Source organism: Pseudomonas duriflava (assembly GCF_007830155.1).
Taxonomy (GTDB): Bacteria; Pseudomonadota; Gammaproteobacteria; order Pseudomonadales; family Pseudomonadaceae; genus Chryseomonas; species Chryseomonas duriflava.
Genome location: NZ_VLKY01000010.1, coordinates 1 through 57,671 on the forward strand (window position 1 = coordinate 1; position 57,671 = coordinate 57,671).

47 protein-coding genes and 1 pseudogene (1 of these 48 running past the window's edge) are annotated in these 57,671 nt (G+C 52.2%); 16 read left to right on the forward strand and 32 right to left on the reverse strand.

Features of this window, described 5'->3' with window-relative positions:
* Nucleotides 1–58: 58 nt before the first annotated feature.
* The gene (locus IQ22_RS14830; protein ID WP_145143353.1) at nucleotides 59–526 is read left to right on the forward strand and encodes an Hsp20 family protein; all 468 of its coding nucleotides are present in this window, start codon (nucleotides 59–61) and stop codon (nucleotides 524–526) included.
* A 54-nt stretch (nucleotides 527–580) separates the two neighbouring features.
* On the opposite strand, the gene IQ22_RS14835 is transcribed toward IQ22_RS14830, so the two are convergent.
* The 12 genes from IQ22_RS14835 to IQ22_RS14890 form a co-directional block, all read right to left on the reverse strand.
* Entirely contained in the window at nucleotides 581–1,903 is a 1,323-nt protein-coding gene (locus IQ22_RS14835; protein WP_145143355.1) for a TRAP transporter large permease, read from the reverse strand.
* Nucleotides 1,903–2,430 carry a TRAP transporter small permease gene (locus IQ22_RS14840; protein ID WP_244309172.1) on the reverse strand — a complete coding sequence of 176 codons (528 nt, stop codon included), beginning with the start codon at nucleotides 2,428–2,430 and terminating at the stop codon, nucleotides 1,903–1,905. Before IQ22_RS14840 ends, IQ22_RS14835 begins: the two co-directional genes overlap by 1 nt.
* A 52-nt stretch (nucleotides 2,431–2,482) precedes the next feature.
* Nucleotides 2,483–3,529: a TRAP transporter substrate-binding protein gene (locus tag IQ22_RS14845; RefSeq protein ID WP_145143357.1), complete on the reverse strand. Its 1,047-nt coding sequence runs from the start codon at nucleotides 3,527–3,529 to the stop codon at nucleotides 2,483–2,485.
* A 416-nt stretch (nucleotides 3,530–3,945) separates the two neighbouring features.
* Nucleotides 3,946–4,845, reverse strand: coding sequence for a hydroxymethylglutaryl-CoA lyase (locus IQ22_RS14850; RefSeq protein WP_145143359.1), 900 nt, complete (start codon nucleotides 4,843–4,845; stop codon nucleotides 3,946–3,948).
* Entirely contained in the window at nucleotides 4,832–6,754 is a 1,923-nt protein-coding gene (locus tag IQ22_RS14855; protein WP_145143361.1) for an acetyl/propionyl/methylcrotonyl-CoA carboxylase subunit alpha, read from the reverse strand. Before IQ22_RS14855 ends, IQ22_RS14850 begins: the two co-directional genes overlap by 14 nt.
* Entirely contained in the window at nucleotides 6,751–7,551 is an 801-nt protein-coding gene (locus tag IQ22_RS14860; protein ID WP_145143363.1) for a gamma-carboxygeranoyl-CoA hydratase, read from the reverse strand. Before IQ22_RS14860 ends, IQ22_RS14855 begins: the two co-directional genes overlap by 4 nt.
* A gap of 9 nt (nucleotides 7,552–7,560) precedes the next feature.
* A complete protein-coding gene (locus tag IQ22_RS14865) occupies nucleotides 7,561–9,168 on the reverse strand; it encodes a carboxyl transferase domain-containing protein (RefSeq protein WP_145143365.1) in 1,608 nt (535 codons plus the stop codon).
* Nucleotides 9,165–9,620: a MaoC family dehydratase gene (locus IQ22_RS14870; RefSeq protein ID WP_145143367.1), complete on the reverse strand. Its 456-nt coding sequence runs from the start codon at nucleotides 9,618–9,620 to the stop codon at nucleotides 9,165–9,167. The genes IQ22_RS14865 and IQ22_RS14870 overlap by 4 nt, the downstream gene beginning before the upstream one ends.
* Nucleotides 9,617–11,239 (reverse strand): acyl-CoA synthetase, encoded by a 1,623-nt coding sequence (locus IQ22_RS14875; RefSeq protein ID WP_145143369.1) that lies wholly within the window; start codon nucleotides 11,237–11,239, stop codon nucleotides 9,617–9,619. The genes IQ22_RS14870 and IQ22_RS14875 overlap by 4 nt, the downstream gene beginning before the upstream one ends.
* A gap of 21 nt (nucleotides 11,240–11,260) precedes the next feature.
* A complete protein-coding gene (locus IQ22_RS14880; protein WP_145143371.1) occupies nucleotides 11,261–12,643 on the reverse strand; it encodes a GntP family permease in 1,383 nt (460 codons plus the stop codon).
* A 41-nt stretch (nucleotides 12,644–12,684) separates the two neighbouring features.
* Nucleotides 12,685–13,851, reverse strand: a complete 1,167-nt coding sequence (locus IQ22_RS14885) for an isovaleryl-CoA dehydrogenase (protein WP_145143373.1) — start codon at nucleotides 13,849–13,851, stop codon at nucleotides 12,685–12,687.
* A 44-nt stretch (nucleotides 13,852–13,895) separates the two neighbouring features.
* The gene (locus IQ22_RS14890; protein ID WP_145143375.1) at nucleotides 13,896–14,282 is read right to left on the reverse strand and encodes a MerR family transcriptional regulator; all 387 of its coding nucleotides are present in this window, start codon (nucleotides 14,280–14,282) and stop codon (nucleotides 13,896–13,898) included.
* A 255-nt stretch (nucleotides 14,283–14,537) separates the two neighbouring features.
* Between IQ22_RS14890 and IQ22_RS14895 the strand changes: the two genes are divergently transcribed.
* On the forward strand, nucleotides 14,538–16,226 hold the full coding sequence (locus tag IQ22_RS14895) for an AMP-binding protein (protein ID WP_145143377.1): 1,689 nt from the start codon (nucleotides 14,538–14,540) through the stop codon (nucleotides 16,224–16,226).
* 233 nt (nucleotides 16,227–16,459) lie between these two features.
* Here the strand turns inward: IQ22_RS14895 and IQ22_RS14900 are convergent, their stop codons facing one another.
* Nucleotides 16,460–16,699, reverse strand: a complete 240-nt coding sequence (locus tag IQ22_RS14900; protein WP_145143379.1) for a hypothetical protein — start codon at nucleotides 16,697–16,699, stop codon at nucleotides 16,460–16,462.
* Between the two features lie 675 nt (nucleotides 16,700–17,374).
* Between IQ22_RS14900 and IQ22_RS14905 the strand changes: the two genes are divergently transcribed.
* The 3 genes from IQ22_RS14905 to IQ22_RS14915 all read left to right on the forward strand — a co-directional run bounded on the left by IQ22_RS14905 (nucleotide 17,375) and on the right by IQ22_RS14915 (nucleotide 20,032).
* Entirely contained in the window at nucleotides 17,375–18,595 is a 1,221-nt protein-coding gene (locus tag IQ22_RS14905) for a hypothetical protein (protein WP_145143381.1), read from the forward strand.
* 65 nt (nucleotides 18,596–18,660) lie between these two features.
* The gene (locus tag IQ22_RS14910; protein ID WP_145143383.1) at nucleotides 18,661–19,341 is read left to right on the forward strand and encodes an HAD family hydrolase; all 681 of its coding nucleotides are present in this window, start codon (nucleotides 18,661–18,663) and stop codon (nucleotides 19,339–19,341) included.
* Between the two features lie 103 nt (nucleotides 19,342–19,444).
* Nucleotides 19,445–20,032, forward strand: coding sequence for an SIS domain-containing protein (locus tag IQ22_RS14915; protein WP_145143385.1), 588 nt, complete (start codon nucleotides 19,445–19,447; stop codon nucleotides 20,030–20,032).
* Nucleotides 20,033–20,080: 48 nt separating this feature from the next.
* Here IQ22_RS14915 and IQ22_RS14920 read toward each other — a convergent pair whose 3' ends face one another.
* Nucleotides 20,081–23,656 (reverse strand): indolepyruvate ferredoxin oxidoreductase family protein, encoded by a 3,576-nt coding sequence (locus tag IQ22_RS14920; protein ID WP_145143387.1) that lies wholly within the window; start codon nucleotides 23,654–23,656, stop codon nucleotides 20,081–20,083.
* Nucleotides 23,657–23,785: 129 nt separating this feature from the next.
* Between IQ22_RS14920 and IQ22_RS14925 the strand changes: the two genes are divergently transcribed.
* Nucleotides 23,786–24,697 (forward strand): LysR substrate-binding domain-containing protein, encoded by a 912-nt coding sequence (locus IQ22_RS14925; protein WP_145143389.1) that lies wholly within the window; start codon nucleotides 23,786–23,788, stop codon nucleotides 24,695–24,697.
* A 76-nt stretch (nucleotides 24,698–24,773) separates the two neighbouring features.
* On the forward strand, nucleotides 24,774–25,817 hold the full coding sequence (gene mgrA, locus IQ22_RS14930; RefSeq protein WP_145143391.1) for an L-glyceraldehyde 3-phosphate reductase: 1,044 nt from the start codon (nucleotides 24,774–24,776) through the stop codon (nucleotides 25,815–25,817).
* 51 nt (nucleotides 25,818–25,868) lie between these two features.
* Here mgrA and IQ22_RS14935 read toward each other — a convergent pair whose 3' ends face one another.
* On the reverse strand, nucleotides 25,869–26,870 hold the full coding sequence (locus IQ22_RS14935; protein WP_145143393.1) for an MBL fold metallo-hydrolase: 1,002 nt from the start codon (nucleotides 26,868–26,870) through the stop codon (nucleotides 25,869–25,871).
* Between the two features lie 267 nt (nucleotides 26,871–27,137).
* On the opposite strand from IQ22_RS14935, the gene IQ22_RS14940 reads away from it, so the two are divergent.
* Nucleotides 27,138–28,307 (forward strand): zinc-dependent alcohol dehydrogenase, encoded by a 1,170-nt coding sequence (locus IQ22_RS14940; protein WP_145143395.1) that lies wholly within the window; start codon nucleotides 27,138–27,140, stop codon nucleotides 28,305–28,307.
* A 10-nt stretch (nucleotides 28,308–28,317) separates the two neighbouring features.
* Nucleotides 28,318–28,947 (forward strand): DUF4267 domain-containing protein, encoded by a 630-nt coding sequence (locus IQ22_RS14945; protein WP_208733644.1) that lies wholly within the window; start codon nucleotides 28,318–28,320, stop codon nucleotides 28,945–28,947.
* A gap of 51 nt (nucleotides 28,948–28,998) precedes the next feature.
* Here IQ22_RS14945 and IQ22_RS14950 read toward each other — a convergent pair whose 3' ends face one another.
* The 6 genes and pseudogenes from IQ22_RS14950 to IQ22_RS14975 all read right to left on the reverse strand — a co-directional run bounded on the left by IQ22_RS14950 (nucleotide 28,999) and on the right by IQ22_RS14975 (nucleotide 37,990).
* On the reverse strand, nucleotides 28,999–30,195 hold the full coding sequence (locus IQ22_RS14950) for an NAD-dependent epimerase/dehydratase family protein (protein ID WP_145143397.1): 1,197 nt from the start codon (nucleotides 30,193–30,195) through the stop codon (nucleotides 28,999–29,001).
* 64 nt (nucleotides 30,196–30,259) lie between these two features.
* Nucleotides 30,260–31,195: pseudogene (locus tag IQ22_RS14955) on the reverse strand (glycosyltransferase family 2 protein).
* Nucleotides 31,196–31,298: 103 nt separating this feature from the next.
* Nucleotides 31,299–32,468: a DegT/DnrJ/EryC1/StrS family aminotransferase gene (locus IQ22_RS14960; RefSeq protein WP_145143399.1), complete on the reverse strand. Its 1,170-nt coding sequence runs from the start codon at nucleotides 32,466–32,468 to the stop codon at nucleotides 31,299–31,301.
* A 515-nt stretch (nucleotides 32,469–32,983) separates the two neighbouring features.
* Complete coding sequence (locus IQ22_RS14965; RefSeq protein WP_145143401.1) at nucleotides 32,984–35,164, reverse strand: putative bifunctional diguanylate cyclase/phosphodiesterase; 2,181 nt, start codon at nucleotides 35,162–35,164, stop codon at nucleotides 32,984–32,986.
* A 91-nt stretch (nucleotides 35,165–35,255) separates the two neighbouring features.
* Entirely contained in the window at nucleotides 35,256–36,299 is a 1,044-nt protein-coding gene (locus tag IQ22_RS14970) for a formylglycine-generating enzyme family protein (protein ID WP_167654174.1), read from the reverse strand.
* Nucleotides 36,296–37,990 (reverse strand): arylsulfatase, encoded by a 1,695-nt coding sequence (locus IQ22_RS14975; RefSeq protein ID WP_145143403.1) that lies wholly within the window; start codon nucleotides 37,988–37,990, stop codon nucleotides 36,296–36,298. Before IQ22_RS14975 ends, IQ22_RS14970 begins: the two co-directional genes overlap by 4 nt.
* Before the next feature lie 195 nt (nucleotides 37,991–38,185).
* Here IQ22_RS14975 and IQ22_RS14980 point away from each other — a divergent pair, with 195 nt between their 5' ends.
* Nucleotides 38,186–39,472, forward strand: a complete 1,287-nt coding sequence (locus IQ22_RS14980) for a tyrosine-type recombinase/integrase (RefSeq protein WP_145143405.1) — start codon at nucleotides 38,186–38,188, stop codon at nucleotides 39,470–39,472.
* 497 nt (nucleotides 39,473–39,969) lie between these two features.
* On the opposite strand, the gene IQ22_RS14985 is transcribed toward IQ22_RS14980, so the two are convergent.
* Entirely contained in the window at nucleotides 39,970–40,701 is a 732-nt protein-coding gene (locus IQ22_RS14985) for an amidotransferase (RefSeq protein ID WP_145143407.1), read from the reverse strand.
* 151 nt (nucleotides 40,702–40,852) lie between these two features.
* Here IQ22_RS14985 and IQ22_RS14990 point away from each other — a divergent pair, with 151 nt between their 5' ends.
* A complete protein-coding gene (locus tag IQ22_RS14990) occupies nucleotides 40,853–41,908 on the forward strand; it encodes an Ldh family oxidoreductase (protein ID WP_145143409.1) in 1,056 nt (351 codons plus the stop codon).
* 190 nt (nucleotides 41,909–42,098) lie between these two features.
* Here IQ22_RS14990 and msrP read toward each other — a convergent pair whose 3' ends face one another.
* The 5 genes from msrP to IQ22_RS15015 form a co-directional block, all read right to left on the reverse strand.
* Nucleotides 42,099–43,106 (reverse strand): protein-methionine-sulfoxide reductase catalytic subunit MsrP, encoded by a 1,008-nt coding sequence (gene msrP / locus IQ22_RS14995; protein ID WP_145143411.1) that lies wholly within the window; start codon nucleotides 43,104–43,106, stop codon nucleotides 42,099–42,101.
* Nucleotides 43,107–43,308: 202 nt separating this feature from the next.
* Nucleotides 43,309–44,079: a DNA-binding protein gene (locus IQ22_RS15000; protein WP_145143413.1), complete on the reverse strand. Its 771-nt coding sequence runs from the start codon at nucleotides 44,077–44,079 to the stop codon at nucleotides 43,309–43,311.
* 193 nt (nucleotides 44,080–44,272) lie between these two features.
* The gene (gene thpR, locus IQ22_RS15005) at nucleotides 44,273–44,797 is read right to left on the reverse strand and encodes an RNA 2',3'-cyclic phosphodiesterase (RefSeq protein WP_145143415.1); all 525 of its coding nucleotides are present in this window, start codon (nucleotides 44,795–44,797) and stop codon (nucleotides 44,273–44,275) included.
* A gap of 827 nt (nucleotides 44,798–45,624) precedes the next feature.
* Nucleotides 45,625–46,578 (reverse strand): hypothetical protein, encoded by a 954-nt coding sequence (locus IQ22_RS15010; protein ID WP_145143417.1) that lies wholly within the window; start codon nucleotides 46,576–46,578, stop codon nucleotides 45,625–45,627.
* Between the two features lie 230 nt (nucleotides 46,579–46,808).
* Entirely contained in the window at nucleotides 46,809–47,306 is a 498-nt protein-coding gene (locus IQ22_RS15015) for a MarR family winged helix-turn-helix transcriptional regulator (protein ID WP_145143419.1), read from the reverse strand.
* A 94-nt stretch (nucleotides 47,307–47,400) separates the two neighbouring features.
* Here IQ22_RS15015 and IQ22_RS23940 point away from each other — a divergent pair, with 94 nt between their 5' ends.
* Both IQ22_RS23940 and IQ22_RS23945 read left to right on the forward strand, forming a co-directional pair.
* Nucleotides 47,401–48,036, forward strand: a complete 636-nt coding sequence (locus tag IQ22_RS23940) for an MFS transporter (protein ID WP_342212456.1) — start codon at nucleotides 47,401–47,403, stop codon at nucleotides 48,034–48,036.
* A 6-nt stretch (nucleotides 48,037–48,042) separates the two neighbouring features.
* Complete coding sequence (locus IQ22_RS23945) at nucleotides 48,043–48,606, forward strand: MFS transporter (RefSeq protein WP_342212457.1); 564 nt, start codon at nucleotides 48,043–48,045, stop codon at nucleotides 48,604–48,606.
* Nucleotides 48,607–48,667: 61 nt separating this feature from the next.
* On the opposite strand, the gene IQ22_RS15025 is transcribed toward IQ22_RS23945, so the two are convergent.
* On the reverse strand, nucleotides 48,668–49,903 hold the full coding sequence (locus IQ22_RS15025; RefSeq protein ID WP_145143421.1) for an MFS transporter: 1,236 nt from the start codon (nucleotides 49,901–49,903) through the stop codon (nucleotides 48,668–48,670).
* Nucleotides 49,900–51,165, reverse strand: a complete 1,266-nt coding sequence (locus IQ22_RS15030) for a serine hydrolase domain-containing protein (RefSeq protein ID WP_145143422.1) — start codon at nucleotides 51,163–51,165, stop codon at nucleotides 49,900–49,902. Before IQ22_RS15030 ends, IQ22_RS15025 begins: the two co-directional genes overlap by 4 nt.
* A 116-nt stretch (nucleotides 51,166–51,281) precedes the next feature.
* On the opposite strand from IQ22_RS15030, the gene IQ22_RS15035 reads away from it, so the two are divergent.
* From IQ22_RS15035 to IQ22_RS15045, 3 genes are all read left to right on the forward strand, one after another.
* Entirely contained in the window at nucleotides 51,282–52,169 is an 888-nt protein-coding gene (locus IQ22_RS15035) for a LysR family transcriptional regulator (protein WP_145143425.1), read from the forward strand.
* A gap of 338 nt (nucleotides 52,170–52,507) precedes the next feature.
* A complete protein-coding gene (locus tag IQ22_RS23575) occupies nucleotides 52,508–53,659 on the forward strand; it encodes a hypothetical protein (RefSeq protein ID WP_244309174.1) in 1,152 nt (383 codons plus the stop codon).
* A 356-nt stretch (nucleotides 53,660–54,015) separates the two neighbouring features.
* A complete protein-coding gene (locus IQ22_RS15045; RefSeq protein ID WP_145143426.1) occupies nucleotides 54,016–56,373 on the forward strand; it encodes a DNA polymerase II in 2,358 nt (785 codons plus the stop codon).
* A gap of 55 nt (nucleotides 56,374–56,428) precedes the next feature.
* Here the strand turns inward: IQ22_RS15045 and IQ22_RS15050 are convergent, their stop codons facing one another.
* The 3 genes from IQ22_RS15050 to IQ22_RS15060 form a co-directional block, all read right to left on the reverse strand.
* Nucleotides 56,429–56,854: a hypothetical protein gene (locus tag IQ22_RS15050; RefSeq protein ID WP_145143428.1), complete on the reverse strand. Its 426-nt coding sequence runs from the start codon at nucleotides 56,852–56,854 to the stop codon at nucleotides 56,429–56,431.
* A gap of 85 nt (nucleotides 56,855–56,939) precedes the next feature.
* A complete protein-coding gene (locus IQ22_RS15055) occupies nucleotides 56,940–57,278 on the reverse strand; it encodes a P-II family nitrogen regulator (RefSeq protein ID WP_145143430.1) in 339 nt (112 codons plus the stop codon).
* Between the two features lie 158 nt (nucleotides 57,279–57,436).
* Nucleotides 57,437–57,671, reverse strand: the 3' portion of a protein-coding gene (locus IQ22_RS15060; protein ID WP_145143432.1) for a tannase/feruloyl esterase family alpha/beta hydrolase. Its footprint extends 1,385 nt past the window's final position; the window shows 235 of its 1,620 coding nt (coding positions 1,386–1,620); its start codon lies beyond the right edge, outside the window — the gene reads right to left on this strand; it ends in the stop codon at nucleotides 57,437–57,439.

Sequence of the window (57,671 nt, forward strand, 5' to 3'; positions counted from 1 at the left end):
CGGGAGGCCGAAATCGGGTCCCGCCAGGAAAACTTGCTGACTCTCAGGAGATTTCATCATGACTAATTTATCCCTTGCTCCGCTGTTCCGTCATTCCATTGGATTCGACCGTTTCAACGATCTGTTCGAGGCTGCGTTGCGTAATGAATCGGGCAGCTCGTATCCACCCTACAACGTTGAAAAGCACGGCGATGACCAATACCGCATCGTGATTGCAGCCGCCGGCCTGCAGGAAGACGACCTTGAGCTCGAAGTCGAGCAGAGCGTGCTGACCGTACGGGGTGGCCGTCGTGAGAAGAACACCGACAGCGTGACCTATCTGCATCAAGGCATTGCCCAGCGTGCGTTCAAGCTGTCCTTCCGCTTGGCTGACCATATCGAAGTGAAGGGGGCCAGCCTGAAAAACGGCCTGCTGAGCGTGGATCTGGTTCGGCTTGTGCCGGAAGAAGCCAAGCCCAAGCGCATTGCCATCAATGGCCAGTCACCAGCAGACGAAAAGCCGGCCATCGAAGGTCAGGTGGCTTAAGCCGGTTGCGCAAACGCAGCAACAAAAGGGGCGCCCGTTGACGCCCCTTTTTTCTTAGCTGAGCCATCGTACTAGGCACAACGTAATACCAGGGAACAGTACAAGAATTACGACGCGGATAAAGTCCGATAGCAGGAAGGGTACGATGCCCCGAAAGCAGTCACGCATGGGGATATCTCTAGCCATGCTGCTAATTACATACACATTCATGCCCACAGGCGGCGTGATCATGCCGATTTCAACCACCATCAGGGCTAGAATCCCAAACCAGATGGCCTTTTCGGTCTCACCCAGGCCCCAAAAGTCCAGCCCCATAATGACAGGGAAGAAGATTGGAATAGTGAGCAGAATCATGGACATGGTATCCATTACGCAACCGAGGAATAAATACAGGATCAGGATGCTTGCCAGAATTACAAAAGGTGGCAAGCCGCTGGCTGTAATCGTCTCGGCCAGGTAGTTTGGCAACTGCGACAAGGCCAGGAAGGAGTTCATGATGTCTGCACCAAGCAAGATCATGAAGATCATGCCAGTGGTAACCGCAGTTCCGTAAAGTACCTCTTTAAATTCGCGAAAGCGCATCTTGCCCAGAGCAAACGCGAAGATGCCAGTACCCACCGTTCCGATAGCAGCCGCTTCGGTGGGGGTGAACCAGCCGCCGTAAATGCCACCCAATACCAGTAAAAAGATCAAGAATACTGGCCAGATACCGCGCTGGGCAGCCAATCTTTGCTTCCAGGTAAGCCGCTCCTGCGCTGGACCTGCGTCGGGTTTCAGGCGTACATAGATGCCAATAGCAATCATGTAGCCAATAGCAGCGAGGATGCCTGGGATAAACGCAGCCATGAACAACTGGGCAATGTTCTGCTGGGTCAGAATGGCATAGATAACCAGCACGACTGAAGGCGGAATCAGAATGCCTAACGTGCCGCCAGCAGCCAGACAGCCTACTGCCAGTGCTCCGGAATACCGGTAACGACGTAGCTCCGGCAGCGCTACCTGACCCATGGTCGCCGCTGTTGCGATTGAGGAGCCGCAGACTGCGCCAAAGGCTGCGCAGGAGCCGACGGCAGCCATGGCCAGCCCGCCACGCCAATGGCCGATCATAGCAGCCGCTGCGCCAAACAAACCACTGGCCAATCCTCCGCGAGAAGCGAACTGCCCCATCAGTAGAAAGAGTGGAATGACCGAAAGATCGTAGACGGTATAACGGGCGTAGGCCGCGCTTTTTAGAAAATTGAGCAAAGGGTCCCAACCGCTTAGCGATACATAGCCGGCCACGCCTGTCAGTAGCATGGCAATAGCAATCGGAATGCGAATAACTAATAAAACCAGCAGAACGGCCAGGAAAATCCCGCCTAAAGCGACGCTACTCATTATGCATGCTCCCCGCCGCGCAGGTCTTGCCAGGCGGTATACAGCGAAACGACAACCAGCAGGGCGAATGCAGGCCCGAAAACTGACATGGGCCACCATAGAGGTAGTCCCAGAATAATAGATTCCTCACCTGTCCCATGAGCGTCTAGGGCACCGATTACCGACCGCCAAGCCAGTAAACCTGCTGCTGCAGCTGTGAGCAAACCGCCCAGTGCGTCCATGATGTTACGTAGGGCAGCCGGTGCATTCAGCGTGAATACATCGACAATGACATTTCCACGGCGTAACTGACACAGCGGCAAAAAGCACATAATGGCAACGCCGCAACCCATCTGGACCAGTTCGACATCGCCTAGCAAAGGCTCATCAAAAAATGTTCGCATGAAAATGCTGTAGGCCGACATGAGTGTCATAGCCACCAGAACCAGACCACCAATGAATGCCAGCAGACAGGCCAGCATATTGAGGACATAACCTACCGGCTGGGCACGCGTATACTGCGTGAGCCGAATCTGCGATTCACTCAAAATTATCCCCTCCCGGAAAACGCCAGCCACAGGACGTGGCTGGCCTGTCGCATCAACGCTGGATTTGAGCGTTGTACTTCTCGATCAGCTCATGGGTTTCTTTGAGCAGGGCGTCGCCATTGCTATAACCCTTACCTGCGACTTCCTTCACCCATTCTTTTTCCATAGGTTTGGTGGCTTTCATCCACTTTTCTTGCTCTTCTTTCGGCAGGTAATAGATCTGATTCCCACGGGATTCGGCGAGTTTGTGGCCGGTCTCGACAACCTGAGTATCCCAGATACGTCCAGCCTCGGCGGACAGAGTACTGCCACTGTTGTCATCGATGATCTTTTTCAGGTCATCCGGAAGGCTGGCGTATTTGTCGTTATTCATGGCCAGGATAATGACGGTGTAGTTTAGAGCCGGCATGCCTTGAGCCATCTCGGTATGGTACTTGACCAATTCATGCAGTTTTAGAGCAGGTACTACGTCCCATGGTACAAGAGTGCCGTCTACAACACCCTTGGCCAGTGCTTCGGGTACTTGCGGTACGGGCATCGCAACGGGAGTACCGCCCAGCAGGCTGATAATCTTGGTCGCGGTACGGTTGGACGTGCGTAGCTTCATGCCTCGGAAATCAGCCATGGTCTTGATTGGCTTTTTAACGGTGTGGAGCAGGGCACCGTCCGTCAAATGCGTAGCCAACAGGTGCATACTGCTGAACTCTTTCTGACCATGTGCCTGGACGAAATCCCACATGGCTTGGCTTCCCGCTTCAGCAGAGCGGTTCATAAAAGGCAGTTCGAACACCGAAACCAGTGGGAAGCGCCCACTGCTATAGCCTGGCAAGGTCCAGACGACATCAACTACCCCATCCCGAACCTGATCCACCAGTTGAGGAGGCGTACCGCCGAGCTGCATGGAGGGATAGAACTGGAATTGGATACGTCCGTTAGATTGCTGGGTGATTTTTTCAGCCCAGGGTTTAAGGAAATCTTGTTGGGTAACCGAATTCAGCGGGAGGAAGTGGGCCACTTTCAGCGTGACGACAGGATCATCGGCCTGAGCGAAGGGGGCTGTTAGAGAGAGGCTCACGAACAGAGCGCTCAAGAGTTTCATGCTCTTTTTCACTGGGATAGTCCTTTTTTGTAATTGTTGTATTGCAAGGGAAGGCTCTAGCGGCCTTTAGCTAGCGACCCGAGATAATCCGCTGTGGATGGCCTCAAGCCAGTACTTCTATGCTGGCGGTGAACCTATAGCCAAATCAATTCGATCTTACGCCAATTGTTCGATAATCGCACAATACCCAAATGTTGAGCCACGATATTCGAACCGTATTAAGTAATACCAGCGTAATTTTTTTATAGCGCAACGCAAAGCGTTTATCGGCTCAATGGAAGTATTCAGCAGATGAGCTTCCTAATAAAGGTTCTTACGGAAAGCAGCTAATCAGACAGGTTTTAGGGGAGGGGGCTTGTTACTAAAACGCCACGGATGCTTTCAGATGCCGTGGCGCTGATTTATAAACTATTTCTTTAGCTTTTAGTAAACGCACGGGCTACACGAGAGCCGTTTTCGCGACCTAAAACCTGGCAGATACGCTGTCCGGCATTGATCAAACGTGGAAGATCGACTCCGGTTGGTATACCTAGGCCGTTAAGCATGTAAAGCACATCTTCGGTAGAGACGTTTCCGCTGGCGCCGCTTGCATAGGGGCAGCCCCCGAGCCCTGCAACGGAGCTATCAATCACGCAGACACCTTCTAGTAGTACAGCATAGAGATTGGCAAGCGCTTGGCCGTACGTATCATGAAAATGTGCGGCTAGCCGAGGGCGGGGTACGTGTTGGGCAACACACTCAATAAGACAGCGCGCTGCGCCGGGAGTACCCGTACCAATAGTATCACCCAAGGAAATTTCGTAGCAGCCCATATCCCAAAGCTCACGAGCCACGCGGGCCACTTGGAGAGGCGGAATATAGCCCTCATAAGGGCAACCCAGTACACACGATACATAACCACGTACTGCAATACCGTGGTGCTCGGCCGCCTGCATGACAGGAATAAACCGCTTCAGGCTTTCCGCGATGGAGCAATTGATATTGCGCTGGGAAAAACTTTCCGAGGCCGCGGCAAATACGGCGACTTCTTTAACGTCTGCTTCGAGCGCAGCTTCAAAGCCCCTTAAATTAGGTGTTAGGGCTGCATAAGTAATACCAGCCCTATATTGGATTTTTGAAAATACCTCATGACTTCCTGCCATTTGAGGAACCCACCTAGGAGAAACGAAACTACCAACCTCAATGTAATCAAGACCTGTTTCCGACAGATCGTTTACCAATCGAACCTTGTCCTCAACGCTGATAGGCATTTTCTCATTTTGTAGTCCATCACGTGGGCCTACCTCTACTAGACGAACACGTTCAGGCAGCTTCATGGGCAGCCTCCATTTCAACTAAAGGGGTACCCTCAATCACCATATCGCCTTCCTGGCAGAGTAGGGCTTTAACCGTTCCAGCCGTATGGGCACGAATGGTGTGCTCCATTTTCATGGCTTCCAGAATAACGAGAGGAGTGTTCGCCTCAACATACTGACCGGGCTCCACCAGGATCCGCACGACACTGCCGTTCATAGGGGCAGTTAGTCCATTACCATGAGCAGGATCTGTTTCCAACGCTACGATTGGATCGAAGCGGGTGACTGTATGCAATTCGCCGTTCCATTCAAGATAGAGTGTTTCGCCGCGACGAAATACGGGCAATGCAGTCCTAGGTGTTGTGTTATTAGTAAGAACTACACGATGCTTTTCACCTTCGCTCAAGAGGGTAATCTCTGGTTGAGCAGGCAGAACGGACCGCCATCCCGTGGCTGTTGACCAAGGGGAATAAGCATCATCGCTTCGTACCTTTCCAGGTTCGCTTGCAAGGAATGCCTGGGCTGCCGCTTGCCAAAAAAATTCGTCTCGTTTGGCTGGCGAAGGAAGTAGATCGTCTTGGTAGCGTGGGATAAAACCTGTATCCAACTCGGCTTGTGCAAACGCGGAGTGAGCCAGGATCCGCTTGAGAAAGGCAAGATTGGTACGTACTCCACCTACATGGGTTTCGTTCAGCATAGCCAGCAATCGCTGACGAGCCTCTTCACGACTTTCACCCCAGGCGACTATCTTAGCTAGCATAGGGTCATAAAAGGGCGAGACGGTATCGCCTTCAACGACACCACTGTCGGTTCTGCGTCCGGGTCCTTCAGAGGGTTCCTGATAGAGATGCAAAGTACCGGTTGCAGGAAGAAAATCGGTACTAGGATCTTCCGCATACAGGCGCACCTCTATGGCGTGCCCCTGCAAGGGAACCTGCTCCTGCGTGATGGGAAGTGGTTCCCCTCGAGCTGTACGGATCTGCCAAGCCACCAAGTCCAGACCGGTAATCGCCTCCGTGACTGGATGTTCAACCTGTAGGCGTGTATTCATTTCCATAAAGAAAAATTCGCCTTGGTTGTCGAGCAGAAACTCCACGGTACCAGCTCCTACATACCCAATTGCCTGGGCAGCCCTCACGGCAGCTTCGCCCATGGCCTGGCGTAGCGCAGGCGATAATCCGGGAGCGGGAGCCTCTTCAACAACTTTTTGATGACGTCGCTGAATTGAACAGTCCCGTTCGTTCAAATAAAGGCAGTGACCCTGTTGATCGGCAAAAACCTGTATTTCTACGTGTCGAGGTTTCAACACGTACTTTTCGACCAACATGCGTGCATCACCAAAAGCGGATTTCGCTTCACGTTGAGCGGAGGCTAAGGCTTCTGCCAACTCAGATTCATGCTCGACAATTTTCATCCCTTTACCCCCTCCGCCAGCCGCTGCTTTAAGCAGCACGGGGTAGCCGATCCGCTCGGCCTCCTGAAGGAATGTTTCTATAGATTGATCTTCGCCGTGGTAGCCCGGCACTAACGGAACGCCGGCATTTTCCATCAGCGCCTTGGCGGCAGCTTTACTTCCCATGGCTTCAATAGCGGAGGCGGGCGGGCCGAGGAAGAGCAGCCCTGCCTCTTCGATAGCTTGAGCAAAGGCTGCGTTTTCAGAGAGAAATCCATAGCCGGGATGAATAGCCTGAGCACCACTATGTTTTGCCGCCGCAATGATGTTATCAATACAGAGGTAGCTCTCGCCTGGTCTATTCCCGCCTAGATTGATTGCACAATCCGCCTCGAGCACATGCTTTGCCGTCGCGTCTACCTCGCTATGTATCGCCACACTTTTGATGCCTAACGACCTGGCAGTACGCATAATGCGGCAGGCGATTTCGCCCCGGTTCGCTACTAGCAGGGTATCGAGTTGTTTTAGGGTACTCATTGGATATTCTCCTGCCAGGCGGGGGTACGCTTTTCCAAAAAGGCACGTAATCCTTCTTGACCTTCAGGGCTGACACGAAGCATAGCGATGCAGTGTTGCGTACGTTCCCGGATAGGATCATCGAGGACGGCGGCTGCGCCTACGTCATGCAGTAATGCCTTACAAGCTTTCAACGCAGCGGGACTGTTCAGCAACAGGGTACCCGTCCAAGAGTTAACTGCCTGTTCAAGCTGATCCGCTGGGTAGGTTTCGGCAAGCAGCCCCAGGGACTGAGCCTTTTCACCCGAGAAACGCTCGGCGGTGAGGGCGTAGCGGCGTGTAGCACGCTCACCAATCGCCCGGACGACATAGGGGCTGATGACCGCAGGGGCCAGCCCGATACGAACTTCCGATAGGCAGAACATGGCATCCTGAGCACCAATGGCCATGTCACAACAGGCAACAAGACCCAGTGCGCCGCCAAAGGCCGCTCCTTGAACCACAGCCAGGGAAGGTTGAGGAAGGTGGTAGAGCTTTTCCATCAGTTGGCTTAACAATCTAGCGTCGGCGCGGTTTTCCTCCAGGGTGAGTTGTGCTGAGGCCTGCATCCAGGCGAGGTCGGCGCCAGACGAGAAATGGCGGCCACGCCCTCTAAGGATCACTAAACGAATAGATTCATCCGCATAAATTTCATCCAGCGCCTGGATCAGCTCAGCTATTACGTCAGCATTAAAGGCATTATTCTTATCAGGCCGGTTTAGCCACAACGTAGCCACGCCATTTATGTCTTGTTCGAATTGTAGCGTCTGGTAGGTCATAGGAATCCCTTACATGCGGAACACGCCGAAGCGGGTCGATTCAATGGGCGCATTGAGAGCTGCGGAAATCGCTAGAGCCAGAACATCGCGCGTCTGAGCGGGGTCGATAACACCATCGTCCCAAAGGCGGGCGCTGGAGTAGTAGGAATGGCCCTGATGCTCGTACTGTTCAAGAATCGGTGCCTTGATTGCGGCTTCCTCTTCGGCACTTAACGTGCCGCCAGCCCGTTCAGTCTGCTCGCGTTTGACCTGGGCAAGCACGCCCGCTGCCTGCTCACCACCCATTACGCCAATACGGGCGTTGGGCCACATCCAGAGGAAGCGGGGATCGTAAGCGCGGCCACACATGCCATAGTTGCCTGCGCCAAAACTGCCACCAATGATGACGGTCAGCTTAGGGACCTGTGCGCAGGCTACCGCTGTAACCAATTTAGCCCCATGTTTCGCAATACCACCGGCTTCGTACTTCTGGCCCACCATAAAGCCGGTGATGTTCTGCAAAAAGATCAGAGGAGTGCCGCGCTGGCAGGCCAACTCAATGAAATGGGCACCTTTCTGAGCCGCCTCAGCGAAAAGAATGCCATTGTTGGCCAGAATCGCGACCGGATAACCGTGCAGATGCGCGAATCCGCAAACCAGCGTAGTACCGAATAGTGCCTTGAACTCGTCAAATTCACTGTCATCCACCAGCCGCGCAATCACATCACGTACATCGTACGGCTGCTTGGGATCGGCAGGAATTACGCCATAGAGTTCTTCTGGCAAGTACCGGGGCGGTACAGGTAGGCGAGTCTGCAACTGGCCTTGTTTACGCCAGTTGAGATGGGCAATACAACGGCGTGCCAAGGCAAGGGCGTGCTCATCGTTTTCGGCATAGTGGTCAGCCACGCCAGATGTTTTGCAATGAACATCCGCACCACCCAGCCCTTCAGCAGTCACCACTTCACCTGTCGCCGCCTTGACCAGTGGCGGACCGGCCAAAAAGATTGTCGCTTGATTGCGAACCATAATGGTTTCGTCTGACATCGCCGGCACGTAGGCACCTCCAGCGGTGCAAGAGCCCATTACGACGGCAATCTGTGGAATACCCAACGCACTCATGGTGGCCTGGTTGAAAAAGATACGGCCGAAATGCTCACGATCTGGAAATACTTCGTCTTGCCGTGGCAGGTTGGCACCGCCTGAGTCAACCAGATAGACGCATGGAAGGCGGTTTTCCTTGGCAATCGCCTGGGCTCGCAAATGCTTTTTGACGGTCAGTGGATAATAGGTACCACCTTTTACCGTCGCATCGTTGGCAATGATCATGCATTCGATGCCTTCGACACGCCCGATACCCGCCACAACGCCTGCAGCAGGTACGTCCTCGCCATAGACCTCATGGGCAGCCAGTGGGCTGATCTCCAGAAACGGCGAGCCCAGGTCTAACAGATGGTCGATACGGTCACGTACCAGGAGCTTGCCGCGGGAGGTATGCCGCTGCTGAGCCTGGGCGCCACCACCTTGCTGAATATGATTCAACACATTCCGCAGGTGTTTGACCTGTTCCAGCATCGCGCTCCGGTTTCGCTGGAACTCTTCCGTCTGTGTATGTAACCGGGACGTAAGAATGCTCATGACTGACCTCCAGCCTGGCGGTTGATTAGCAGAATTTTCCCCTGGGCCTCGGCAATGGTTTCACCACGTTGGTTCTGGCATACACCCTGAAGTACAGCGATTCCTCCGTTATGCCTGGGCTTTGCCAATGTTTCTTTGATCGTCCACGTTGTAGTCAGGGTGTCGCCAGCGAATACGGGCGCGAGAAATTGACAGTTGTGCTCGAGATAAGCCGTGGCCGTCCCGTAGAAGTACATGCCAATGGAGGCGGACATCAGGGCGCCAGTCATGGGGCCATGCAGGATGCGCTGGCCGAAGCGGCTGCTCGCACAGAACTCGTCGTTACTGTGTAAGGGATTGAAGTCTCCAAACAGACCGCAGGCGCGGGAAATATGGGAGCTATCAATAGTCAGGGTCTGACCAAACGTATCGCCTTCGGCGATTTCATCAAATGCCTTGCCTACGAAGTTCATGGGTGGGCCTTATTGTTTTCTCGTTCGCGTAGGGCACCGCGGATAATCTTGCCGGTGGCAGTCAGAGGGAGGCTGTCAAGAAACTCGATTTCTCTGGGATATTCATGGGCAGCCAAGTATTGCCGTACGTGTTGCTGCAACTCACTGACGAGCCTGTCATTAGGCGGATACCCCTCGCGGAGCACAACGCAGGCCTTGACGATTTCGGTACGGGTTGGGTCCTTTTTACCGATGACGGCTGCCATTTTTACGGCAGGATGCTTGAGCAGGCAGTCTTCAACGGGCGCAGGACCTATGCGATAGCCCGCGCTAGTAATGACATCGTCGTTGCGGCCCAAAAAGTAGACATAGCCGTCCTCATCCTGATAGCCGCGATCCCCTGTGATCAGCCAGCGGCCCCGGTATTTCTCATCAGTGGCCTCCGGTTTGTTCCAATAGCCGAGCATCTGATTAAGATTTGGTGCTTCGACCGCAATATCGCCAGGCTCTCCAACAGGCACTTCACGTCCATTGGTATCTACGATGCCTACCGTATAACCGGGCACTGCCTGCCCAATAGCACCGGGTTTATGGATGCCGCGCGTCGCGCAGGAGGAAAGCACAAGGTTACATTCGGTCTGCCCGTAAAATTCATTGATGGTCAGGCCAAACACCTGTTTTCCCCAGGCTAGGAGTTCATCTCCAAGGGATTCTCCTCCACTGGCAATAGAACGGACCCGAAGCGTCCAGCGTGTTTCTGGGGAATTAACCTGGCGCAACAGCTTAAGGGCGGTGGGCGGGAAAAAGACGTTGCGAATGCCGAGTTCTTCCAGCAGGGCAAACACGTTTGCCGGTTCGAATTTCTCCGCCCGGCAGGCCACCACCGGAATGCCCAGATACCAGCTTGGCAATAATACGTCGAGCAAACCTCCGATCCAGGCCCAGTCTGCTGGCGTCCACATAAGATCTCCAGGCTGTGGGAAGTCGTCGTGGGAAACACTAACGCCCGGCACATGGCCTAGCAGTACGCGATGCGCATGCAGGGCACCTTTTGGGTGGCCCGTGGTGCCTGAGGTGTAGATGATTACTGCTGGGTCATCCGCTGTGCTGCGGTGGGTTTCAAAATGATCCGATGCCTGTTCAGTCTGTTCCCAATAGTTGAGGACACGCGAATCGTCCAAAGCCGTTGATGTGGAGTAGCAGAACCGTAATTCAGGTAGGTCGGCCCATATCTGCTGAACTTTGGTACACCCATTCTCATCCGTGATCAGGGCGCTCATTGCGCAGTCACGAGCCCGGTGACGTATAGCGTCCAAACCGAACAAACCAAACAGGGGCACGGCAATGGCGCCCAGCTTGTACAACGCAATATGAGCGACTCCGGCTTCCAGGCTTTGAGGCAACATAATGCCGACCCGATCGCCCGGTTTGATGCCCTGGTTAACTAAGCTATTGGCTAAGCGGTTGGCATGGATGTGCAAGTCATGAAAGCTATAACGGCTGATATGACCATCCAAGTCTTTCTGGATCAGCGCCAGCCGTTCAGGCTCGCGATGTGCCCAACGATCACAACAGGCATCAGAGATATTGAAAAATGCGCCGGGCTGCGACCGTTCAAGTTCAAGAGAGAACGTGTGCATGAATTATTATTCTCCACGTCGTCAGAAGGCGCCGAACATCGCTCCAAGAATCATGACTACGACCAGACTGGTCAGCGGAACTACGGTTGTCATCATGAAGATCTGTGGGTAGGACTGCCGGTGAGTAAGCCCACAAATGGCCAGCAAGGTGATGACTGCACCAGAGTGCGGCAACGTATCCAGCCCACCGGCTGCAATAACGGCCACACGGTGTAACAGCTCAGGGCTGATGCCAGCCGCCTGGATCATTTGTACGTAATCGGCCCCTAGGGTACGAAAGGCAATGCTCAACCCGCCTGAGGAGGACCCGGTAATCCCGGCCAGGACGTTCATGGTAAGTACCACGCCAATCAGCGGATTGCTGGGCGATAGCTCCAGCAGGGCCTGCCGGATAATGGCAAAGCCAGCAAGGCTGGCGATAACAGCACCGTAAGCCACTTCAGAAGCGGTATTGAGTACGGGAAGAAACGAGCCGAAAGCCCCTTTGTTGACTGATAGCTTGAGATCAGCCCAACGGCGCCAATGCAAAAGAATCGTGACGACGATTGAGATCATTAGCGCCAGCAGCACGGCCCAGAGACCAATAACAGCACTGGGTTGAACACTGCCGAAACGCTCCTGCTGAAGAAAGTTCAGGTCCATGCCCGGCAAGATCCAGTAGGAAAAGGCTGCGTTCAGCGCTATTACCAGAATGATTGGAATGATTGATGGCAAAAAATGCGGATTGCCTTCATGAGTGACGGCAACTTCTTCCTTGTGCTCGCCATAGCCTTCACCTTTCGCCATATTCTTGCGTGCTCGGCTTTGCAGCCACCAGACGCCCAATATCAGCATTGTTAAGCCACCGATAAGGCCAAGCCCTGGGGCTGCGAAGGTATTAGTACCCAGATAAGGAGCCGGAATAGCGTTTTGAATCGAGGGGGCGCCCGGAAAAGCAGTCATCGTGAAGGTAAAAGAGCCCAGCGCAATAGCAGCCGGGATATAGCGCTTAGGCGTGTTGCTTTCCCGAAACAGAACCGCTCCGATGGGATAAACCGCAAAGGCCACCACGAATAGGGAAACACCGCCATAGGTCAGGACACCACAGGCAAGTACAACCGTCAGGATCGCGTGGCGCGGTCCCAGCACGCGCATAATGGCGTTGGCGATAGTGCGTGCTGCGCCACTGTCCGCAATCAGCTGACCAAACAACGACCCCAGGATAAACAGTGGAAAGAATTTAATCAGGTAGCCGCCCAGCTCCTTCATGAAAACCTGGGTATAAGTCGGCATCATGTAAAGCGCCTCACCGCTAAGCAACAAGGCGAGACTGGCCATTAGAGGAGCCAGGACGAGAACGGTAATGCCCCGGTAGGCAAGGTACATCAACAGCACGAGCGATATCAGGATGGCGAGAGAGCTCATGTTTTGTACTCTTGTTATAGATATGGGAAGAGCGGTGGGGCTTACAGGGTTTCCTTAAACAGTTCCCGTCCGATCAGCATCCGGCGAATTTCGCTGGTTCCCGCGCCGATTTCATACAACTTGGCGTCTCGCAGAAGTCGTCCGGTAGGAAATTCATTGATGTATCCGTTGCCGCCCAGAATCTGGATGGCATCCAGTGCCATTTGAGTGGCGCGCTCTGCCGTGTAGAGGATGACGCCGGCAGCATCCTTACGCGTGGTTTCGCCCCGGTCACAGGCCTGGGCTACGGCATATAGATAGGCGCGGCTGGCATTGAGGTGGGTATACATGTCAGCCACCTTGCCCTGGATGAGCTGGAACTCCCCAATGCTTTGCCCGAATTGCTTGCGATCATGAATATAGGGAACGACCACATCAAGGCAAGCTTGCATAATGCCGGTAGGGCCACCTGACAGGACGACACGCTCATAGTCGAGCCCGCTCATAAGCACTTTTACGCCACCATTGAGCGATCCCAGAATATTCTCCTCCGGCACTTCGACATCATCGAAAAACAGCTGGCAGGTATTCGAGCCGCGCATCCCCAGCTTGTCGAACTTGTTGCTGCGGGAAAAGCCTTTCCAGTCACGTTCAACGATAAAGGCTGTAATGCCATGCGGCCCCTTATCGAGATCGGTCTTGGCATAGATCACATAGGTATGGGCGTCTGGCCCATTGGTGATCCATGTTTTGGAGCCATTGAGAACGTAATGGTGGTCGCTACGCTTTTGCGCCTGTAATTTCATCGAGACCACATCCGAGCCAGCATTGGGCTCGCTCATGGCCAAGGCCCCGATGTGTTCACCGGAAACGAGTTTGGGCAGGTATTTTGCCTTCTGTTCCAAGGTGCCGTTGCGGTGGATTTGATTAACGCACAAGTTGGAATGGGCGCCGTAGGAAAGGGCTACAGATGCCGAACCGCGACTGATTTCCTCCATGGCAATTACATGCGCCAGATACCCCAGTGCCGCGCCACCGTATGTTTCTTCGACGGTAATCCCAAGCAGACCCATCTCGCCAAATTTGCGCCACAAGTCTTGTGGGAAAGCATTATCGCGATCAATGGCCTCAGCCCGCGGTGCAATCTCTGCCCGGACAAAGCTCTGCACCTGATCACGCAGCATATCCAGGGTTTCGCCAAGGCCAAAGTTGAGGGAAGGGTATGACATAGGGCACCTGTGGTTGTTGTTATTGTTGTGAAGTGTAGATGCGCTCAGGCGGTTGTGTTCGCCATCTCCAAAGCGGCGCGACAACGCTCTTCAGCGGTATCTAATTCGAGTTGCATCTGCTGGATATCCAGTAATTGCTGTTCGAGTTGCGCCCGACGTTCGGCAATCTTGGCCAACATACTGTTCAGTTGCTTTTGATTACCTGAGTCAGGATCGTACAGTTCGATCAGTTCGCGGCATTCCGCCAGAGAAAAACCAAGACGCTTACCGCGCAGGATCAGTTTTAGCGCGACCCGATCGCGTGCCGAATAAATACGTTCCTGTCCACGGCGTTCGGGGGAAAGCATGCCTTGCTCTTCATAGAAGCGAATGGTTCTTGTTGTAATGTCCAGCTCTCGAGCCAAGTCAGAAATACTGTAGGTCACGGCCATAATGCTCTCTGCGCTTACCTTTACGTTAACGTAAACTTGCCTTTGTACGCTGTCAACAGCGTCATCAGGTCTGCTATAGCGAAATGACTCCAAACCTTCAGGCTGATCCCAGCTTAGAGTGCTACATAGGGAATACATCAGGCTTTAGTTGAAAGAGGGGCTTGATATGGCCTTTACGTTAACGTAAAGATAACAGCGCTTTAGTGGTAGCCAAATGAATCAGCAGTCCCATAACAACGACAAGAAGGGAAGGCCATGAATCAACCAAGCTATACCCAGGGCCGTCAGGACAAGCCATTGTTGGCGATGACTATTGGCGAGGCCTTCGATGCCACCGTCGCACGCTATCCTGAACGAGAGGCACTAATCGTCCGCCACCAGAACAGGCGTTTGACATGGCAGGTCTTGGCCGATGACGTTGACCGCTGTGCCCGTGCGTTGATAACGCTAGGCGTGCAAACGGGTGACCGATTAGGCATCTGGGCGCCTAACTGTCTGGAATGGTGCGTCACCCAGTTCGCAAGCGCGAAAATCGGTGCCATTCTCGTCAATATCAATCCCGCGTATCGGGTAAGCGAGCTGGAGTATGTGCTCAAGCAATCCGGCTGCTCTTGGCTGGTTTGTGCCCATGCGTTCAAGACAAGCGATTACCACGCCATGCTTGGCGAATTACTGCCGGATCTTTGCAATCAGGTGTCGGGAAGCCTGACATGCCAAAACCTGCCGGATTTAAGAGGCGTCATTACCTTAGGCGAAGACGCACCGCCTGGTTTTCTCCGCTGGGCTGGATTGGCCAACCTGGCGACACACACACCGGCGACGGTTTTACACGAACGCAGCGCTCTGTTGCAGTTCGATGATCCTATTAATATCCAGTACACCTCAGGCACTACGGGATTTCCCAAAGGCGCGACGCTCAGCCATTACAATATTCTTAATAATGGCTACATGGTGGGTGAAAGCCTGGGTTTGGGCGAACAGGACCGCCTGGTGATTCCTGTGCCGCTGTATCACTGCTTTGGGATGGTCATGGGCAACCTGGGCTGCCTTACACATGGCTCGACCATGATCTATCCGGCTCCGGCGTTCGAGCCGTTAGCCACGTTGGCTGCCGTGGCGGAGGAAAGAGCAACAGCCTTGTATGGTGTCCCCACGATGTTCATCGCTGAGCTGGACCATCCCGAGCGTGCTCAATATGACCTGTCCTCGTTGCGCAGCGGCATCATGGCTGGCTCAACTTGTCCTATCGAAGTCATGCGTCGTGTTATTAGCGAAATGCATATGAGCGAAGTGCAAATTGCCTATGGCATGACCGAGACCAGTCCTGTATCCCTGCAAACCGGTCCGGAAGATGAACTGGAGTTACGCGTTACGACCGTAGGACGTACCCAGCCGCACCTCGAAAGCAAGATCATCGACGAGAATGGCCGTATCGTGCCGCGTGGACAGATTGGAGAGCTGTGCACCCGCGGTTACAGCGTTATGCTGGGTTACTGGAGCAACCCGAAGGCAACAGCTGATGTATTGGACGACGCGCGCTGGATGCACACCGGTGATCTCGCCTGCATGGACGAAAATGGGTATGTACAGATTGTAGGCCGCAGTAAGGACATGATCATTCGCGGTGGCGAAAACATCTATCCGCGGGAAGTAGAAGAGTTCCTGTTCCGGCATCCCGCTGTGGCGGATGTTCAAGTAATCGGCATTCCCGACGAGAAATACGGTGAAGAGATTGTTGCCTGGGTAAAACTGCACGCTGGTTATAGTGCTCAGGAAGAATCCCTGCGCGAGTACTGCAAAGCTAATATCGCACACTACAAAGTGCCACGGCATTTCCGCTTTGTGGACGCGTTTCCAATGACGGTGACAGGTAAAATCCAAAAATTCCGCATGCGGGAAATAATGATCGAGGAGCTGGCCCAAGCGCCGAGGCGGGCGTCTTAGAGCAAGCCAGGCAGTTATAGAACGCCTTGCCCTAAGCGACTCGATACAGCACAAGGTTCGATTCGTGCGGATGTCTCAGGTCGTCAACAGCTGGAAGAGAGCCGTCCTTGCCCCCTGTTTGCTAGAGAGGGCAGGACTGTTAATGCTTCCAACACCAAGGCGGGACACGCATGGCAGCTATAGTCAAAAGCATCTTTGTATAGGTCGCAACGAAGACAGGAGCATTCGCGGCGCTAATCGCTAGTCAGCCTTATACAGGCTACCTCCTGGGCCTCGCCAATCGTTTGGGAAGTTATGCAAGTCTTGCCAGCGCTGTCACTGTAAATCTCCAGAAATTCACTCTTTACCGAGAGGATCTGCAGAACATGTGTCTTCTGGCCAGACTCAGGAGCTTCAGAGTCATCAAATGCGGTAATCAGAAAAAGATCAGGATCTAGTTGCTCAAGAGCTTTAATCAAATCACTAACAGTCATGACCCGGGCCCCTTTACATCATTAAAAATAAATCATCAACAAGTTCTGATCAAGGTATGCATTAGATCGGTTAAAACTTTATATAGGTAATCTAAATGTTAGATGCTTTGAGATTCATTAATATGCAATCTTTTGTAATGATTAATAGTTAAAAATTTGAAAGAAATAATTGGGTTAGGTTTCATTAGACTATAAAAACATGACGAAAGGCTAGATTTGGCCAGCTGCCATCGTCTCCAAAGTGTACCGCTTGGCTACAGGCTTTGGTTGATGGTAGTTAATTTTATTCAGGTGATAAACTTATACGGGTAGATATTTTATGTATAACTTTATTTTGAATTACTGCTCTAGTTTGGCGATTACGTAAAAATACACCCTCATAAAACCTATACGGCGCCTTTTCTTGGCTATCAATGTGGAGTAAGACTGACCAACAGCGCCCTTCCGCTCGTCTCCTGGATAGAAACTATTGCATGAGTTTTCTGTCTGTAAAGTACAGAGCGCGATTAAAAATGGCCCTATAATTATAGAATGTTTTATCTTCTATTTGATAATTAATAATAAGCGTCTCCTTAACGTCTCACTAATTTAAATCACATATTTGACTAATTGGTCTTGCGGCCTATTGATCAGCGAGGAGCTATATCCTCTAGGTATAATCGGAGTATAAGCGATATGTTGCACATCCATTTTGGTACAGGCCGACTTGGCTTGGGTCTTGTTGGTTCCTTTTTCCAGAGTTCCGATTCAGAACTCTTTCTTCTTAATCGTGCCGTTTCAAATGGAAGTGCGACAGGCTGTACCAAAGTAACCCCTAGCCGACGTAATGAACTCCTGATGAACCACCCACGCAAAGAATATGTGGTTTCAACTCCAGGAGGAGCTGCCCAGCCCCGGGAGCGTATTCGGTACAAAGGTTTCTTCGCCTATGAGGACGGCAATGTCGAAATGCCCATTCGTGATATTGTCGAGCTGTCTCAGCAGAAGTCCAGGGGCGTTGTCGTAACAGCATCGGTACTGACTGTTGAACATTATGGCCCTGTTATCGATGCGCTTAACGTGATTTGCAAGGCAAAGGATAAAAGTGATGGGGCGATGGGTAACGTTTACCTGATTGCCTGTGAGAACACTGTGGATGCTTGCGAGGTGCTACAGGATGACAGCCTGCAGGGTCTAATTGCAGAAGAGACCCGTCGACACATCTGCTGCGTACATACCCTGGTGGATCGTGTTTGCGTCGAATTGGAAGAGGCGTTGATCGACGGCGAGCCAACCCTCGTTGTGCGGGCAGAGGAATATGGTTCTCTTAAATTGCAGATTGGACCAGATACCGAAGAGCTGCCCCACATACTCGGCAATACGAAAATAGAATTTAGTCGACATTTGGAGATCGAAAAGGAGATCAAGGGCTCCCTGCTTAATGGGTCGCACTGGTTGATTGCCTTGACTGCCTTTCATGAAACCAACGGTAATCCCGAAGTGAGGCTCAATGAGTTCATTCAGGAAACCGACAATCACCGCCTGTATGCCCAGGAAGTCGTCAATGAAATGAGGGATGGTTTGGAAGCTTTATTACGGTCAAAGCCCAAATATGCCGACTTTGTTCGTGATGTCGATGTATCTGCCTACCTGGACGGAGCAGCCCAGTCCATTCTGGCCCGTTTCGAGGCCAATGCCGATACGATCCATCGCATCCTGGCGCGCTTCCGTGCTCCCACACCCGATGAGGTAACGACCGTACAAAAGTTTATCGATCGATTCCTGCATAGGATCGAAGAGCCACTGCTGGCCTATGAGCAGCAAAAGGGCACGCCCGCCAAGTCGGCAACACAGGGCTTGTTCAATCTCTTCCGCCTGCAGGCATCCGGTACGTATATCGATACACCACATGACTGATCACTCACGCATACTCTGTAAGGGTGGTTACCACCCTTACACCTGACTCTAAAGAGGCTGAACGGATGAAGTTTGAGGCATTAATCTTTGACTGTGATGGTGTATTAATCGATAGCGAGATTCTTGTCTGTCGCATCGCAGCCGAAGAGCTGACAAAGCTTGGCTACTCCATTACGACAGAGCAAGTGATTCAGCGCTTTGCTGGTCGGCCCGATTATGAAATGAGGGCGGAAATAGAGCAGGAGTGGGGCCAACCCATTCCGGCAGGCTACCGAGACAGCGTTAATCAACGGACCGTTGAGTCCTATGCGACCGAGCTGAAAATCATGCCTGGTCTTCTGCATGCGCTTGACCAGATAAAATTGCCCATTTGTGTAGCCTCCAGTAGCTTTCCCGAGAAACTTCGGCTTGGTCTTGATACCGTGGGTCTCTATGAGCGCTTTATGCCCAATGTGGTAAGCGCAACCTTGGTCGCACGTGGCAAGCCAGAGCCTGATGTGTTTCTCTTTGCGGCCGGGTGGATGAAAACCAGTCCGCTTCGCAGTCTGGTGATCGAGGATAGCGTAGCCGGCGTAACCGCTGGCATACGGGCAGGAATGACGGTAATTGGCTTTGCCGGAGGCGCACACTGCGATCTCGCCCATGGCCAGCGGTTACTCGACGCGGGGGCTTCTTCTGTTTTTTGCGATATGCAGGAGTTACCCTCTGTCATAGATGCCATGCAGGCAGACCAAGCACGCGCATAACGCTAGGTCATCAAGCAAACTGCTTCTAGGCAGAGATCAAACGTAATCTAGAGATGGCCAACCTGAGTGATGACTCTAGGTTGACCAGCAAAACGAGGTATCAGTGGAAAAGAGTATTATTGCAAGCCTTACCGAGTCCCAAGCAGCCCTGAATGCTTTCATAAAGGACGAGCTTGCTATTTCAGCCATTGCACAGGCCGGGCGTTTCCTTGTTGAGGCTTTCACCCGCAGCGGCCGCGTTTTCAGCTGCGGTAACGGCGGGTCCATGTGTGATGCCATGCATTTTGCCGAAGAGCTGTCTGGCCGCTATCGTCAGGACAGAAGAGGGTTGGCCGCCGTTTCCATCAGCGACCCCAGTCACCTGAGCTGTGTAGCGAACGATATGGGATACGCTCAGGTTTTTTCCCGCTACCTTGAAGCTCATGCTAGAGCGGGTGACTGTTTGGTAGCGTTCAGTACCAGTGGAACGAGCGCTAATGTGGTGGCCGCAGCCACCTATGCCAAAGAACACGGGATTACGGTTATTGCGTTGACCGGGCGTCGCCATTCGCCTTTGAGCGAGTTGGCTGATGTAGAAATCTGTGCGCCGGGAGGTCCGTATGCCGATCGTGCACAGGAGCTTCATATCAAAGTGGTTCATATTTTGATTGAGCTGGTAGAGCGGGAACTGTTTCCAGCTAATTATGCATGATTGATTGAAGGCGCCGCCTTGACGCTGGCGTCAAGGCGGCGCCTTTCGCTACAGCTGTGTTGTACGAGTCCGCTGCAAGGCCTCCTGTACCTCGGTGGCAGCGTCTACAAATGAGGCTTGTTGCCTCAGGCGGGCCAGCAGTTCGGCACGCTTGCGTTCGGCAGTAGCCAGATAGCGCTCCTGTACCGGGCCGAAACCTCGAATATCCAGCGGCAACTTGGCAAGCTCAACCGCGAGGGAGTAATTGTCAGGTGTCAGAAGCTGCAGGATCTCATCCAGGTTGGCTTCGTATTCCCTGAGCGTCCTCAATTCCCGCTTGCGGTCTTCAGTGCGGGCAAAGGGGTCCAGCCAAGTATTGCGGATACCTTTCAAACGCGCCAGCACGCCGAAGCCTTTCATCATCCATGGACCGAACTGCTGCTTCTTTGGATCCTCATCAGCCTTGGATTTGTTAAAGATAGGCGGAGCCAAATGAAAGTTGAGCGTATAGTCGCCTTCAAACATCGAAGCAATCTTGCGCTGGAAATCACCATCGGTATACAGGCGCGCCACCTCGTATTCATCCTTGATAGCCAATGCCTTGTAATAGGCGCGGGCCACAACATCGCTCAGCTCGCCAGGTTTGCCCATCAGGGCAGCATCGGCTGCCTTGATCTTCTCGATACGATCCAAATAACGCTCGGCATAAGCGGTATTTTGATAAGCCGTCAGATCATCCACACGGCGTAGAATCACTTCCTCAAGCGTTTTGGATAGCTGATGCGAGGCGGTAACAACGGAGCCTTCCTTAACCTTCTGCTCGACCCGCGCCTGGTCAACCGCTGCTCGACGGCCCCAGATGAAGGCTTTCTTGTTCAAATCGACTGCAGTGCCATTCATCTCAATGGCTTGGAATAAAGAGTCCTGACTGACCGGCAGCCAACCCTTCTGGTAAGCCACTCCCATCATGAACGTATTGGTGGCGATTGAATCGCCCATCAGGGCCGTAGCCATGCGGCTGGCATCTAAAAACAGGGTACGGTCTACACCTACGGTATCAGCGAGCTGAGCCGCCATGGCCTGGGTCTGGAATTGTGGATCCGGGTTAGAGGTCAAGTCACCACTCGCTGCCTGATGAGCGAAGGTCCGTACAAAGTGGCTGGTCACGCTTTCATGGCTGTTGATCAAAGCATTGGTGACGCCCTGACGCAGTTTGTCTAACGTATCGGTATTGGCGCTAACGATCAGATCCCCCCCTAAAAGCAAATTGACTTCACCTTCAGCTATATGCGGGGCGAACAATTGTTCCTGGTGGTTGGCAATACGTACATGAGACCAGACGGCGCCACCTTTTTGGGCAAGGCCGGCCATGTCCAGCGTTAACACACCCTTGTTTTCCAGGTAGGCCGCCATGCTCAACAACGCCCCAATGGTGACGACGCCCGTACCGCCCACGCCTGTTACCAGGATACTGTAAGGCTCACTTGCCGAAGCCAAAACCGGTTCGGGCAGATCCCATGTGTCAGATGGGGCGTCTGCTAGCGCTGCGGCTTTACGCAACCTGCCGCCCTCTACTGTTACAAAACTCGGGCAGAAACCAGACAGGCAGCTGAAATCCTTGTTACAGGAGGATTGATCGATTTCCCGCTTTCGCCCGAACTCGGTTTCAACTGAACTAACCGACATGCAATTGGACTTGCTGCTGCAATCGCCACAGTTCTCACATACGGCCTCGTTGATGACGACACGGCGGGCCGGGTCTGGATAGGTGCCACGCTTGCGACGGCGACGCTTTTCTGCCGCACACGTCTGGTCGTAGATGATGGCGGACACACCCGGATACTCACGCAGCTCGCGCTGTACCTTATCCAGTTCGTCTCGATGCTTAACGGGTACGTTCTCAGCAAGGTTGGTGATCGCCTTGTATTTATCCGGATCGTCTGTAATGACCACGATGCGTTCGATTCCCTCGGCACGTAGCTGTTGGGAAATCTGCGGTACGGAGAGTGTGCCATCTACGGGTTGGCCCCCGGTCATGGCCACGGCATCGTTATAGAGAATCTTATAGGTGATCGGTACTTTCGCCGCGACAGCGGCACGAATCGCCAAGAGGCCCGAATGAAAGTAAGTGCCATCGCCCAGGTTCGCAAAAACATGCTTGGTCTGTGTGAAGGGAGCCTGACCCACCCAGGCAACACCTTCACCGCCCATCTGGCTAAAAGTCTGAGTGTGTTCGGGATAGATCCAGGTTGCCATGTAATGACAGCCAATGCCGGCCAAGGCACGGCTACCCTCAGGCAACTGAGTCGATGTGTTATGGGGGCAGCCAGGGCAATAATGAGGCATACGGGCCATCTTTGTGACCAGCCCACCTTTGGCCGCCAGTTGTGCGTCTAGCACGGCGAGCCGCATCTGCAACAAGCCATTGGACTGGCGCTGAAGAACCCGCTTGGCCAGCGCACGAGCGATCTGGGCAGGCGTCAGGTCGCTGGTTGCAGGCAACAACCAGTCGGTATGAGGCAGCGACCATTCGCCCTTGTCATCGAACTTGCCCACGATGCGTGGACGCACGTCTTCGCGCCAGTTGTAGAGCTCTTCCTTAAGCTGGTATTCGATCAGCTGGCGCTTTTCTTCAACCACAATGATCTCTTCCAGACCTTCGGCGAAGTGGCGGACGCCTTCGGCTTCCAGCGGCCATACCATTCCCACTTTGTAAATGCGAAGACCGATCTGCTCGGCCATGGCTTCGTCGATACCTAGAATCTTTAGTGCCTGACATACTTCAAGATAGGACTTTCCTGAAGTAATGATGCCGATACGGGCATTAGTCGAATCATGAGTAATGCGATCAAGGCCATTGGCTCGCGCATAGGCAAGGGCGGCATATAGCTTGTGTTCAAGCAGGCGCTTCTCCTGTACCAAGGGCGGATCAGGCCAGCGAATGTTAAGGCCGTCCGCTGGGAGCTGATAGTCCGGTACCCTTGGCTGTACACGAAGCGGATCAATGTCGACGACTGCACTACTTTCTACAGTTTCGGAAATCGCTTTCATTGCTACCCAGCAGCCTGAATAGCGGGACATGGCCCAGCCGTGCAGTCCAAAATCAAGGTATTCCTGAACACCAGAAGGCGATAGCACCGGCATCATTACCGCTTTGAAAATGTGCTCAGTCTGGTGAGGAAGGGTCGAAGAGCGAGCGCCATGGTCATCACCAGCAATCACCAACACACCACCAAACCGCGAAGAGCCTGCTGCGTTGGCATGGCGGAAGACATCCCCACAACGATCTACGCCCGGGCCTTTGCCGTACCACAGGCCGAACACACCATCGTACTGCGCACCCTGGAACAGATTGACCTGTTGAGAGCCCCATACAGCTGTGGCCGCCAGGTCTTCGTTCAGGCCCGACTGAAAAACGATGTGATTGTCTTTGAGATGCCGTTGGGCCTTCCAGAGCGCCTGGTCCAGGCCCCCTAGGGGAGAGCCACGATAACCGGAAATGAACCCAGCCGTGTTATGGCCAGCAGCCAGATCGCGCTGGCGCTGCATCAGGGGGAGACGAACCAGTGCTTGAATACCCGTCAGCAGAATACGACCGCTTTCCAGGGTGTACTTTTCATCCAACGTCTTGTTGGCTGCACTCATGGGCTATCCTCGGTTTATTGTTCTTGTCATCGGGAGTGGAATACACAAGATCCCGTTTGCCTTTGAGTGTAGGAAGCGGTACAGGTAGCGTAAAATTATAAAAACCGCACTCAGGTATTCGAAAATCAGATGGCCAGTTCCAAAGATATTTCGATGCGTCAACTACGGTACTTTGTGGCTGCCGCCACGGCTGGGCGTTTCTCCCAGGCGGCCCTGGACGTACATGTTTCCCAATCGGCCATTACCTCTGCCGTAGCGCAGCTGGAGGAAAGCCTGGGGGTTAGTCTCTTTGAGCGGCAATCTTACGGGGTCGCGCTGACCGCAGAGGGGCACCGTTTCTTGCAGCATGCCCGGCATATTCTCGATACGTTGAACGACGCGCTTAAAGAGCCGCTGTTCCTGAGCCATACCCAGGAAGGTACGGTACGGGTCGGGGCAACCTATGCCGTACTGGGATATTTTCTGCCCAGTCTCCTGGCCCGCTTCAAGCGGAGTTACCCGCAGATTGAAATCGATCTGATGGATATGGACCGCCCCAGTATCGAAGCCGCCGTTCTCGAAGGGCATCTTGATTTAGGCGTTATTATCGTCTCTAACAGCGAGGCCCTCGAACGGTTCGAGCATTACGTCCTGATTCGCTCACGTCGCCAGCTCTGGCTCGCCAGTCATCACCCGCTGATGGCAAGGACGGACATCACGCTCAATGATGTAGCCGAGCACGCCTATATTCTCGGTACGGTAGAAGAAGGCGAAGCGTCTACGCAGCGCTATTGGCAGGCACGAGGCCTGATGCCAAAAGTTGCCTTTCGTACATCGTCGATGGAATCTGTACGCGGCCTGGTCGCCCATGGGTTCGGAGTTACCATTCTGTCGGATATGGTATTTCGAACATGGTCACTGGAGGGCAAGAAAATAGAAGTAAGACCGCTAAACGATGCTGTACCGCCTATGGAGTTGGGGCTGATCTGGCGCCCTGATCTGGCGCTTCCTCTGGCAGCTGAAGCCTTTCGGCAGTTTCTGATTCAGGCATGTGGAACGTAAGGGCGGTTTCACTCAGGCCACCAGTTGTCGTATAACCCTGTATGACCTATCCATAATCAAAAGAAAGGAGAGCGTTTTGAGCTATACGGCCGCTACTACACGTTACGAAACCATGCCTTACCGCCGGGTCGGCAAAAGCGGGTTAGTCCTGCCTGCGTTGTCTCTGGGACTATGGCATAACTTTGGTGACACCACCCCTATCGACACTCAGCGAGCCCTGCTGCGTACTGCATTCGATTTGGGAATCAATCACTTCGATCTTGCCAATAATTATGGACCTTCCTACGGAAGTGCCGAAACCAACTTTGGCCGAATCCTGCGGGAAGACTTCAAGGCCTATCGCGATGAACTGATCATTTCCAGTAAAGCCGGTTGGGATATGTGGCCTGGGCCTTATGGCAAGGGCGGAGGTTCGCGCAAGTACGTGCTGGCAAGTTTAGATCAGAGCCTCAAGCGCCTGGGTGTCGATTACGTTGATATTTTCTATTCCCATCGCTTTGATGCCAACACACCGCTGGAAGAAACCGCTAGTGCATTAGCTACAGCGGTGCAGCAGGGCAAAGCGCTTTACATCGGCATCTCGTCCTATTCTGCTGGTAAAACGCGAGAAATGGCGGCGCTGCTGCGCGAGTGGAAGATTCCACTGCTGATTCATCAACCGTCCTACAACTTGTTCAATCGTTGGATCGAAAAAGACCTGCTGGCAGCTACCGAGGAGGTTGGTGCGGGCGTTATCGCTTTCACGCCGCTAGCCCAGGGGTTGCTGACAGGAAAGTATCTCAATGGCATTCCAGAAGATGCCCGAGTCAACCGCCCTGGCGGCGCCTCGCTGCGTCCGGAACATTTGTCCGATGACAATATTGCCCGTGCCCGTGCGCTCAATGAGATCGCCCAGCGCCGCGGCCAGAGCCTGGCCCAACTGGCACTTGCCTGGACCCTGCGTGATCCCCGCGTAACGTCAGCCTTGATCGGAGCCAGCCGACCCGAGCAATTAAAGGAAAATGCCGGTGCGTTGAGCAACCTGGCATTCACGGCAGAAGAGCTAGCCGATATTGACCAGTACGCCGTAGAAGGGGGTATCAACCTATGGGAGAAGCCGTCGACCGATAACCCTGTCTGACCTTATCCGCCAGGGCTCGGCTATTCGATCCCTGGCGGATAGAACACCTTTTTATTCCGGCACTACTGGACTGTACTCAACCGGCACCCAGTTATAGCGGCCTGTACCCTGGGCCTGTACATGGCCTATCCCTGGAAAAGGTAGATGCGCACCCGCAATCCAGGGTTTTTGCTCTGCGGCTTCGGTCAGCACACGTTTACGCGTCTCAACCGCTTGAGAAACGTTTATGTCGAATTCGATGGCAACGGAAGGATCGGCGAATTGCAAGGTATGGTTATGGATAATATCGCCCCAGAACAGGATGTTCTGTCCATTGGACGTGAGTTGATACCCCGTGTGGCCCGGTGTATGCCCATAACTGGGCATGGCCTTGAGGCCAGCCGGGAGCGTATCGCCCTCTGTAAATGACGTGAATTTACCTGCCGCACCGTAAACGTCAGCAACCTTCTGGCTGACCTTGAACGATACCTGATTGGCCTCCGGTAGCTTGGACATAATGTTCTTGTCCAACCAGTAATTGGTATCGTTTTTGGGCATATATACGTGGGCATTGGTGAAGACAATCTTGTCTTGCTTGTCGAGCAGGCCGCATGAGTGATCGGCATGTGAATGAGTCAGCAAGACCGTATCTATCTGCTCAGGCTTATAGCCAGCCGCTGCCAGGTTCTTTAGCAAATGTCCCGCCGAGTCAATGCAGGCGCCGCTGCCCGTATCGATCAGTACGAGCTGTTGCCCCGTGTTAACAAGAAACGCATTGACAGCCGTTCCTACCTGAACTGTTCCGTCTTTACCTGTCCTAAGTGGAGCGAACAGGTTTTCCAGACGGGATTTGATAGTGTCAGCATCTGTGTTCCGGAATTTCTCAAGCGGGGGATAGACGAATCCGTCATTCAGGGCCGTGACTTCTAAATCACCCACTTTCATTCGGTAATAGCCTGGTACTTGCTCGCTGTGCATCGACACCGGGGCCGCCAGGGCGACCGGAAGCGGAAGGGCTAGAGTGATAAATGCGGCTACACAGGCGCGACGAGTTGTAGATGGCATTGATGTCATTGTTATTTCCCTTGATGTAACCAGTGAGAGGGGGAAACAGCTCATACCCAAACGGCAACTGCCTGTTTGAGCATAGAGCTTTTTGCAGCAAAACTCTGCCATTGAACACACTGGCCACTTTCAGATGAACTTTTCCACGGCTTTCTAATGTCCCAATAACATTACGCCAAGGGAATGGCTTTGCTCATAAGCCCGCCCCATGTCCCATACAGGAGGGACGCTTCACGCAGTTGGTGTCGGGTTTTACCCAACATAGGAAGGAAGCACATGAAAGCACTCTGTTGGCATGGCAAGAACGATATCCGCTACGACACCGTTCCTGATCCTAAGATCGAACATCCTCGCGATGCCATCGTCAAAACCACCAGCTGCGCCATTTGTGGCTCGGATCTGCACCTGTACGATCATTTTATTCCCGGCATGGAACATGGCGACATCATGGGCCACGAGTTCATGGGGGAAGTAGTCGAGGTTGGGTCTGAGAATAAAAAGCTGAAGGTGGGTGATCGTATCGTTGTCCCATTCACCATTATTTGCGGCGAATGTGATCAGTGTAAGCGCGGTAACTTTTCCGTCTGCGAGCGAACCAACCGCCGTAAGGATCTTGGTGATAAAGCCTTTGGGCATGCTACTGCTGGCCTGTTCGGCTATTCGCATCTGACGGGAGGGTATGCTGGTGGGCAGGCCGAGTACGTCCGTGTGCCGTTCGCTGATGCGACCCACGTAAAAGTACCCAGTACCCTGACCGATGAGCAGGTCTTGTTTCTGGGCGATATCTTTCCTACCGGTTGGCAGGCTGCCGTCCAGTGTGACATCCAGCCTACTGATACCGTTGCCATCTGGGGCGCAGGCCCGGTCGGTCAGTTCTGTGTCCGCAGTGCTGTGCTGCTTGGCGCCAAGCAAGTTGTCATGATCGATAACGTGCCGGAACGGCTACTGATGGCCGAGGCGGGCGGTGCAATCACAATCAACTTTGATAACGAAAGCGTTATCGAACGGCTAAACGAGCTTACCCAGGGCAAGGGTCCTGAGAAATGCATTGACGCCGTTGGCCTGGAATCCCATGCAACCCGCTCGATTGATGCGGTGTATGACCGGGTCAAGCAGGCCACCATGATGGAGTCTGATCGGCCTCATGTCCTACGAGAAATGATCTATGTATGCCGTCCAGCCGGTGTGCTCTCGATTCCCGGGGTATATGGCGGACTGGTTGACAAAATCCCTATGGGCGCTTTGATGAATAAAGCGCTTACTGTTCGTACCGGACAAACCCACGTCAACCGCTGGACAGACGATCTGCTCCGGCGTATCGAAGAAGGGCAGATTGATCCGTCCTTTGTTATTACCCATACGGTTGGTCTCGACCAGGGACCCGAGATGTACCAGACCTTCCGGGACAAACTCGACAATTGCATCAAGGTCGTGCTGAAACCTTGAGGGGGACACCATGAACTACCTCGAACATGCCTCGACACCTCGCCAATCGTCGCTGGCGCCTTCCGATAAACTGGCACGTGGGCTCGGCTTTTATAGTTTGGGGCTTGGGCTTGTGGAGTTGCTTGCCCCACGGGCCATGACACGGGCACTGGGCATGGAAGGCTCCGAAAATCTGGTACGGGCTTATGGCGCACGTGAAATCGCCAGCGGCATTGGCGTGTTAAGCGATAATCCTGTTCCGGCGCTCTGGAGCCGTGTCGCCGGTGACGCGCTCGATTTGGCTACGCTGGCTACGGCTCTGTCGGACGACAACCCTAAGAAGGGAAACGTTAAAATAGCCATGGCTGTTGTGTTGGCTACCGCCCTGGTCGATGTGATGGCAGCCAAGTCTTCGACAGCCTTGCATGTCCGGCCTCGCCGAATGCCCATAGTGGACTATAGCGACCGGACCGGCTTTCCCAAGCCTGCTGAGGCAATGCGCGGCGCTGCCAAGGACTTCGAAACGCCACCCGATATGCGGGCAGATATCGGAACCGGACAACGGCTGGAGCCAATGCAACGAGATCTTGTCAGCCGGACGCCAGCCAACACCGACCCGGTAGGACAACCGCCTGCCATGAACAATCAGGTTGGTTTGTAGGGCAACCTCTAAACAATAAGCCTGCTCATGTGCAGGCTTATTTGAGCCCGGTTACTGCAACATCCAGAAGCGTGAATTATTACTGGCCATCAAGCTGGCCATGGATAGGTAAGACAGATTCGCAGTAGTTGCTGCCTCTGCCTGCGTACAGGTACTTCCCATGCAGGCTTCGACGGCCTTACGTACCTCGGTCATCAAGGGCGGCCGCACCTTAAAGAAAAACTCGTCGCGGATAAATGATGTCTGGAGCGTATGGCAGTGGTCCGGCAAGGTATCGGGCGGCACTTCCTTGATCAGGTCACGGTAGTGAGAAATACCCTTGGGTTTATAGTCACTGACTTCATCGAGTGCTGTACAAACAGCCTCGACCAATTCACGGTCATGGATACACCGGTAATGGCCGATACTGTAACGTTCGCCTGTCTTGCCATGAAGCGCCAACAGCATGAACGACTCGGGGTAGTTGTTCAGGTGTGGATAGAGTTCGGTAGCACCGTGGCTGCTGCTGGTATGGACAGGTAAGGTTTCGCCCGCAAAGCTGCTGCGAATCATGTCTGGTAGCGCCTGTCGAACCAGCGGGTGAAGTCCTTGATCACCTACGCAGTAAACGGCCATGACAGGCAAGCCGAACGTACGGTGCCAAGCCAGAGCAATACGGGCCGGGTGAGCTTTGGAGCTGGCATGCAGCGCCAGGTCATCATTTTCGTAGGCATTAGTGTTTGCTTCTTCAAGCCCTGCGGTGCAGAGATACAGGAAGCGAAAACCAGCCTTACGTACCGCTGGCAATGTGTTCCAGTAATGACGGGTACATTCGAGTAACTGGCTGGTTATCTGCAGATTACTATGTTGGCGATGCAGCATTGGCATCTGGCAATCAACTCCACCCGGGGTAGAGCACAGATAGAAGACGGCGTCCGGCTGGAACTCATCCAGCGCCTGGCGCAAGACAGCTATATCCACTAGAGCGCCAGCATAAAAGTGATAGCGAGACGGCTCGCCTGAGACATGTTGAACCGGTGCCGCGCCGGAATCCAGATTGGCCACCTGGGCTTGGGTGTTGGCTAACAGGAAATGCGTGATGGACGCGCCGAGCGGGCCCGATCCGCCAATCAGCAGTACACGCTTTAGGGTGCGCACGTCCGCCCGATTGTCCTCATGAGTCGCATAAGAGCCAAATAGATATTTCAGAGAGGTATTCTCTGATGATATATCAGCTTCGTGGCGCATCGCTCCTCCATGCTTTTTCATAGTTGGATTCCTTGTAAGGCTTTTTACCAGGATGCGTCGGCAACGTAGCGGTTATCGACGATGCTCAGTACACGGTTTTGAGAGGCTTGAGGCTGTTGAGCAGGCTTAGACTTATATTGCGCAGAATGCTGGCCAGCGCTTGAGGTTTTTGGTTCTTCGGAAGAGAGGCGAAAGACAATTCGAAGACCTTACCCAAGAAAAAGTAATAAAGATCGAGATCTTCAATCCGGTGGTAGTAAGTCGCTAGGCAGCACTGAGTATGCAGGTCCATCTGCAGTCTTGTTTGCTAGGTACGCATCGAAAAGATGCCACCCTCATGTATGCGATAGGCTGCCGGCTTTATTTCAGCTAAGTATTTTCCTTTGCCATATGCACCCAGCAGGGACCGCCAACAGATGTCCATCAGTTTGGCGGTATATAACTCAGGGGGCAGCTCCTGAATCTTATTGCGGAAGCAGACGGTCAGGGTAGATAGCGGATGGGCCTGCTTAAGTTCCAGGGCGCTAAGATCACGGTGATCCTGGCCCTGGAACCGATGTTGCTCCACGATGCCACTGCTGTTGAATACATACGAATCATGATAGGTAATGACGTAGTCAGGATTCTGCTCCAAGAAGTCGACTTGGATCTGTAGCTTCAGCGGGTCAGTCCAATAGTCATCGCCCTCGCAATAGGCGATGTAATCGCCACGCGCAAGCGCAAAGAGTTGAATACCGTAGGGAACGCCTTGGCTGTACTGGTTTTCCTTGCGAAAGATCGGCTTGATAAGGGTGGGGTAGCGTTCAGCATAGGAGCGAATCACGTCTTGAGTACCATCGTCCGAAGCATCGTCATTGACCAGAATTTCAAAGCGGAAGAGGGTTTCCTGCATCAGGAAACCCTCTTCCGCCTCGGCAATATACGGTGCGTGATTGTAGGTCAGACAGACAATGCTTACTAAAGGCGTGCGTTGCTCCGGGTCCCAATGCCGCATGACATCCTGTTCTGTCCTTAAGTGCATAGCCATCACTCAGAGGTCTATAAGTAAAAGGCAAACCGGTGCCGCGACCAGCATCACGGACTGGCCAAGTAAAGGTATGGAAAAGGTAATAAGTGACTGGAAGTCAGTGTGTTGAGCCGGTAACACTGGGAAGCGCAGAGGCCAACAGTTGAGCCGGTGGTACCGGCAGTTTAGAGATTGCCGGAAAGGGTAAATAATTGGCGTGCTCCTGGAGCATCACGGCGATAATCTGCTCTTGTACCTCGGCTTCTAAATCCGGATAAATCGGCAGGCACAGGATGCGCTGGCTCAGACTGCGAGAGCGGGGCTGTGCAGGTTGTGGCTGCAGATAGCTCAGCGTATCAAGCGATGGGTAGAAATACCGTCGAGGAAATATTTCCATCCTGTTCAAGGCGGCCTTGGTGCGCAGCAGATGCTGTTCGTTGAGCAGGGCGACAGGAAAATAACTGTAATTGATCTGACTGCCCAGAGTCGCCAACTGAAGATCGAATCGATCGGCCAGAGCTTCCTCATAACGGCGTCCGATCTCGGCACGACGGGTTAAAATGCTCTCGATATCATCGAGGATGCACAAGCCCATGGCGGCTGAGAACTCGTTGAGCTTGGCATTTACACCAATGCCTTCAATATGCTCAGCATCGACGATTCCAAAATTGATCATGAGCCTGATACGAGCAGCCAGGGCATCATCGTTAGTAATGATCGCGCCACCTTCGATGGTATGGAAGAGTTTGGTGGCATGAAAGCTGACTGTACTGAGGTCGCCCCAGTGATAGACCGAGCGCCCCTTGTATTGGACACCAAAGGCATGAGCCCCGTCGTATATCACCTTAAGCTTATGCCGGCGGGCAACCTGCTCGATGCCTTCCACATCGCATGGGTTACCGAACACATGGGTCGCCACGATGCCAGTCGTATCAGGAGCGAGATTCTTCTCGATCTCAGCGGGTGAAAGGTTCCAGGTTTCTTCGTCAATGTCAGCGAAGATAGGACGTATACCTTCCCATTTCAATGTACTGGTCGTAGCGACAAAACTGAACGGCGTCGTAATCGCACTACCGGTTATGTTTAAAGCCCGATAGGCCACTTGCAGGGCAATGGTCCCGTTATTGGTCAGGATGACGTGACGGACGCCCAGGTAATCACACAGGCGTTGCTCAAGCTGCCTGAGCAACGGCCCCTGGTTGGTCAGCCAGCCAGACTGATAGATCTCGTCCACATAACGCAAGAACCGGTTCTTACTACCTAGATACGCTTTCGTTACATTGATCATGTTCCACTCCATTGAATAGGGGTATTCCTTAAAAACATTTGATGTCACGTGAACCGCACTACATAGCCGTGACGAAACCGCCATAAGAGCAGGCACAGGCCATCGTCTCTGTACAAAAAAGTCCAAATGGAATAGTGAAGACCTTGCCAGTAAGCGGCAGGCCGGTATGGCATTCAAAGAATACCGGGCATGACTAAGAGATCTGCCCGACAGGGGAAAACATCATGTGTATCGAATGGACAATGCTACCGCCAAGTCATCAAGACCAGGCCTGAACAGCAAGAGGAGGTGCATCTGGAGGAGGCGTTAGGAGGGAAACTAGTCCTTGGCCGCAACGCTGCTATCCGTGTGGCTAGATAGCGTTTCGCTTAAATAATTATCCCGGTATACAAATATCGTCAACCTCTTTTCGTAAAAAAGGTCAGGCTTGTAAAGGATGACGTTTGGGCTAAAAGTATGATGAAGAGATAACCTGTTGTTATTCATGACAAAGGGCAGCGGACTTATGGTGCCGTTCAGGCACTCTTGAACGTCTGAAAATCATTAACAACTTTTTTCTGTAGCAGTGCCGTCAATGCCTCTAGTGGAAGAGGGCGGCTCGGTAGAAATCCCTGAGCCAAGTCGCATTGATTGTCCATCAGAAAACTGACCTGCTGTTCGGTCTCGACACCTTCGGCAATGACCTGCAACCGTAGCTTATGACCCATGGCGATAATGGCCTGGGCAATGTCAAAGTCCAGCACATCCTGTGGAATATCCTGAATGAAGGAGCGATCGACCTTGATGGCGTCCAGAGGCAACTGGCGTAGATAAGCTAATGATGAGTACCCCGTGCCGAAGTCATCAATTGCCAATCGGATGCCAAGGGAGCGCAGCTGTTCGAGCTGAGCGATGCAGTGGTCGACATTTTTCATCAGAGCGTTTTCTGTAACTTCCAATTCTAGGTAGCGTGGCTCGAGTTGAGCGTCACTTAGAATCTGCTTGACCTCACTAACCAGTGATTCGCGTTCAAGGCTACTAGCACAGCAGTTCACAGCCATCCGTAACTGAGTAAACCCCAGCCGGTGTAGCTTCTTAAGATCAGAACAAGCGCGTTGCATGGCCCAACGGTCGATATCTACGATAAATCCGTTGTTCGTTGCGATATCAATAAAATGCCCAGGCAGCAGCAAGCCTTGCTCTGGATGATTCCAGCGCACAAGTGCTTCGAGATGACAAATCGCCCGGGTTTTGAGATCGAACACTGGCTGGTAGTGCAGTGTCAGCCCATCATGAGTAAGCGCGTACCGAAGCTCTTCCTCTATTTGCAGCTCTTGCATGGCTTTGCTCTTGAGCTGTTCCTGAAAGAAGTGAACAGTGTTCCGCCCGCTCGCCTTGGATTTGTATAGTGCTAAATCGGCATGCTTGATCAGGTCCTCAGCGGTATCGCCATCCTGAGGGAAAATGCTGGCGCCAATACTGGTGGTGACGACCATCTTGCGGCCTGCCAGTACTATGGCTTCCTTCATCTTGGTCAAGATTCGCTGAGCTAGCTGGGCTGCTTCCTGGCTATCCGAAACATGCGCAAGAACACAGAATTCATCACCTCCCAGGCGCGCGCTCATGTCCTGCTCGCGAAGAGCGCTACGCAGCCGATGCGCCACGACACGCAACAATTCATCACCCGCATCATGCCCTAGTGAATCATTGATCCGCTTGAAATTATCCATATCTAGAAACAAGAGCAACATAGGTGTGCCTGCTTGCCGATGCGCGTCCATCCGTTTCTGAATTTCCGTATTGAAGGAATGACGGTTATGCAGTCCCGTCAGGGCATCGTAATGGGCTAAGTTATGCAAAGAAGCTTGGGTATTATCAAGTTCGAGCAAGAGCTTGTTCACCCGCTCCAAATCCAGTCGTTGACGCTCAAGCTTACGGCCCGCCCAGACGGCAATAAGACTGCAGCCTGTGATGATCAGGGCAATAAAAGCGGTTGAGATCCCCAAGTATGTTTGAGTAGTGGATGCGTATTCTGGTGAAGGTACTGGCGGGGTAGCAGGTAGCGTGAAGGTAACCGCCGCCATTCCGCTGAAGTGAATGGAGATAATGGCTGCTCCCAGTGCCAGGCTAGCCAGTAACTTCAGTAGAAAAGGGAAGGGCTGATCCGGCTTGCGAAAGCGCTTGATAAGCAGCATGGCCCCTAAACTGACCACTAGGGAAAGTACAATCGAGAAAAGGAAAAGCCATGGGTTGTAATAAGCCACAGCAATGGACCGCATAGCAGCCATACCGGTGTAATGCATGACAGCAACACCGATGCCAACACAAATCCCGGCCCCGATATAGTTATGACGGGTCAGGGCAGGGCGGCTGATAAGCGTCATGGCTATCAACGCAGCTATAACCGAGATGAATAATGAAATAGCTGTCAAACGGTGATCGTAAGAAACCGTCACTGGCAATTGAAAGGCTTGCATTGCCAGGAAGTGCATCGTCCAGACCCCACCCCCCAAGCAAAAAGCACCGATCAGACGCCACAGAATTCGAGAGCGGTGGGTATCGGCAATTGCAACATCTGCCAGGCTTAACGTCGCGTAGCCGGCTACTGAAGCAATCACGTAGGAGATGATCACAAGAGCAGCGGTATGGCTGTATTCGACAGGCGTAAGACCGGCACCATAGAGATCTGAGATGAAGCGAATACCTAGCCAGTCCACTACCTGTTACCACCTTATAGACTCTGGTTTATTTTTTTGAGTCTAGGTGAGTTATATAGGTTCGCAGATAAACCGCTGGAGTGTTCAAACGTTACTGTAAGGGTGCCCCTCGAGAAACTGTTCTGAACCCAATATGAGACGTGCCCAAATAAGTTACCTGTGGTTGTCTGGCAGAGGGCCTATACCGAAGACAGTAATTGGAGCTGCATAGATGAGAGCCTCCCTTAATGACTTTGACAGGAACACCAGGTTCTCTTGGGTCCAGGCTGGTATCCGGACCTTCGGGGTTATGAGAGTCAGACTCCTCATGTCCAGGACGATACCAGGTTCGTGTAAGCTCCCAAACGTTGCCACCTGTATCAAAAAGGTTAAATCCATTGGGTGGATAGCATCCCACCGGCGACGTACCGCGATGCCCATCCGCCCCAATATCGTTAAAAGGAAAGTCTCCCTGCCAAGTATTGGCCTGCGGATGTGTATGGTCGAGCGGCGCGTTTCCCCAAGCATAGTCCGCGTCTTGAAGACCACCCCGGGCGGCATATTCCAGTTGAGCCTCACTAGGCAGTTCTCGACCAAGCCATTCAGCGTAAGCCTTGGCATCATCATATGTCACATGAACCACAGGGTGGTTCATGCGGTGCTCGATCGAGCTGCCAGGACCATCAGGATGCCGCCAATCAGTACCTGCTAGAAAGCGCCAACCCGGCCGCTCGCTGGCGCGTGAAAAGACCAGCGAGCCCGGCACAGTTGCCTCAAAGGGCAGGCCCTGTGCCGCCTCGCCACTCAAGCCTCGCTCGGCCTGAGTGCGGTAGCCTGTTGCCGCTACAAACCGTGCGAACTGGGCATTGGTTACAGGATGACGATCGATCCAGAAGTCATCAACCGAGACGGTCCGGGCAGGGCGTTCTTCGGGATAGAACCGCTCCGAGCCCAGCGTGAAGCTTCCTCCGAGAAGCAAGACCATGCCAGCGAACTCCTGGCCCTGCTGGCCTAGCGGAATTCCGCTATAGGTTTCGCAAAGATAGGCCGGCAGTTCTGCCTGCTTAGCCATAGCCTGATATCGGTGTATGGTACCTATACCAAGCAACAGGGCTAAACCAACACCCAAAGCTGCTTTGGATTTAAGCGATTTCATAGAGCTGGTGCCTTGTCTGCCGAGCGGACTAGCGCAGGGAAGTGTGGAACGCCATGCTTATCAACCGAAATATTGTTGCTCTGGGCATATTGGCGCCAGTCCATCAGTAGATCCTTCACTTGGTCTGGTCGCTGCGGGGCTAGATCGTTCTGCTCCGAGGGGTCTACCGATAGGTCATAAAGCCGCCACTGTTTACCGGTAGCCTTGGGGGCATAGACAAGTTTCAGGTTGCCTCGACGTAAGGCTGCCGAGCCGTCCTGTTCCCATCCCATAGCCCGTGAAGATCCATGGATACGCGGCTCAACTCCGCTTAAATAGGGCAGCATAGAGCTACCTTGAGGGGGCACGACTGCTCTGTTCTGGTAGCGAATCCCAGGATGCTCGACCCCAGCTAATTCCAAGAATGTGGGCATGACATCCCGAGCACTTGCAAACTCTCGAGAAACGCCTTTTGCAATTCGGGCGGGGAAATGGACAAAGGCAGGTACGCGGATGCCGCCCTCAAAAATAGTTTGCTTATAACGTCGCCCAGGCTGTGCGCTTACTTGCGCCCAAGCAGGACCATAAGTTACGAAAGAATTGGGTCGCCCTATATTTTCAAGGCTATTGTCGAAATTCTGCTTCTCAACCCAGGCAGATACGGCCTTTTCACGACTCACTGCTTCAGGGCCATTATCGGACATAAACAAAATCAAGGTGTTGTCGTATTCACCGGTCTCTTTCAAATGCTCAAGGAGACGACCTATTTCATGGTCCAATGAGTCAACCATCGCGGCGTAAGCCTCCATGGTACGAGCTGAGCGACGTTTTTCTTCATCAGAAAGGGTATTCCAAGCCGGTACGTTTTCGAACACGGCCTTACCTTCAAAATCAGCCGGTAACAGCCCCAGTTTTTTTTGCTTGGCGAGACGCTCTTCAGCAATAACCTCATACCCCTGATCGTAGCGGCCTTTATATTTTTTGAGGTAATCATCCGGCGCTTGTAAAGGCCAGTGCGGTGATGTGTAAGCGGCAAAGGCGAAAAATGGCTTATTTTCCTGATGAGCGGCGCGAGTAGCATCGATCAGACGGTCAGTGAAATAAGTAGTGGAGTAGTAGGTATCAGGAAGGGAGAGCGGCTGGCCGTTGTGCACGAATGTAGCAGAGTAGTTTGGCATGATTGCCATTTCAGTCTGCTTGAAATTGGCAGCACCGCCTTCAAGCACAACATAAGATTCTTCAAACCCTCGGTTTTGCGGTTGTTGTTCAGGGAGTTTCCCCAGGTGCCATTTGCCGGCGATGAATGTTTTATAGCCAGCGTCACGCAGCAGTTCAGCCAAGGTCACCGCTTCGCCTTGTAACGTACCTTCATAGCCAGGGCGTATGGTTTGATTTGCGAACATCCGATCACGAGTTTCCACCATCATACCTATACCCGATAGATGCTGATCATTGCCAGTCATGAGCATCGCACGGGTAGGGGAGCAGCTGGGGGCGCTATGAAAATCCAATAACAGGCGCCCCTCAGCAATCAACTTATCAAGATTTGGTGTATTGATTTCGCTGCCCATGGCGCCTAGGTCGGAATAGCCAAGGTCATCTGCAACAAGCAGAAGGATATTTGGCTGGTGCCGGGGAGGTGTTTCAGCTGCAGCAATCAAGCTAAGGCTAAAGCAAATGGAGGCTGCTATTAGTTTGGGGAGTGCCTTCATTGGGGGCTCCTTATTTTTGTATGCCCATAGACGTAATTATTTTTCTAAACAGCAATGCGGCTTTGGAATAGTTAATCAAATTAACTTCTTTGTCAAAAGGAACTAGTAATCTGTCGCATGCTGCATAATTTCCGATTACGTCCATAATCGGAAATTTGTTATACTAAAAACTCTTCTCTTTTTGTAACCTCAGTCATGTCGTTGCCTAGTATTTCACCGCAACCGTTATTCGATACGTACAGTCGTTTCCTAGGGCTTTCTATTGCCTCGTTCGAAGCTGAACATACGGCTATCCTAGACTTTCTCCAACGCCTGGAAAGCCATGTTCCTGCAAAGGCCGATTATGGGCATGTGCGGGAATTCTTGAGGTCTTATGCCGGCTGGGAAACCACGTTTAAGGCTTATCGGACCCAGGTTGAAAGGCTCTTATTATGGAGTTGGCTTAAGGAAGGGAAGTCCATTCTTTCCCTACGTCGTCAGGATGCCGAGGCCTTCCTGGCCTTCAGCCAGGAACCAGACGAAACGTGGGTTGGGACTTCAGTGCGCCGTCGCTTCCTTGAGGTAGATGGTGTAATGCAGCCTAATCCGCAGTGGCGCCCCTTCGGTATTCAAGGCAACAAGGCTTCGCGCAAACTCGCTGCTGAAACAGGAAGTGAGGAGATTACCTCCGAACGTTATGAAATGGCGCAAGGCTCACTGAAGCAAGTCTTTGCCATCTGCAGCTCTTTCTTCGATTACCTGAACGACCAGGACGTACTGGTTGGCAATCCCTTCCGGGCCATCAAGCAAAAGAGCCGCTTCTTCCAAAAAAAGGCCAAGGCGGCCAGCGGTAAAGTACTTGATCGTTTGCAATGGGAGTTCGTGATTGAGACAGCTGAATGGATGGCCAATGAGGACCCGGAACGATACGAACGCACTCTTTTTATCGTAGCCACGCTGTTTTCGCTTTATCTGCGAGTTTCCGAGCTATCCGGACGACCCGGCTGGTTCCCCACCATGGATGCCTTTCAGAAAGATCCTGATGGTTCCTGGTGGTATGTTGCTATTGGGAAAGGCAACAAGGAACGCCGCATTTCCGTTAGTGATGAAATGCTCGGCTATCTCAAGCGCTACCGAGCCTTCCGTAATCTGACACCACTACCATATGCCGGCGATCCGGCACCGCTGCTGACCAAACATAAAGGCCAAGGCGGTCTGACGGATCGTCAGATTCGTAATCTGGTGCAGGAGTGTTTCGACATGGCACTGCAGCGTATGCAAGAGGAAGGACGCAGTGAAGATGAAGTCTCTAATCTCCGCGCAGCTAGCGCACACTGGCTTCGCCATACCAGTGCAACCTACGATGCACCGAATCGTCCGCTTAAACACTTGCAGGAAGATTTGGGACACGCCAAGGCAAGTACAACTCAGGATATTTACTACAACGCCATTAATCAGGAACGAGCGGCTTCAGGAAAGTATCGACGCATGAAGGAGCAGTGAAAGTGCTTTCCAAGGAATGTGAGGTTTCATAGCGCTGCCCCTTGCCTTAGCTTCCATATTATTTAACTTCGCATAATGTATATTATGTTAAATTGGATAATATGGAAGGCTGCATCTATCCCAACTTCCTCTCGAATACCTAACTGGTTCAGGTACCCGCCTTTGCCGTTACCTCTGCTTTAGTAGATATCCAAAGTAGATTTCCAGCTTTTCTCAAACACGATCTACATAAGCGTTCGGCAAAAGCTATGAACACGCCGCTTATCTTTCCTGAAACCAACCAAAGAAGTAACCAATGCGGCGACAACACTCTGTCGGCTTTTAAGCTCCTGGCCGTTTTCGCCTCAGCCTGATTTTCTTTTTCAACCAATTAAGAAACTTGGGCTTGAAGCTAGGTATCTTGAGCTCATCAAATGGATTGGATTTAACCAACTCATAGTCAAGTCTGTATACCTAGCTTAAGGTAACAGCCAACCAACCAAGCCCTCTAAGGAGCGTCAAGTAATAGAACGAACCTTGCTACGCTCAAGTATGAAGTTCAGCATCCATTGAGCTATTACTTGCCCTTGGTGTGAGCGCTCTAGACTCGTGACAGCCTGTTCATAGCGCTCCGGCGAAAAACTGGATTGGCGCTTAACCAGCAGTTGATAAGCATAGTCAGGCGTAAACTCCGGGTGTCCCTGAACGCCAAGGACTCGATCATCCAAGACAAATACTGCATGGGGGCAATAATCACTGCTCGCCACGCACTGTGCATTAGGCGGCAGGCTCGTAACTTGATCCTGATGCGACACTATCAGCGATACATCCTGTAGCGGCGGACTCTGCCAGGCATAGCTTTGAACGATATCGAAGCGCTGTACGCCTAGTCCCCAGCCACCAGCAGCTCGCTCTGCCACACCTCCCAATGCCAAGGCCAATAACTGGTGGCCAAAACAGACGCCTAGAAGCGTATCGCCTCTGTGGTAGCGTTCTTGTACATATTCTTTCAACCGAAGGATCCACGGTTCCGTCCCAAAAGAGTCAGCCTTGCTGCCAGTAATGAGATAAGCGTCGAAGCGGGTCCCATCGGCTGGGTATTCGCCATTGACCACGTTGAAAACACTAAACGTCACGTCGATGGACACCGTGTCGAACAGGCGTATAAACATGGCGGCGTAACCGTCATAACGTTCGGCCAGATCGGGAGGAAGAATGTCGGTTTCGAGGATGCAGAGTGAGAGCGGCATAAAATAAGAATGATCGACAAGGAAAATACGGATAAATGCAAGAATACTTTAAGCGCCTGCCATAAGTAACACTGCTTCAATTAGATTATGGCTTCTATAAAGGGCTCGATCACAACGCTTCAATAATAAATCCACCCCTGAAGGAAGTTTCATGACTGCCATAGATTCAAGTCAGCAACATGCCTATGACAAGGTCGACACTGTTCACATGACGCTTGAGGAAGTACGTGCTTTATCGACACGCGTACTGGAGCATTATGGCTTTACTCGCCCTCATGTTGAGGCGGTAACGGAAACCTTAGTGGCTGGTGAGCGTGACGGCTGTTCATCGCATGGACTGTATCGGTTGTTGTCCTGTATCAATACGCTCAAGGCTGGCAAGGTAGCGCCTGATGCCACTCCCGAATTACATGACATAGCACCGGCACTTTTAAGGATTGATGCCAAGGGTGGATTTTCTCAGGTAGCCTATCTAACAGCCCTGCCCCATTTGATCGACAAAGCCAAAGCACTTGGTATTGCTGCTCTTGGTATCAATCACTGTGCTCATTTTTCTGCCTTATGGGCTGACATTGAACCGCTAACTGATGCAGGCCTAGTCGCGTTCGCCTGCACACCTAGTCACGCGTGGGTTATGCCCGCCGGGGGAAGTAAGCCGTTATTTGGAACGAACCCCCTAGCCTTCGGCTGGCCACGCCCTGATAAGCCTGCCTTTATTTTCGACTTTGCGACAAGCATGGTGGCTCGTGGAGAGATCGAATTGCACCGTCGCGCTGGCAAGCCTATTCCCGAAGGCTGGGGAGTCGATGCTGAAGGAAATCCATGTACCGACCCTGCTACCGTACTCGATCATGGCGCAATGCTGACTTTTGGTGGACATAAGGGATCTGCCTTGGCTGCTATGGTAGAACTGATCGCCGGCCCTCTTATTGCTGACATGACCAGTGCGGAATCGCTGGCTTTTGATGCTGGTGCGAAAGTTACTTCAATGGGCGGTGAGCTGATTATTGCCATTGATCCACATCGGTTTTTAGGGGCGCAGGCAGAGACCGAATTAGCCAGAGCAGAAACACTGTTCGAGTCGATGGTTGCTCAGGGGGCCCGTCTACCCTCTCAACGACGATATCTGGCACGTGAAAAAAGTATCCGTGAAGGTGTTTGGATATCTAAGACGCTTTATAACGACATCTGCAACTTGATTCGTTAATTGTTCTAAAAGGAGCCGTTTCCAGGCTCCTTTTTATAGCCTTTAATGCCCTTTCAAGTTCACTTTCTGATTACTTAGATCTCTTGTTAGTTAGATTTTGTTATTTAATATAGGGCTGGTATTATTTGTTAATATTCGACAAGTATAGAATCCAGATGAAATGGCACCTCATTTGAGTGCATGCTTAGGTTCAGTAGTTTTTGGCCAAATCCATACCACTGTATAGGCTAGCTACTTCTTCATACCCATTGAACATAAGCGTATCGCGTACATTAGGGCTGAATAAGCCACTTGGTAAACGCCTCTCCTGCGCTTGACTCCAACGCGGATGATCTACGTTAGGATTGACGTTGGCATAAAAACCATATTCGTTAGCTGCCATTGCATTCCATGTAGTGTATGGCTGCTGTTCAGTCAGGCTGATACGAACAATGGACTTGATGCTTTTGAAACCATACTTCCATGGCACCACTAAGCGCAACGGCGCTCCATTCTGATTAGGCAGCTGTCGCCCGTACATGCCTACCGCCAGAATGGTTAACGAATGCATAGCCTCGTCCATGCGCAACCCTTCTCGATAAGGCCATTCGAGCAGGCCAAAGCGGGACCTCTGGCCTAGCATATGCTCCGGATCCTTTAACGTTTCGAAAGCTACGAACCGGGCTTTGCCTGTAGGTTCAGCACGCGTAATTAGATCGGCCAGTGGAAACCCCAGCCAAGGAATGACCATGGACCAAGCCTCAACACAACGTAGCCGGTAAATACGCTCCTCCAGCGTATGGGGCTGAATAAGATCCTCCAGGCTATAGCGCCCCGGCTTGCCTACCTCGCCATCTATGACTACCGTCCAAGGCTCAGTAGGCATACGATCAGCATTAGCTGCCGGATCGTCCTTGTCCGGGCCGAATTCATAAAAGTTGTTGTAGTGGGTAGCATCAGTGAAAGGCGTAATGCTTTCTCCCTGAACATCGACCGCTTTCCAGCGAATGCTTTCCCGCTTTTGCATAAACCAGTCAGGCGCAGCGCCTGGATCATCCACATCGTAGTTTGAAGCAGCCGCACTGGCCCATGATGGTATTGACGCAACAGCCAACGCTGTTGCGCTGAGCGCCATAAAACGCCGGCGAGCCAGATAAATGGATTCAGGCGTGATTTCTGAAGGCAGGCACAGGGAGCGCGAAGGTATTTTTATTAACATACGGCCTCTTACTTAGCGGATGACTTACAAAAGCTGCACGGCAAAATACTTACTGCTGTGACCGCAGGCTCTTGACCCAAGCTTCTCGTTCGGACCCGCCCTACCCGGCTTGATTGCTTGATTGCTTGATTGCTTGATTGCTTGATTGCTTGATTGCTTGATTGCTTGATTGCTTGATTGCTTGATTACAGCCTATGGTTCCTCAAGTCGGCCCTGTCTGCAGATATCCTTCAAGTTTAGCGATTTGTCTAACTAGATCAGTATTTTTTTGCTGCTCTGTTTCAAGCCGCTGGGCTAGACGAAGATTTTCGCTACGAAGTTGCTCGAGATCAGCCACCAAACGCGCTTGATAAGCGCGCAGATCATTAGCCGCTGATGCATGCTGCTCTTGCTCTTGGGCCCGCTGCCGCTGAACGGCTTCCTGAAAGGCCTCTAGTGCATCGCGTGCCGTTTTCAACTCGCTTGAAAGTGTCTCGATGCGTTGCCCTCGAGTAGCCGACTCTCTCTGACTGTATGTTAAATCAACCGCCTGCCTGGCCAGTTCGTTATTGGCCGCGTTGTATTTTTCAGAATACTCCCTGGCCATAGACTCTGCTCCGGCCAGCCGCATTTCCAGATCGCGATTTTTTTCCTGCAAACTGGAAAGACGTTCATTGGCCAACCGGAGTTTTTCTGCCATAGCCTGTTCGCCAGCCTTGAGCGCGGCTTTTGCACCTTCAGCTTCCAGTCTGGCAATCTGAATCAGTTTATCTTCCAGCTGGGCAACAAGCTCAGTGATATCGCGACGAATACGGCCAGCGGGGCCGGTCATAGTTTGTCGATCTGCTTCTATCTCTTTCTTGAAGCGCTGGATGGTTGTAAATGACCCTCCTATCAACACGCGAATGTCAGGCACCGTAACGGATTTGCCCTCTTTCTCCAGCATCTCGATAGCATGCTGCACATCCGCCTTACTAATACCTGAGCGACTCATTATTACTCTCTTTACGTAATACGTATTATTAAAGATACCCTGAAATGGCTATTGGGGATATAAGCAGCTAAATGGATTTTCAATGAACCAACGTAGCTAACAACTCTATTCGCTTGGATTTGCAGTATGATTTATTTTAGATCTTATTATAGGGCTGGTATTACTCGAAACAAGATCTGATAATTGGATTTTCTCAAGGACCATTAGATGTCATTGGCCACTCCTTGAGTTTTAAATAAAGCGATCTTCCTCCATCATTTTTTGACATGTACAAAACGAAACGGTCAACCGTCCAGGAGATCGATGGCGCCTGCTTTGGTCGAGACGGGCTTTTACGTGCGATTGTTAAATGCGCCTTGTAGCGACGCGTGTCGATCTTGTAACCGCTCTGTGTTAGCCGCTCCGCCATTTCTTTAGCCAGATACTCTAGGGCGACAGGCTTATGAGTAGGCAATAAACAAATCAATCCATGCGCCCAACATTCAAACCTATCCAGTGTTATTTCAAAGCAAGACGAGTGCAGGCTCTCCCCTATTTGCAATAGTTCATTGAGCCTGGCTTGAGGTATTTCACCTAAAAAGGCGAGCGTTATATGTAAGTTCTCAGCAGGAATCAGACGCCCTTTTAGCTGCTCGCGTAAGCCCCAGGCTATGACCTCCCTGGCAGCACGATCCGGACATGGCAATCCAAAAAACAACCTTACGTGCTCGGCGCTCATAATAACCTCCGCCTCTGGTTATAGCCCTCCAGATAAGACCTTGTTATCTGAAAAACAGGTTTAGTAGTGGCTCGCCCTGCTTTCCTCTTGTGCCTTCCTAAACGTCGTATATCTATTCAAAAAACCATATTCAGGATGGCTTGAAAGAAATGACGGCTTAGTTATTTGCAATGATTTTGGCTGCCCTTTTCTCGGCTTTGGATCTTATGCAAGAGGCCTCACCCTATATTGTAGTGTAGTAAAAATAATGCTACAAAACCATTGACACACCCATGCTATAACGGCAATTCATCCCTATTTCCTCCAGCCAAAAGGCCCAAAAGGCCAAAAAGGCCTTTTTTATTACGATACAGGCAAACCCTTGACCGTTTTGCGTAGTAGATACCAGCAAGTCACTACAAGGGTTACTGCAGGAACGGATATAGCTTTAGGGATTGGTCTGGCCTGACGAAGGAGCCTGCAAAGGTTATGCTCCCTCGCGTCTTGTCATCCTCTCTTTGAACCCGCCGGCGCCAGAGGAATTTGAAAAACAAACGCCTAATATGCAGGTACGTCTAAGAACGTATCACAGAGAAAAGGTTATGTGGGCAAAACGGCTGCGGCAGATGATAATTTCGTGAAACGCCTGTATGGCTGCCTGCTAGAGCACTGGCAAGCTGCGCGCAATAGCGCCAACGTGCGCTACATAGACCAGCACTGTTGATAACAAAACACCCCTTTTTGTTCTTTCAAGGGGTGTTCTTGAGTTTCAATAAAGCATCTTGCAAAAGCATTTGAGTTAGATAGCTGTCAGCTGCAACTCTTGGTGCCTACAAGCATATCTACCGTCAGAGAATTTCTACCCCTTCGCACTTGTAGTCTCCAATAAAGAGATCCTCCTGTAGGACTTCTCCCTCTAAATTGAAGCAAAACAGGTAGCTTTGTCTTTGGTCGCCAATCTCAATGCTCTTTAAAGCAATACACTCATCGGGATGCCCCGGTAGTATTTTCAGAGAGGAAATCCCACGGTCTGCTAACCGATCTCCTACAGGCACTGTACGGATTTTGCTGAAATCTTCATTAGCGATTACCAGGATATTGGAACCCCGCTCACGCTCGTCAATTATTTCGTCAAAAGGCTCGGTTGATATCTTGCGCGGGAAGAATAACCACTCGCGTCGATAAGGATGCCACTCTGCAGCCTCATGGATAACATAACCCTCCTCTCCTACCTCAAGCACATCGCGAATGCGCTGATAGCGATCATGCCAATCAACACTTGTTACGCCATAAGTGTTATCTAGAATTTTTACCCACTCTTCAGCAGAGTTCTTTCCGTGGCTACCCACGATTAGCTGATCGCCCCACAGGGTTGCCCATTCACCCTTGAAACCTTTGAAACTCTCGTCTCCACTGCCAGTCATCAAAATCTGCCTCGGTACCAACTGATTCTGGTTTCGTATCTCGCAGAGAAGCCCTGTGCGGTCATCAAACGTTACCAGTCGCTTGCCAAACATCACCAATTCGGAAAACTCTGCACCTCGACCGCCTTCGGCAATAAGACTAATCAACTGATGCTCCCCTCCTTGCTCTGGGGGAATACTTTCCAACTTATAGTGAATACGGCCAGTCTGGCTGTCCTGATATCGATAGAGACGGTCGTATCGAAGGGTAGATGTCCAAGCAATTTGGCCATCCTCAAGCTCTATCTGAGAGGCATGATCTTCATCCGTGATGATGGCTAATAAATATTCGCTAGTATCGCTTCCGTAGCGTTCGATACGTTGAAGGTCTGCACTCATACGAATAGCTCACTGGATGAAAAGGGTCGGCCCGACTTTTTGAGGTCGATTTCTATTAGAGAATCGTTTTCTAAAAGATTTTAAAGGCGAAGGCCAGATGCGCGGGGCTCTAGGCTTTGAAGGAAATTTGATCGCCCTTACTGCGAGTCTGCCCTGTCTCCTTAGTTCATTGTTGCGACAAGGGCTAACACGAGTATTTCTAAAAGGTTAACCAGGCTTTTAGATAAGCTCTAACTTTCCACCTCTAGGTTTCCTATAAGTTTGCCTAGAAGCTTATCAAGTTGGCTCTGCTCGGCTTCAGTAAGACCCGATAAAACCTTACGCTCATTTTCTATATGCAGCGCCATCAGTTCATCAATCAGTGTTATCCCTTTGGCGGTTAGCGCAACCAAGGTTCCGCGTCGGTCGGTTGGGTGTCGCTTTCTTTCTATAAATTCAGCCCGCTCCAGCCTGTCTATTCGGTTAGTCATTCCCCCTGAAGAAATCATTGCTGCTTCATAGAGAGCCGTAGGCGTTAGTGCATACGGCTCTCCCGATCGCCTGAGCGTAGCCAACACATCGAACTCGCCTGGATGAAGGCCGTAGCGAGCAAAGAATGGGTTGAGATGATCACGCGCGATGATTAAGGCGGCTTCACCTAATTGTCCTACTACCTGCATAGGAAAAGGGTCCAGATCAGGTCGCTCCTTTCGCCACTGCTCAACAGCTTGTCTGGCACGATCACTCATCTCTTATCTCCTATAAATATATCTTGATATTAAGACACATGACGCTAAGGTAAATACTAAAAGTATTTCTTGCAAGCCTTAAAAGGACACGGCTATGCCTACCATCTCAGTGACATCAACGCACAAGCATTCCGAGTGGCCCGTTATCATGGCCATTCTTCTGGTTGCCTTAAACCTCCGGCCAACTCTGGCCACCATTGGGCCTTTGCTAGATGAGATTCAGCACGCTACAGGGTTAGGCAACCGTCAGGCTGGGCTTTTAACGACGCTTCCTGTACTGGCTATGGGTATCTGTGCGCTGCTTGGTGTTCTTCTGCACCGGTCTTTAGGTGAGTATCAAGGTGTAGCCTTGGGCGCCGGCTTGATTAGCACCGCTTGCGCGCTTCGCTGGGCATTGGAGGAGTCGACAGGACTCATCGTAACGGCAGGCCTGGGTGGGCTAGGTATTGCATTAGTTCAGGCCTTGTTGCCTGGCTATATCAAACGATACTTTCCCCAAAAAACCGGCCCTCTAATGGGGCTTTATACAACTGGCATCATGGGAGGTGCCGCTGTTGCAGCAGCGTCTGCTGCCCCTTTATCCCATTATATTGGCTGGATCAACGTACTGGCTCTCTGGGCCATTCCAGCTGCGCTCTCTACGCTGATCTGGTTGAAGATAGCAGTTAACAAACCTATGTCGATTGGCACAGACTCGGTCCGTTTGCCATTTCAATCCAAACGCGCCTAGCTGCTAATGATATTTTTTGGAATTGGAACAGGCGCCTATACCCTTGTGCTGGCTTGGTTACCACCGTTCTATACCCAGCTTGGCTGGAGCGCGGCGCACAGCGGCCTGCTATTGGGCGGCTTGACCTTGACTGAAGTAGTAGCCGGACTTGCCATCTCGGCAGTGATTGACAGATTCCCAGACCGCCGAAAGTTGTTGTATGTGGTGTTATTGCTATTACTAGCCGGACTTATTTTGCTTTTAATTGCTCCCGTATCAATGGCCATACCTGCAGCGCTTCTGCTTGGGGTAAGCATTGGAGCGCTGTTTCCGCTCTCTCTCATCATTACGATGGATCATGTTTCTAATGTAAGAAACGCCGGGTCGCTGATGGGATTTGTACAAGGTGGGGGCTATATCATCGCCAGTACCATGCCTTTCCTGGGTGGCGCAATACGAGAAAACTTTGCCAGTCTGGCCCAAGCCTGGCTAGTGATGGCAGCCGGTGTCATCTTTCTCCTAATCTTAGCAAGTCGGTTTTCGCCTGACACTAAAGTGGATACCACATCAATTCGTCTAGCCACCAAGTAGTGCAGGTTTCAAAGGCTGTATACGGGCTTCATACGATACAGCCTTTGAGTAAGAGCCGGCCCTACGGACAACTTCGGCTTGCGGTAGGTTTTAAACTTTGATTAGAGAGACCCTCTTCTAGCTCTCTTCCACCGAGATTAGAAAATCCTCGATTCCCAGAAGCCCACACAACAACCAGGGTAGCCAACAACAGTACCAGTAGCACAGGCGAAAACGCACCAACACCGAAATGACTCAACAAGACGCCTCCAATTACTCCCCCTCCGGCGATAGCTAGATTCCAGGCTGTAACAAGCATGGACTGCGCCACATCGGCAGCGTCCTCCGCTGTCTTGGTCAGCGCAGTCTGGAATAGCGTAGCTGCACCACCAAAAGCGAGCCCCCAGGCACTTACCGCCACATAAATCACACCCGCCTCGCTGCCAGCTATCCCCAGGATCAAAGCTGAAAGCCCGAATAAAACCGTACTAAGAAGCGTTAATACTCGCAGGTAGCGATCAATAAGAATACCTATGACCCAGATGCCCAACACAGATGCGGCACCAAAGATAAGCAGGACTCGATCCGTGTGCTCTGCCATGTGGGCATTCATGAGGAATGGAGCGATATAGGTATACAGAATGTTATGGGCAAGAACGAATGTCAGCACCACAGATAGTACCGAGCGTACGCCAGGCAGCAGGAATACGCAGCGCAGTGGAAGCTGCCGCCCCCTGGGCTGTCCAGCAAAGTCCGGCACCTGTAGGCGCACCCAGAGCATCAGAATCAGCGCCAGTCCGCTTATGATGCCAAAGCAGATGCGCCACCCCACCAGTGTGCCGAGAAAAGTACCGGCCGGTACGCCCAGCGACAGCGCCAGCGGCGTACCTACCATTGCCACTGCGATGGCGCGGCCCTGCTGATGCTTGGGCACCATACGCGCGGCATAACCCGCTAACAGCGCCCACAGCAGGCCGGCCGCCACACCCGCCAGCAAGCGCGCTACCATTGTCAGTGCATAGCAGGAGGAAAATGTTGTCACCGTGTTGGCTATAACGAATCCGGCGATCGCTGTCAGCAGCAGCGGGCGGCGCCTGAAGGCTTGTGTGGCGGAAGTCAGCGGAATCGCCGCTACCAGCGAACCAAGGGCATAGATTGTAACGGTCTGACCGGCCCACGCTTCGGAGACAGATAGCTCCTGCGCCATTTGCGGTAGCAGGCCGGCTGGCAAGGCTTCAGTCAAAATCGTGATAAACGCAGCCATGGCCAGAGCCAGCAGAGGCGCCAGGGGCAAGCGGTCATTGATAGCGGCGCTCATTGCTCAGTCTCCTGCGCAGCCTGCACCTTGTCGTCCTCGGCGCATGCAATGACCTCTGTACCATGGACGCTGCCGCCTTCTGCCAGCGCACCGTAAACCGCATCGCGTATATCAGTGACAAATTGGCCTGACATCCCTTCGTACAGGGTGTTGGTGAAGGCGACAACACTCAGGCCCTGCGCCCGATCCACAAACCAGGAATGGCCGTAGGCACCGCCCCAGCGCCACGTGCCCTCTGACTCAGGCGAGGCGGCAAGACGTGGGTCACGCAATACTGAAAGTCCCAGACCAAACCCAAAGCCTAGCGCACTAGGAAGTTCATATCCTTGCGTTTGATCCCGTGACATTTCGGCAATCAACTCATCGGGTAAAAGCACTCCACGGCCTTTACGTAAAGCCTCTAACAAACGCAGGAAGTCTATGGCTGTCCCGGCCATACCTGCCCCTCCCGAGGGGAAAGCGCGGGAATCGAAAATGCGGGCGGGACTGTACTGGATACCCACTACCCCCTCGAAAGGCGAGACGACCTCACCTTCCTGCAAGCGGTGCGGCTGCGGGGAATCGTTCACATAGGTTATAGCGACACGCTGTACATCATGGGCGAAAAATCCGGTATCCATCATGCCTAGTGGACCAGTAACCAACCGGTGTACCGCCACGTCTAGCGGTACACCGTGCACTTGCTCAATTACCGCACCCAGTACATCAGTTGCCAACGAATAACCCCAGGCAGTACTGGGCTCATAAAGCAGTGGTAACGCGGCAAGACGGCGCACGTTTTCTTCCAGGCTGATCAGTGAGCTATCCATACCGTCCGATACCCCAGCGCACGCATAAGGGCCGTCTTCACTAGCCTCGAGAAAACGATAGCCTAGCCCTGTCATGTGGCTAAGCAGATGCCGTATCGTAATCCGCGCAGGCCTGCCATTAGCCAAGCGAGGTTGAAACTCGGGCAGCCAGCGCTCTATCCCTGTATCAAGCTCAAGGCGCCCTTGGCCTACCAGTACTAATGCCGCCGTTGAGACGATAGGCTTGCTAACCGAAGCCAGACGAAAAACCGTATCGACCTTCATAGGATGCTGGCTTTCGCGATCAGCCAGGCCCATTACCTCACAGCAAACCAGTTCGCCTTTGTGGGCTACCAGCACAACAGCACCTACCAGACGTTTTTCATCCAACGCTCGTTGAATTACCGCCTTGACCCGCGCCTGCAGTTTTGCAGTAAAAGTGTCTGCCCTTAGAGGATTGATAAGCGCCGTCATAGAAACCTCCCGTCTTCAGTGAACTCTCCCGTCACGATAGAAAGGCTGCGACTAAAGAAAAAGGCGGGTACATTTCCGGTTTATGCGGAACTTTATGTCCGCAATGGAGGAAAGCTTTGGATAGCCTTAATGGGTTCGTTGTATTTGTTCAAGTAGCCGAAACACGCAGTTTCATAGCAGCAGGTAGGCTGCTAGGCGTGTCGGCATCGGCCATTGGCAAGAGCATTTCACGACTTGAAGAAAGGCTTGGCGTGCGCTTGTTTCATCGCAGCACCCGCAGCGTCGCGCTAACCGCTGAGGGCACACTTTTCCTGGAGCGATGCCGTCGTATCCTGGCGGAAATAGAAGCAGCAGAAATGGAGCTTTCACAAGTACGGGCTGCACCGCGCGGTCGCCTCCGGATCAGTCTGCCTTTGGTAAGTTCTCTGCTATTACCAGTACTAGGTCAGTTCATGCAGGAATACCCGGATATCGAACTGGATCTGGACTTCACCGATCGGCTTGTCGATGTGATCGAGGAAGGCTTCGACGCTGTAATAAGGACAGGTAACCCGACCGACTCACGTCTCTCCGCTCGTAGGCTTGGCACCTTCCGTTCATTAGTGGTCGCATCGCCTGAATACCTTGCTCGACGTGGCACACCAGAGGTGCCAGACGATTTGCTTGGACACACCTGCCTGCATTACCGCTTTCCCTACAGCGGCAAATTAGAGAAATGGGCGCTACGCCGTCCGGCTGGCGAACCTGAACTGCAACTGCCTACCTCTATGATCTGTAACAATATTGAGACCCGGGTATGCTTTGCCCTAAAAGGCCTGGGTATCGCCTATTTGCCTGATTTTTCGATTAGAGAGTCGCTTGCAGATGGACGACTATGCGCCATTTTGACCGATTACGTGGAGCGCACCGGCGTTTTCCATATCCTCTGGCCAACAAGCAAACATGCCTCACCAAAAGTTCGAGCTCTGGTCGACTTTCTGTGTACGCGGGTGTTTCCAGCTTAGCTACAAAAATAGCCTAGGGTTTTTCAGAAAAGCCTTTGTCAAGGAAAGGCATTAGCTCCCAGTTCAAATATCAAATTTTATCTGCAGAAGTAATAGCATCACACGTCATGACATATTGCTATTAGACCAAACGCTGTTTGGTTCCAAACTCCTTATACATTAATAACTGCTCTTGCCTATCCGCTTGTCGGCTCGCATGGAAGCTAAAAATAGAACTTCTACGCTATGTTTACCAGTATCAACTGGTATTGGTTTAAATATCAGGCGAAGGCTAGCAGTCTCGCTAATAAACTGGCCTAGTGCCACTTATAAATCAGACGTAACGATAAGGAATTTATATGCGTCTTCATAGTGTGCTACCCGCTCTGACCCTAACCCTTATATCTGCCCCCTCCTTTGCTGCAATGAATACCTCTGAAATAACTCAGTCTGGTGATGGTAATACGGCTGAGTTAATGCAAACAGGTAATTCTAACCAAGCTATTCAGACCCAACTGGGAACTAACAGCTTCCAACGCATAGAGCAAAATGGCGATACCCATTATGCCTCTGTTTACCAGGCTGAAAGAACTGAAGATGCCGAAGCAACGATTGTACAAACCGGGGACAACCACAGCGTCGATATTTATCAAGGATCTGGATCGTCTGTAGACATTACTCAAACGGGTAGCGCTAATGTCTATAACTATAACGGAGAGGGCAGCCAATATGCTAGCTCAACCCAGGATGGCACCAATAACATCCATACCATCAATCAATCCGGGAGTAATTATAGTGCTGCCTTAACTACTTCAATTGGTAATGGCAATGCTATAACGCTTAATCAGGATGCAGGAGGCTCATTCGGTGGTTTTAACGTCACTCAAGTAGGGGATAATAATGCCATTACAGCAACACAGCGGGATTATTCAGTCCAGATTCTTGGGGACCAGCGAGGCAATGCAAATACTGTGGTTATTGAGCAGGCGGGTGTAGGCCCTACTAGTCTTGGAGGGAGTACAGTTGTTGGATTCGATCAGCAAGGTGATACCAATATTATAAACGTAACTCAAAGTCTAAGTGCTGACTCAGATATTACTCAAATAGGTAATGCCAATAATGTTAGCGCTGTTCAGAGCGGCAACGGCGGCGATATGTTTTCGCCTTATGCAAGAACGAACCTAACTTCAACTCAAACAGGTGATAACAACACGCTGACGGTCTATCAATCAGCTTATGAAGGGATAGCTGACATTGCAGCTAACCAAGAGGGAAATGGCAATACGATGGACTTGGTACAGGAGAGTGTTATTAATAGCTCTCTGGATGTAGCTCAACTTGGTGATAATAACTACATGAGCATTACCCAAAGACAAACTGTTAATGATGCATTCCAGCTTACTCAGCAAGGCTCTGGGCTCTCAGTGACAACCGAACGCGGCGGACAAGACAATCAAGCTGTGATCGCTCAGACTGGATTAAGCAACTCGGTCAGTCTGATTCAGCAGTAAGCCTCGTAACGCCATTGGGTTTCCTCGTGAAGCCCAATGGCGTTGCAGCCGATATCAAAAAGTGGAGTTTTTTACTGAAAGGTAAGTATTAGGCAAGAGTTTCGCTCGGCCTTGCTGGAACGAGTATACTTTTAAAAAGCAAAGACAATTTTCCTATGCCTTTCAGATAACCCTAGCATGCCTCTATTTCTCTGACTAAACCTCAGAAGCCCTTGAGGCCAACCTGAAAGTAACCTTGGCCTTGCTTGCTCATGCATCTGGCTCTATTCAACCTCATGCAGCTCGGCGTCTCGTTAAACAGACCAATCTAATGCTGCGTACAATGCACAGGTTGCCTTAAGGGAAAGGAAGTACAGGTGCAGCAGGGGTTTGTTCTTACCAGGCATTGGCGCGACACCTCTGCCGGCTCGGAAGTCGAGTTCTGGCTGGCTACCGATACAGGGCCGGTCCACCTCCGGCTACCCTACCAAGTTTCTGTTGCCTTTATGCCCTCCGAGTATAAAGACCACGCTCTATCGCTTATCCAGCGCGAGCCTGGTGTAGAGCTCCGGCCGCTGGCGCTGTGCGACTTTCGCCACCGACCAGTGATGGGTCTGTATTGCCCACAGTATCGCCAGCTTCTTCACTTAGCGAATCAGCTAAAGCAGATCGGGGCTGACCTCTACGAAGCTGACATTCGTCCGCATGAGCGCTACCTGATGGAGCGCTTTATTACGGCTCCGGTCTGGTTCAGCGGTACCCCAAACAGCAGTGGGCAGCTTTGCGATGCTCAGATGAAGCCTGCGCCTAGCTATCGCCCCAGGCTCAAACTGGCTTCACTCGACATCGAAACCAATGCCTATGGCGATTTGTACTGTATAGGACTCGAAGGGTGCGGTCAGCGCCAGGTCTACATGCTGGGGCCGGCCAACGGCAGCCATAATGGGCTTGATTTCACGCTGGAATACTGTGATACCCGGGCTCAGTTGCTTGAACGCCTCAATCGGTGGCTCGTCGACTACGATCCTGATGCCATTATTGGCTGGAACGTTATCCAGTTCGACCTGCGTGTACTTGAAGAACATGCAAAAAAGCTAAAGGTACCGCTGCGCCTTGGCCGCGGCGGTCAAGAGATCGAGTGGCGCGAGCACGGCTCTCAGCATAAGCATTATTTTGCCTGTGCACCCGGGCGGCTTCTGATTGATGGAGTGGAAGCGCTACGTTCAGCGTTCTGGAGCTTCCCCTCGTTTAGCCTTGAGAATGTCGCCCAGACGCTATTGGGCGAAGGCAAGGATATCGACAACCCGTACTCCCGCATGGCCTCGATCAATCGCATGTTTGCCGAGGACAAGCCGGCACTGGCACGTTACAACATCAAGGACTGCGAACTGGTTACTCGTATCTTTGAAAAGACCGAAATACTAACGTTTTTGCTGGAGCGCGCCAGTGTAACCGGCTTGCCTGCCGACCGGCATGGAGGCTCTGTTGCAGCCTTTACTCATTTGTACATGCCCCTCATGCATCGGCAAGGGTATGTGGCTCCAAATCTGGGAGAGCGTCCGCCAGAGATCAGTCCCGGCGGCTTTGTGATGGACTCCCGGCCGGGTCTGTATGATTCGGTGCTGGTGCTTGATTACAAAAGTCTTTACCCCTCGATTATCCGGACCTTCCTGATCGACCCGGTAGGCCTGATTGAAGGCTTGCGCTATCCAGACGACTGCGACTCGGTTCCCGGGTTTCGTGGCGGGCGCTTCTCCCGTACCAAGCACTGCTTGCCTTCGATCGTTGAGCGAGTATGGAATGGCCGAGAAGTAGCCAAACGGGAAAACAACAAGCCTTTGTCCCAGGCGTTGAAAATCATCATGAACGCCTTTTATGGCGTACTGGGCTCCAGTAGCTGCCGCTTCTTCGATCCTCGTCTGGCCTCATCCATCACGATGCGGGGCCATGCGATCATGCACCAGACCCGCGAGCTGATCGAAGCTCAAGGTTATACCGTTATCTATGGTGATACCGACTCGACGTTTGTTTGGTTGGGTCGAGCCCATAGTGAATCGGAAGCTACACGAATTGGTCAGTCCCTGGTGCACATGATCAATGGCTGGTGGCGTGAGCATCTGGCTCAGGAGTATGGCCTCTCCAGTGCACTTGAACTTCAGTTCGAGTCGCATTACAGCCGCTTCCTGATGCCAACGATTCGTGGCGCAGAAGAAGGCAGTAAGAAACGCTACGCCGGTTTTATCCAAAGAGAAGACGGCCAGGAAGAAATAGTTTTCAAGGGGCTTGAAACCGTCCGTACCGATTGGTCTCCACTCGCTCAACGATTTCAGCGGGAACTGTATCGGCTTGTCTTTAAAGGTGAGCCCTACGAAGCCTATGTGCGTAGCTATGTGTGCCAGACCTTGGCCGGTGAGCTGGATGATCTTCTGATCTTTCGCAAGCGGCTGCGTCGTCGACTAAATGACTATCAGCGTAACGTGCCACCCCATGTGCGTGCTGCACGAATCGCCGATGCCTATAACGACAGACTAGGCCGTCCACGGCAGTATCAGAACGGCGGCTGGATCAAGTATCAAATGACTGTAACCGGCCCAGAACCGCTGGAGATCCGAACCTCGCCAATCGACTATGATCACTACATCAGGCGCCAGCTTGAACCGATTGCCGACGCCATTCTGCCTTTTGTTAACGATCGCTTTGCCAGACTGATTGATGCTCAGCTAGCGCTGTTCTAGGAAACCTACTCTCATTTTGCCTTACATGCATCCTACCAGCTTACCGTAACAAGGCTCAGCCAGAATAAAGGTCGAGTGGCACGCCATCGGGACCGCGTTCTTCCGTAGTTTCGGTGCTTGAAAGAGTCTTGCCAAAGACTAGAAGCTCCAGCCGCTCGCGCTCTTCATCCGTGGGTAAAGCGGTCTCGTCGATATTTCTTGAATTAAGTACAGCAGGCGGATCGTTGGGAAGCGTGCTCGGGTGATAACAGCCTTCCGCATCGATATGGATCCAGCCGTACCACTCGCTGGCCACGTGTTCGGCGCATCCGTCCTTTAACCTTACATACCAGTCAACAAGGCGTAACCGTTTACCGGCTAGTCCTATAGGAGCTGCCTCTGAATGCACCATAGCGACATAAAGCGAATGCGGCAGGGAATGCACCTGACCGGCCTCGTCCAGAAGAAAGGTAAATGATGCATACCGGGCTGACTCACTCATGGCACACCTCCATTCGTATCATCTCGCCTGTAGAAAAAGGAACAGCTTGGCGTCTCGGTCATCCGCTTAAGCGACTCATGCGCCTTCAAACAGCACTGGCGTCCGTCTCGCCGGTGCGTATACGAATGACCTTGTCCAGATCGGAGATGAATATCTTGCCATCCCCCACATTGCCGGACCTGGCAGTCTGGATAACCACCTCGATGACTCGTTCGCAAAACTCATCGGTCACAACAACTTCGAGCTTTATCTTGGGCACGAACCCCACAACGTACTCGGCGCCCCGGTAGAGCTCGAAGTGTCCTTTCTGTCGTCCAAAACCGCGCACTTCCGTGATTGTGATGCCTTGGACACCGATGTCCGACAGAGCCTCATGCACAGCAGCAAGCTTGGACGGTTTGATGATGGCAGCGACTAGCTTCATGGCGGACTCCCGATTCCCAAGGTTTAATCATCCTCTGTCATCGGATAAGGCAGGATACGTTCGGTTCCTATTTCTGGATCATCTCTTTGGAAAATACTTAAAGATAGAACCTGAGCCTCCATGCCCAGGTAATGCTTTCATGCTATCCGCAGCGCGATCTAGCGAGACCGGCTCGTGCAAAAAAAGCTAGATGCAGATTCAGGATTGCCTTTTCCAATGTAGGTTGCTACTTGAGGATAGGGGCAAAGTGGACGCGTACGGGTAGGAGACCAATCTGCTGGGAGATCCGAGTTTTCTCCACCAGGATTACCAGCCCCGCGTGCCTGGGCAATCACCCGGTCCGGGGCCTTGCCCTTCTCTACCCAGTTGACCAGCGGTGTTAGCATGTCGAAT

What these genes read in the sequence shown, in the direction of transcription:
- IQ22_RS14830 (WP_145143353.1), top strand. Translation starts at nt 59, where the DNA reads ATGACTAATTTATCCCTTGCTCCGCTGTTCCGTCATTCCATTGGATTC.
- IQ22_RS14835 (WP_145143355.1), bottom strand. Translation starts at nt 1,903, where the DNA reads ATGAGTAGCGTCGCTTTAGGCGGGATTTTCCTGGCCGTTCTGCTGGTT.
- IQ22_RS14845 (WP_145143357.1), bottom strand. Translation starts at nt 3,529, where the DNA reads ATGAAACTCTTGAGCGCTCTGTTCGTGAGCCTCTCTCTAACAGCCCCC.
- IQ22_RS14850 (WP_145143359.1), bottom strand. Translation starts at nt 4,845, where the DNA reads ATGAAGCTGCCTGAACGTGTTCGTCTAGTAGAGGTAGGCCCACGTGAT.
- IQ22_RS14855 (WP_145143361.1), bottom strand. Translation starts at nt 6,754, where the DNA reads ATGAGTACCCTAAAACAACTCGATACCCTGCTAGTAGCGAACCGGGGC.
- IQ22_RS14860 (WP_145143363.1), bottom strand. Translation starts at nt 7,551, where the DNA reads ATGACCTACCAGACGCTACAATTCGAACAAGACATAAATGGCGTGGCT.
- IQ22_RS14865 (WP_145143365.1), bottom strand. Translation starts at nt 9,168, where the DNA reads ATGAGCATTCTTACGTCCCGGTTACATACACAGACGGAAGAGTTCCAG.
- IQ22_RS14870 (WP_145143367.1), bottom strand. Translation starts at nt 9,620, where the DNA reads ATGAACTTCGTAGGCAAGGCATTTGATGAAATCGCCGAAGGCGATACG.
- IQ22_RS14875 (WP_145143369.1), bottom strand. Translation starts at nt 11,239, where the DNA reads ATGCACACGTTCTCTCTTGAACTTGAACGGTCGCAGCCCGGCGCATTT.
- IQ22_RS14880 (WP_145143371.1), bottom strand. Translation starts at nt 12,643, where the DNA reads ATGAGCTCTCTCGCCATCCTGATATCGCTCGTGCTGTTGATGTACCTT.
- IQ22_RS14885 (WP_145143373.1), bottom strand. Translation starts at nt 13,851, where the DNA reads ATGTCATACCCTTCCCTCAACTTTGGCCTTGGCGAAACCCTGGATATG.
- IQ22_RS14890 (WP_145143375.1), bottom strand. Translation starts at nt 14,282, where the DNA reads ATGGCCGTGACCTACAGTATTTCTGACTTGGCTCGAGAGCTGGACATT.
- IQ22_RS14895 (WP_145143377.1), top strand. Translation starts at nt 14,538, where the DNA reads ATGAATCAACCAAGCTATACCCAGGGCCGTCAGGACAAGCCATTGTTG.
- IQ22_RS14900 (WP_145143379.1), bottom strand. Translation starts at nt 16,699, where the DNA reads ATGACTGTTAGTGATTTGATTAAAGCTCTTGAGCAACTAGATCCTGAT.
- IQ22_RS14905 (WP_145143381.1), top strand. Translation starts at nt 17,375, where the DNA reads ATGTTGCACATCCATTTTGGTACAGGCCGACTTGGCTTGGGTCTTGTT.
- IQ22_RS14910 (WP_145143383.1), top strand. Translation starts at nt 18,661, where the DNA reads ATGAAGTTTGAGGCATTAATCTTTGACTGTGATGGTGTATTAATCGAT.
- IQ22_RS14920 (WP_145143387.1), bottom strand. Translation starts at nt 23,656, where the DNA reads ATGAGTGCAGCCAACAAGACGTTGGATGAAAAGTACACCCTGGAAAGC.
- IQ22_RS14925 (WP_145143389.1), top strand. Translation starts at nt 23,786, where the DNA reads ATGGCCAGTTCCAAAGATATTTCGATGCGTCAACTACGGTACTTTGTG.
- IQ22_RS14935 (WP_145143393.1), bottom strand. Translation starts at nt 26,870, where the DNA reads ATGACATCAATGCCATCTACAACTCGTCGCGCCTGTGTAGCCGCATTT.
- IQ22_RS14940 (WP_145143395.1), top strand. Translation starts at nt 27,138, where the DNA reads ATGAAAGCACTCTGTTGGCATGGCAAGAACGATATCCGCTACGACACC.
- IQ22_RS14945 (WP_208733644.1), top strand. Translation starts at nt 28,318, where the DNA reads ATGAACTACCTCGAACATGCCTCGACACCTCGCCAATCGTCGCTGGCG.
- IQ22_RS14950 (WP_145143397.1), bottom strand. Translation starts at nt 30,195, where the DNA reads ATGAAAAAGCATGGAGGAGCGATGCGCCACGAAGCTGATATATCATCA.
- IQ22_RS14960 (WP_145143399.1), bottom strand. Translation starts at nt 32,468, where the DNA reads ATGATCAATGTAACGAAAGCGTATCTAGGTAGTAAGAACCGGTTCTTG.
- IQ22_RS14970 (WP_167654174.1), bottom strand. Translation starts at nt 36,299, where the DNA reads ATGAAATCGCTTAAATCCAAAGCAGCTTTGGGTGTTGGTTTAGCCCTG.
- IQ22_RS14975 (WP_145143403.1), bottom strand. Translation starts at nt 37,990, where the DNA reads ATGAAGGCACTCCCCAAACTAATAGCAGCCTCCATTTGCTTTAGCCTT.
- IQ22_RS14980 (WP_145143405.1), top strand. Translation starts at nt 38,186, where the DNA reads ATGTCGTTGCCTAGTATTTCACCGCAACCGTTATTCGATACGTACAGT.
- IQ22_RS14985 (WP_145143407.1), bottom strand. Translation starts at nt 40,701, where the DNA reads ATGCCGCTCTCACTCTGCATCCTCGAAACCGACATTCTTCCTCCCGAT.
- IQ22_RS14990 (WP_145143409.1), top strand. Translation starts at nt 40,853, where the DNA reads ATGACTGCCATAGATTCAAGTCAGCAACATGCCTATGACAAGGTCGAC.
- msrP (WP_145143411.1), bottom strand. Translation starts at nt 43,106, where the DNA reads ATGTTAATAAAAATACCTTCGCGCTCCCTGTGCCTGCCTTCAGAAATC.
- IQ22_RS15000 (WP_145143413.1), bottom strand. Translation starts at nt 44,079, where the DNA reads ATGAGTCGCTCAGGTATTAGTAAGGCGGATGTGCAGCATGCTATCGAG.
- thpR (WP_145143415.1), bottom strand. Translation starts at nt 44,797, where the DNA reads ATGAGCGCCGAGCACGTAAGGTTGTTTTTTGGATTGCCATGTCCGGAT.
- IQ22_RS15010 (WP_145143417.1), bottom strand. Translation starts at nt 46,578, where the DNA reads ATGAGTGCAGACCTTCAACGTATCGAACGCTACGGAAGCGATACTAGC.
- IQ22_RS15015 (WP_145143419.1), bottom strand. Translation starts at nt 47,306, where the DNA reads ATGAGTGATCGTGCCAGACAAGCTGTTGAGCAGTGGCGAAAGGAGCGA.
- IQ22_RS23940 (WP_342212456.1), top strand. Translation starts at nt 47,401, where the DNA reads ATGCCTACCATCTCAGTGACATCAACGCACAAGCATTCCGAGTGGCCC.
- IQ22_RS23945 (WP_342212457.1), top strand. Translation starts at nt 48,043, where the DNA reads ATGATATTTTTTGGAATTGGAACAGGCGCCTATACCCTTGTGCTGGCT.
- IQ22_RS15025 (WP_145143421.1), bottom strand. Translation starts at nt 49,903, where the DNA reads ATGAGCGCCGCTATCAATGACCGCTTGCCCCTGGCGCCTCTGCTGGCT.
- IQ22_RS15030 (WP_145143422.1), bottom strand. Translation starts at nt 51,165, where the DNA reads ATGACGGCGCTTATCAATCCTCTAAGGGCAGACACTTTTACTGCAAAA.
- IQ22_RS23575 (WP_244309174.1), top strand. Translation starts at nt 52,508, where the DNA reads ATGCGTCTTCATAGTGTGCTACCCGCTCTGACCCTAACCCTTATATCT.
- IQ22_RS15050 (WP_145143428.1), bottom strand. Translation starts at nt 56,854, where the DNA reads ATGAGTGAGTCAGCCCGGTATGCATCATTTACCTTTCTTCTGGACGAG.
- IQ22_RS15055 (WP_145143430.1), bottom strand. Translation starts at nt 57,278, where the DNA reads ATGAAGCTAGTCGCTGCCATCATCAAACCGTCCAAGCTTGCTGCTGTG.